Consider the following 46,409-nt stretch of genomic DNA (forward strand, 5'->3'; position numbering starts at 1 on the left):
AGACGTCGCTCTCGTCGGCGATATTCGACCTCGATGGCGAGGATCCCGAAGCCAGCGAGATTTACATCGCACTCGGCAAGCCGTGTCACGCCTGGCGCACGGAGGAGGGTGACGGCTGGTTGACCATCACCGCCGACGCCACCGAAGCCGACGTTCCCGACCGCTTCCTCACCGGCGAAGCGTGGCTCGAACACTACACAGAAGATGCCTACGAGGGCGAGCGCGAACCTGTCCCACTCAAGTAGGGTCTCCAAACATCCGGTTCCCGCCAACACCACGGGAGCCACCGACTACCCCCTGATTCACTCTTTTGCGTGCCGATCGACGAAGTGCAGTCCGCTCGACGTGAAGCGGTAGCGTCGACATCCGCTGCTCTCAGAACGCACTACTAGACTGGTAGCCCAGCGAACGAGTCGGTGGCGGGTGTCGATCAGTCGAGGTTTGCTCGAACGTCTTCGAGAAGTGCGAGCGTTTCGTCGGCCGAATCGTCGGAGACGGTGCTCACCACGAGTTCGTCGACGCCGAGTGTGTCGTACGAGGCGATCCGCTCGGCCACCGTTTCCGGATCGCCGTGCAGAATCCGTCCGCCGAGGTCGTCCCAGCCGCGATAGCCGTCCTGAACGAGTGCCTCGACCGCGTCCGCCGCATCGTCGGCGTCCTCGCGGAGTAACGCGCCGCGACGGAGGATCACGTCACCGCCTCCGGCCTCGGCGTACCACTCGAGTTTTCGTTCGAGGTCGTCGTCCCTCTCTCCGGCGGAAACGATCCACGCGTCGCCGCGCCTTGCGGCGCGTTCGACTGCGGGTTTGGCGATCCCGCCGATACAGATACGGGGGTCGGGCCGGGGCTCGATCGCGACGTTCTCGAGGCTGACGGTTTCGCCGTCGAACGAGACCGACTCGCCCGATGCCAGCGCTTCGATGACGGTGAGGCGTTCGTCGAACCGAGTCGCTCGCTCTTCGAGGGGGACGCCGAAGGCGTCGAACGACGGTTCGTGCCCGCCCACGGCACACCAGAGATCGAGCTGGTCGACGAAGCACTCGAGCGTCCCGAGTCGCTCCGCGAGGTAGACCGGATCGTACAGCGGCAGCAGACACATCACGGCGACGTGGTCGAAGATGGCAGAGAGTCGACTCGCGGTCGGTACGTGCTGAAAGAATCGCCGGTCTCCGCTGACGTGGTGGTCGGGACACTGGACGTAGTCGAATCCCGCTTCGTTCGCTGCGCGTGCACCCTCGACGACGGCATTCCCCGCAGCCCTCGTGCTCCCCTCGCGCGGCTGGAAAGCATCGATGGCGTATCCGAGTTTCATCGCCTACGAGTTCTTCGCTGCAATAATAAATCTACGCCAGTTCCAGTGTGCGGATTCTCGGTCGGACGACGCGCAGCGTTCCGATCGATGATCGCTGTGTCCGGTAGCGACATTCGATCCGAATCGAACGGCAGTGTTTATGGGTTTGTGGACCAATCCATTGCTACGAATGTCCTTCGACAGCGTCGACGTCGTTCCGGCGTCGGAAGCCCGCGCATACCGCGTCGCCGCGAACCAGCGGTTTCGAATCGTCGCCCACGAGGGACCGCAAGTCTGTGACGCCGTGTTCGTCGGAGCCGAGGATCACTCGAAGACGTACAGTTCGGACCTTTCCGTCCTCTTCAACCAGCTCAAGGGGACGGGTTCGATGAAGCGGATCAAAACACTGTATTCACGGCCACCGGACACGACAGCGATGCTCACGGTGACGGCAGATACCATCGGCCACCACTTCCCGTGGGCCGGTGGAATGTGCTGTTCGCACCTCTATGAGGTACGCGACGACGATCCGGAGCACGCAAACTGCGCAGACAACCTGCTGGAGGCGCTGAATGACTGTGGGCTGGACCTGGAGGTGGTTCCGGAGGTGTTCAATATCGGGATGCACGTCACCGTCGAGGACGATCGAATTCGATACCTGCCGCCGGAGTTCGGGCGCGGCGATTACATCGAGTTCGAGCCCCAAATGGACCTGATCGTCGGTATTTCTTCGTGTCCGAACGACACGACTGTAATGAACGAATCCGAGCCAAAATCGCTCGAGGTTCGGTTTCAGGAGCCGCCGGAATAGGCGTGGTTGAACCGGTACTCGACCGTCGCCAATGCCGTTAAATATCTTCCATCGCGGCGATAACGGGTCGCTCGCTCGAGAGCAGAATAGATTGCGTGACGCTTCCAAAGAGGACTTTCCCGATGGGTGATTGATTTCGTCCCGCGGCCACGATGTAGCCGGCATCGACTTCGTCCGCGTACGTGACGACCTGCCCGCTCGGATTGCCGACCAGGCCGACGTGTTCACAGGCGTCCGTTATCGGTGCCGCCACCTCTGCTGCGATCTCCGCTGCCACCGATTCGATCTCCTCGTCGGTCGGTTCTGAGCCAGCCTTGCTCGAGTCGGTTCGGTCGAGTTCGTCGAACGCCGATCGCGTGAGGACGTGCACGACGTGCAGTTCACGGTCGAGGGCTGTTGCGACCGTCTGCGCTTCGTCGACGACTCGGGTGCCTCGCTCTGAGCGATCGACCGCGGCGACGATCGGCTTCGACGCGTCCGCCGCGTACGTCCACCCGTTCGGGACGCTAACGACCGGTGCCGACGACTCGAGCAGTACTGATTGGGTCGTACTGCCGAAGACGGCTTTGCCGACCGCCGTTCGTTTCCGACCGCCGATGACGAGATAGCGTGCGTCTTGTCGATCGGCTTCAGCAATAATTTCCTCGCTCGGATTGCCGATGCGGCCTCGAACGGTGACGGGTACATCCGCGTCGCTGGTCCGATCGACCGCAGATTGTGCGATGGTTTCGGCGTCTGCCGCCGCGTCGTCGAGGTAGTATTCTGGCCGTTCGTCGACCCGTCGGTCCGCCTCTTTGCGCGTCAAGACGTGCAATACGACCAGATCGTCGTCGAAGTTTCGGGCGAGCTCTCGTCCGACAGAGACTGTCTGTTTCGAGCCAGATTCGTCGTCTACCGCGACTACGATAGTCATGGTTCTCGTTCGATTCCTCGGAAGATAAGTATACGGATCGCTGTGCAATCGTGGCTGGATCCGGACCCGAAATCGCGGCTGGATCCGGACCCATAGTGTGTTCCGTGTGTGTGCTCGCTGGTGCGTGTGCTCGCTGTCTATACGTTTCGCAATTCCGTCCAGTAGAGTCCGCGGTGCGTTCGAAGGTCAGTCGATGACCATCGACTGCTCGAACCCGCGCTGGGCTTCCGCCTTGAGCGCCTCCCAGAGTTCGTCCGTAATTTCGTTGAACTCGTCGGTCGTGACGATCGATTCGTCCCGCGGTCGCTCGATGTTCACCTCGACCATCTTCTTGATCTCTCCGGGACGGGCGCTCATCACGAGGACGCGGTCCGAGAGGAACGTCGCTTCCGTGAGCGAGTGCGTGATGAACATTGTCGTCTGGTTCGTCTCCTGGCAGATCCGGAGAAGTTCCTCACCGAGGATGAACCGCGTCTGTTCGTCCAGCGCGCCGAAGGGTTCGTCCATCAACATGAGGTCCGGGTTCAGCGCGAGGGTACGAGCGATCGCGACCCGCTGGCGCATTCCGCCGGACAGTTCTGATGGGTAGGTTTCCTCGAACCCAGAGAGACCCACCAGATTCAAGATCTCTCGCGCTCGCTCTCTCCGATCGGCTTTGTTCATTCCTCGCATCTCGAGACCGAACTCGACGTTCTCGATAGTCGATCGCCACGGGAAGGTCGAGTCCTCCTGAAACACGACGCCGATATCCTCGCGGGGTTCGGTGATCGGCTCGCCGTCGATGCGAATTTCTCCTTCGGAGGGTGAAATCAACCCTGCGACCATCTCCATGAGGGTGCTCTTTCCGCAGCCGGTCGGGCCGATGACCGAGAAGAACTCGCCCTCTTCGAGTTCGCAACTCACGTCGCGAACGGCTTCGACACTGTCTGGTCTGTTCTCGTTGTACGTTTTCGAGACGTTTTCGATCGTTAGTTTTGTCATTGTTATATCCCCATCTCTTCGTCGGTGGTCATGTTCCAGCGCTCCTCGAGCGCCTGCTGTGCGCCATAGAAGATAATATTGATACCGAATGCGATGATGGTTAACACGGTGACGACGAGTAGAATCTGCTCGCTGTTAAACGTCCCCATGGCGTGTTGAAGAATAAGTCCGAGTCCGGAACGCGACGCGAACAGCTCGACGAGGATCACCGCGAGGAACGCGCTGTTGAACGTCAGTCGGAGCGCGACGACCAGCTGTACGAGGATATACGGGATAACGATGTGGCGGAATAGCTGGTATCGCGACAGACGAAGCGACTTCGAGACGTCGAGGTAGACGCCCTCGATCGATCGAACGGCGCCCATCGTGATGATGAGCATCGGGAAGAACGCGGAGAACGTCGCGAAGCCGACTTTCGTGTTCAACCCGACGCCGAAGATGAACAGAAAGACCGGATACATCGTAATCTTCGGGACGGAGTAAAACGACAGGAAGAACGGCTCGACGATGTCGAATGCCGGCTTGTTGAATCCGAGGGCGAGACCCAGTCCGCCGCCGATACCCGTCGCGATGACGAACGAGATGACCACCGCCTGCATAGTTGCGTTCGTGTTCGGAACGACCCATCCGGATTCGATCCCCGTTATCAACGCGCTGAACGTGTGGACGGGGCCTGGCAGAATGCGCGGTCCGACCCAGGCGCTCAGCAGCGCCCAGATGGCGACAACCGCGACCGGAACCAACAGGCGATAGAAGGTGAGCGACGAGAGCGTCCGGTCGAGCAACGCCTGTCCCTGGCTCGTTTCGGTTGCCATCGATCAGGCCCTCCGGTGAAGTCGGTTTTCCATTTGAATCAGTGTTAGATTGACGACCACTGCAAGGGTGATCACGACCAGCAACACCGCATACATGTTTGCGGTCTGGAAATTCTGGTAGTACCACGAAATCTGATAGCCGAGTCCGGCGTTTGAGAGGATGAACTCGCTCGCGATGACGCCGATGAACGCGTAGACAAAGCCCAATTTCAGGCCCGTGAAGATGTAGGGAACGGCCGCGGGGAAAATAACGTGGCGAAACTGCTCTCGGCCCGACAATCCCATCGATCGACCGACATCAACCAGTACGTCCGGTACTTTCGCCAGTCCGTTGGCGGTGCTGATGACGATGATCGTCACGCTCATCGCGAACGCGATCAGAACGATCGGGAAGATGTTGAGACCGAATACGACGATGAATATCGGGTAAAACACGAATATCGGCATCGCGTAGAGGACGACGAGGTACGGATCGAGTACCTGCTTTACTTTGTCGTGGCGCCACAGGAACCAGCCGAGAACCATCGCGACGGCAGCGGCCATCAGAAACGAAACGAGAACCAGACCGATCGTGTTGAGTATGTCGTCCGTTAGTTGCCCGGTCGAGAGCAGTTCGTACGCCCGTTCCACCATCGTCGATAGTGGAACGTACGTCAGCTGATCGAACCACTCGGCTCGACCGAGCAACTCGAGTACTGCGAGTATCGTAAAGAGCAATGCGACTCGTCCGATGCGTATTTTTTGTTGATATCGGAGCGGTGGAAGTACGTTCAAATTCATTTTCTATAGTTTTGATATCTCACAAGGGACGTCGTCTGGTGACGGCGGACGAGTTCGTTACAGCCAGTCGCTCTGGTACTCTTCCGGCAAGTATTCGTCCCGGATCAGTTCCTCTCGGTCGAGTTGTTCACCTTCTTCGAGCGTTCCGTCGAACTGGAGCACCCGTTCGAGGTCCTCGACGAACTCCTCGCTAATTCCGATCTGGAAGAAGTCTTCGGGCTGGGTGTCTTCCAGTCCGGCGATGGCGAGTTCCTCGTTGAAATCGGCGGCTTCCGCCCACATACGGCCCGCTTCCTCGACGTTGTCGTGAATCCACTCGGACGCCTCGATCCACCCGCTGAGGAAGCCCCGTGCCATTTCCGGCCGTTGATCGAGCACGACGTTCCCCATCGAGAGGATGTCCTCGGTGTAGTGTGGCGCGTATTCGCGGCTGTGCCAGACGCGTCGCGTGTCTCCGTTTCTGAGCAACTCGGTTGAGGTTGGATTCGTGTTCAGTCCGACGTCAGCGATCCCTTCCATCACCGCAGAAATCACTTCACCCAGCCCACCGGTGTAAATAAACTCGACATCGTCCAGCGAGATTCCGTCGGCGGCTTCGACCGAGAGAACGGCGTTCGCCTCGCCCGACGAGGCCGGATCCGTGACTGCGATCGTTTCGACATCCTGTATCTCTTCGATGTCGGAGTCGGCTCGTGTCTGGTAGTCGATGTCCGGAACGGCTGTCGCCATCCCAACGATATACAGTGGTGCCCCTTCGTAGAACGCTTTTGCCGTTGCGTTTGGCGGTGACATTCCCACTTCGATATCACCCGTCGTGATCGTGCGGACGCCGCCGCCACCCCCGGCGGTCGAGACGATGTCGTTTACGTTCACGCCGTGGTCGTTGAAGATGCCGTTTTCCATCCCGACTGTCAGCGGCAGCCCGTGTGGAATAACCGGGTAGTGGGAGAACCCAACAGAGAGATTCTCGGTCCCGTTTCCGCCGCCGTTTCCGCCGTTTCCGCCATTTCCATCGGCATCGGGTGTCGGCGTATCCTCTTCCCCCAGACAACCGGCCAGCCCGGTTGTCAGCGCGACACCTGTTCCTCCCGATAATTTGATAAACGCCCGTCTATTGGTGTGATCAGAACCCATGCTATTATCTTACACTCTGTATGTGCAACTCTACAATTTCAGTCTGGTCTATTAAGTTACCATGAACCGGTGTTATTTGACACCTCCTCTCTATCAGTCATATAATCAGTAACTCAGTGACCTCGGAATCGTATTGGTGCCAGGCGTGTTGATGGCAAGCTATATGTGTTCTACGACCGATTTTCGACCGTGTACATACCGGAGTCAATACCGCAAGCGGATCGAGAGGTGATGCTCGAGAAGGCGGGCTACGCTGGCACAGTCGGCGTTGGCGACACTATCGCCGTCCTCGTCGTCGACATGACGAAGGCGTTCGTCGAGGACGAGTATCCGAACGGATACGCGGAGACGGGGAAACCCGCGGTCGAAGCGATTTCTCGACTGATGGATCATGCCCGCGAAATGGGAATCAGAGGATACTACGCTCGCGCGAGAACCGAGGGAGCACCGGTCGAACTCGGTCGATGGACGGATTCGACCGGGTTAGGCGACGACGAAGACTCGACCGACGACCTGCCGCCGGGCGACCCCGACGCACTGGCGGACGGAATAACGCCCGGACCGGACGACGTCGTCATCGACAGCAAGTACAAGCCGAGTATGTTCTTCGGCACGCAACTCGAGAGCATGCTGACCTACGATGGCGTCGACACGCTCGTGATCACGGGCATGACGACATCCGGCTGCGTCAGAGCGACGGTCGTCGACGCGTTCTCCTACAACTACCGCATCGTCGTCCCCGAAGAGTGCGTCGCCGATCGGTCACAGATCTCCCACGAAATCACGTTGTTCGACATCGACATGAAATACGGTGACGTACTGCCCCTCGAGGACGTTCTGGAGCTGTTGTAGCCGCAGGTTTTCGTACGGACGCTGCCAGTTCCGCCTGTACGCCGTCGGTTCCATGTCTCGTCCCGTCTTCCTGTCTGCCGTCGGTTTCGTGTCTCGTCCCGTCTTCCTGTCTGCCGTCGGTTTCGTGTTCCGACTGCCCTCTGATTGGCAGACTGGGCCTGCCACTGCCTGCCGACCGTGCCTTTCTCGAACGCGTTTGTCCTCGTCCGCCAGCTATCGTGGGATCGAATTGCCAGCAAGTTTCGCCTTTGCTTCGACAGTTATTGGTACCGACCCGCATACCGTCGGTATGGAACGCAGCGACTTTCTCCGCGGTGCCAGAGAGATCACCCCGGCCGTCCCACCGAACGTCCCGTTCGGGATGTTGTTCGGTGCGACGGCCGTCGAAGTCGGGTTCGAACCGATCGAAGCGACGGCGATGTCGCTTTTCATGTTCGCCGGGGCAGGCCAGTTAGCGGCCGTCGATCTCTTGCGAACGGAAACCGCATTGCCGATCGTGTTCGTCACCGTACTCGTCGTCAACCTCCGGTACGCGGTCTACAGCGCGTCGATAGTCCCGCTCGTTCGCGACCTTCCGACTCGTTGGCGAGCCGTTATGGGATATGCGCTGTTCGACATCAACTTCGCGTTCCTCACGAACAAGTTCGGACTGGCGGACGACAGCGGTGGTACCGACGAAGCGACCGACCAGATCCATCGGGGCTGGTACTATCTCGGTATCACGCTCCCCCTCGTCGCCACGTTCGTCATCACCACCTACGTCGGCGCGATCGTCGGAACCGCTTTTGCCGGCGGACTGAGTCTCGAGTTTGCGATTCCGTTGATTTTCATCGCGCTTCTCGCGCCGTCCGTCGACGGACCTGCACTTGTGGCAACTGGCGTTGTCGCGACGGTCGTTACCATCGCCGCGTCGGGACTCCCGTTCAATATCGGTCTTCTCATCGCCATCGCCGTTGGCGTCGGCGTCGGTGCCGCCGTGGATAACCGCAACCGTCTCGTGGCTCGGGTTGATGTTCGATGACAGAACTCGATTCGCAACTCGTCTGGGCAGCGATCGTGCTGTTGGGCATCGGGACCTATCTGCTGCGAGCGTCTTTCGTTCTCGGAATCGAGTGGATTGGCGAACTGCCGTCGGCCGTCGAAGAGGTGTTACCGTTCGTTCCCGTGGCCGTGTTGGCGGCCCTCGCCGCGCCATATCTCGTCGTCCCCGACGGCTCGATCGCGATCGGATTGCACAACGAACACCTGATCGCCGGGCTCGTCGCGTTCGTCGTCGCCCGTAAAACCGGGAGCCTTACGCTGACCGTCGTCGGTGGCATGGGTCTGCTCTGGGGTCTCCAGTGGCTGTGAGGGAACCTAGAACCGCCCGAACCGTCAGACAGTCCGACGAATGGCGCGTGAATTGCCGGCCAATGCCCGTTTATTCGGCGCGTAACCTCGCCTTCGAAACCCCGTTTTTACACCCTCGAGTGCCGTGGACCTCGCCACCGCATCGAGTGTTGACTCCGACCGTCCCATCGAAGTGTTGGCTCCGACCGTCCCATCGACAACTCTGACGTCGAAAGCGACCGCCCCGACACTGCTTCAGTACGGGCCAGACACCTATTTTGTCACACGAATCCGAGTACAAAATCACCTTTCCTACGCGTTTCACGCCTCGAAACGACAGAATTAAAACTGGTGCCTCAACGCCGTTCTGTGAAATCAAAGACGACAGATTTCACCCCCATCTAAAATAACAGCCTTAGTGTATTATTATTGTGGGTGTGTACCCGATATGAAACAGCTAGTATTTGATAGGCATTGTCATGATAGGATGTGGCATGATCTGGTACCGCACTGCATCGATCGGCCCGGATCGGCACGACCGGAAACGACGGTGGACACTCGTGTGCCGACGAGACGGGTACTGTCGTAGGATACCGTTCGCGGTCACCGCTGTGGGAGACGGTTTCGCTACAGCGGCGCGAATCGGCGTTCTCGGGTGAAAAGGGACCCGGGGTTCGCGGATCGTCACGGCGTAGAACACAGTACAATCGGGCCGTCACGTTCGGTCTACTGAACGGTTGCCGTACGATCGGTGGGGTCGGTCCGGTCGCCCGCTCTCGTCAGGTGCGCCGGTTATGCCCTGTTCGATTACTCCTCGGCGCGACACCATTCGAGGCTGACGCTCGCGTACAGCTTCGCGGCCGCGACGAGATCCTCGAGTCGCATGCATGGATGGGGCGCTCCGTCGACGTCACGCGTCGTTCGCGGCGGGCCGCAGGTGACGGCGGGGATTCCGACTTCGTTGAAGACGTTGATATCGCGCCACATACTCGTGATCGTGGGGTTCGGCCGCGGCGGTGCCGTCCCGAAAAGCGCCTCGTGTGAGGATTCGAGGGCGTCGACGAGCGGCGCTACGTCCGTCTCGTCGGCGACGTAGCCGCGCCGGAACAGATACGGCTCGACGGTCGCATCGATCTCCGCTGCCTCGAGGACGGATTCGATCTCGTCACGGACGAACTCCGGGCGTTCGCCCGGCGGCAGGCGAACGTCGAGGTAGAGGGAAGCGGTTCCCGGTGCGACGATCGGCGCTTGCGGGTTCCCCGATCGGATCGCACCGACGCCGGCCGACGGTCGCATCGTCCCGTGGTCGAACGTTTTCGTCTGCGCCTGCGCGTAGTCGCTACCCCAGGATTCGAGGACTTCTACCGCGCGGGCCGCACCGGCGAGCGCCCCCGGGTGGTCGGTCAACGGGTCCTCCGGATCGAGAGTCTCGAGGCGGGGCTGGTAGGTCGGCGTTCCAGTGACGGTAATCTCGAACCAGGCGACCCCACACTCCATTCGGGCGATCGCGAAATCCGTCGTCTCCGCGACGATCGCGCAGTCGGCGGTGATTCCGCCGTCGACCAGGCGGCGCGTACCGAGTCCGCTCCCGAGGTATCGGTGGTCCTGAAATTCGCCGACGGTCGTACCGCCGATCTCACCGACGGTAGCGGTGAGAACAAGATCCCCGTCGAGTTCGACGCCGGTTTCGGCCAGTGCACGAGCAGCCCAGAGAAACGCGGTCATCGGTCCCTTGTCGTTGATGACGCCAACGCCGAAGAGATGGTCGTCCTCGCGCCACGCCTCGGTGTGGCTCCGTCGGCGTTCGGGAAGGATCAGGTCGTCTTCCGGTGTGTTCCCGTATGCGGTGTCGATGTGGGCATTGAAGAGGAGCCGCCGAGCCACCTCGTTCGCGTCGCCGGGTAACTGTCCGATCACGTTCGATCGGTCTCCGACGACGGATTGTGTGCGAGAGTCGATGCCGTTCTCGTTCAACCAGTCGTGCAGGTACTCGCTCGCTTCTCGCTCGTAGCCCCGCGGGCTCGGAACGTTCGCGAACTCGACGAGGAAGTCGGCCATCGCCTCGCTGCGGTCGTCGATCCATTCGAACACCTGTTCCGTGGGATCCATCACGGACACCAAGACGGTGGGTCGACTTATCTCTATGTACCTGATACGGATTCGTGTCCGTCGGTACCGCCGATCGGCCAAGACGGTTCGCCGTTCGGCAGTAATTGATGACACTAATCCGTATGACAGGGGCGATACGTGCTGGACAGGCAGCGTCACGCTGGCCCACTCGTCGGTCCGTCCGGGCTGACCAGCGAACCAACGTTTAATATTGCCGGGTCGGATGTACCTCCTATGAAACGTGAGTTAGTGGGTCGTGAGCGCCCCGACTCGGACCGGGTCGTCGGCTCAGCTATCACGCGGGTTGATATCGAGCCGAAAGTCCGCGGTACTGCGGTGTACGGCTCCGACCTCGATCGGCCAGGATTGCTCCATGCGGCGGTGTTGCGATCGCCGGTTCCCCACGCTCGTCTCCGTCGAGTCGACACGTCGGCCGCCTCGGCCGTCGACGGCGTGGTGGCGACACGCACTCGAGCCGAACTACTCGGTCACTTCGACGACAGGTTGCGCCACGTTGGCGATGTCATCGCCGCAGTCGCCGCGACCGATTGCGAGACCGCGACCGCAGCACTCGAGGCGATCGAGTACGAAATCGAGGAACGTGAGCCGGTTCTCGATCCGCACGTGGCGGTCGAAGCAGGCGGGCCGATCGTCCACGAGAATACGCCGGATCTCGATCAACACCGACAGCACCCGATCGACGTGCAAACTGATGGGTACGTCCAGAACATCGACGATTATCACGCCTACTCCCACGGGGATACGGAGCAGGCGCTAGCCGATGCCGACCACGTGATCGAACGGACGTACACGACGCCGCGACTCGCCCATTGCAACCTGGACACGCACTGCTGTATCGCCTCGTGGACTGACGGCACCCTTCACGTCGAGACGACCATCGGGAACGTCACGCAGGCGGCTGAGGAACTCGGGAACTTCCTCGGTATCGGCCGCGACCGGGTCGAGCTAACCGTCCCGCCGACGCCGAGTTCGAGCTTCGGCGGCCGATCGCTCCCGAAGTTCACTTTCGAACCGGTCGCTGCGTCGCTCGCCCGTGAGGCGAATCGTCCAGTTCGCCTGGCCTTTCCTCGGGACGTAGAGTTTCTGGCGGGCGAAACGCGCCACCGGACAGCGTGGACGCTGACGATGGGCGTCTCCGACGACGGTGAGATCACGGCCTTGCGAACGAGCGTCGTCGCCGACACCGGCGCGTATCCCAACGGCGTCGGGCACATCGTCCTCTCGAACGGACGGGACCGCCCGCTCGACCTTTACCGGATCCCGAACTACGAGTATGAGGGCGTTTCGGTGTTCACCAACAACGTTCCGGCCGGCGAGTACCGCGGAATCGGCGTCACGCAAGCGACGTTCGCACTCGAGTCCCACGTCGACGACGCGGCCCGACGCGTGGGGCTCGATCCACTCGAGTTCAGACGGCGGAATTTCCTGAAAGAAGGACAACGGCGGTCGAACGACCGTCCCCCGATCGACAGTTTTGGCGCGTTCGAGTGTCTAGAACGCGGACAGGAGACGTTCGCAAAACTGATCGATGGCCGCGACGGCGGGAGCGAAGCCGCCGAGGAGGCCCGACTCGTTGGTCGCGGCGTCGCCGCGGGCACCCACACGACTGGCTCCGGTGCCGGCGACGGACAGGACGTCTCAGAAGCGCGGCTCACGCTCCGACCGGACGGCACGGTTCTCGCGAGCGTGGCCGGCGTCGAACTCGGACAAGGCTCTGATACGGTTCTGACACAGATCGTCGCCCAGGAGACCGGAGTCACCCCCGACGCGGTCGCGGTCGAACGGTACCCCGCCTCGGACTCGCTCGAGGACTCGCTCGGGACGGTCGCCTCCAGGACGACGTACATCGTCGGCGCTGCGGTCAAGGACGCCGGCGAACGACTCGTCGCTCGTCTCGCCGAACGCGCGGCCGACCGACTCGGCTGTGTGCCCGCTGAGGCCCGAATCGACGACGGCGTCGTCACCGACGGTCGCGACACGATCCCGATCGAGGTGCTCCTCGACGGGGACCTCTCGGCGGTCGGGCGAGCGACCGCGGACGATGCGCCCGCCGCCTACGGCGTCCACTTTGCCGAAGTGGCGATCGATCCGGGCACGGGTCACGTCGATATTCGGGCGTTCGTCGCCGCCCAGGACGTGGGCTTTGCGATCAATCCCGCGATGGTCGAGGGACAACTCGAGGGGGCGGTGCTCCACGGCGTGGAATTCGCGTGCTGTTCGGCGCTGCGCGACGACGGCGGCGTACCGACGAACGCCACGCTGGCGGACTACTCCGTGGCGTCGCCGGCCGAGATGCCGGACGAACTCGAGTGTGTGATCGTCGAATCGAACGAGGCGAGCGGTCCGTACGGAGTAAAGGGCCTCGGAACGCCATCGCTGCCGCCCGTCGCTCCGGCGATTGCGAACGCGATTCGTGACGCGATCGATCGACGGATCGCAGACGCCCCGGCGACGGCCGAACGAGTGTATCGGGTGCTCCACGACGATGCCGCCGGTAAACGGGGTACGAGCGATGAGTGACGCGACGTACGTCCGTCCGACGTCGCTCGAGGAGGCAAAGCGCGTCCTCTCTCGCCGGGGTGAGACGGCGACGGTCGTCGGTGGCGGACAGACGTTGCAGCCGCTCGTGACCGAGGGCGTCGTCTCGATCGACGTCGCCGTCGACGTGTCGGCCCTCCCGGAACTGACCCGGATCGAGCGAACCGCGGACGCGACCGTGATCGGCGGTGCCGTGACCTACCGCGACCTCCTCGAGAGCGAGGCCGGACGCCGCCATCGAATGCTGGCGGAAGCCGCGGCCGAGATCGCCGATCGCCAGGTCCGTGCCCTCGGGACCGTCGGCGGGGCGCTGGCGTCGGGCCAGTCTGCGCTCGATCTGGTCCCGGTCTGTTACTGTCTCGGGGCGACCGTCGTGATCGGCTCCGCCAGCGGTCGGCGGCGCGTTTCCGTCCGAGAGCTATACCCGAACGCGACGCGAGATGCGGAGCGCAGGGGGGATCGATCGGACTTCCTCGGCCTGGCACCGGTCGAACTCGAGGCCGACGAACTGATCGAAGCGATCGAGATCCCCGTTCGATCCGGCGATGACCGGCGAGGCGGCGACTATCGGAAGCTGACGAACGTTGCGGGCGGCTGGACGACCGTCGGAGTCGGGACGCGCGTCGAACTCGACGCGGACCGCGAGACGATCGATCGGGCACGACTCGGCCTGGCGGCGGTCGGTCGAACCGGTGCAGTCGCACCGACCGTCGAGGCGGCACTCGAGGGTGTGCCCGCTACCGTAGCCGCGGTCGACGATGCCGTCGGCCGACTCGGTGAGGACGTCTCGCCCGTTTCACCGTTTTCGTCCGAGACGTACGCGCTCGCGGTCGCGAAGACGCTGCTGTCTCGGAGCCTGTCTACCGCGATCGAGCGTGCCGGAGGTGACCTAGCGTGACGGTCCCGATCACGTTCGAACTGAACGGGGAAGAGGTGACCGCTCGGACCACGCCCGAGCAAACGCTGCGAGAACTCCTCCGTGACACTCTCGGCAACCGCGAGGTAAAACGGGGCTGTCGGACCGGCCGCTGTGGCGTCTGTACGGTGTTGCTCGATGGAGTCGCGGTGAAATCCTGTCTGGTGATGGCACCGAAAGCAGACGGGCGACGCATCCGAACGGTGGCCGGGATCGGTACCGACGACGAACTTCACCCGGTACAGGCGGCGTTCGTCGAGGAGTTCGCCGCCCAGTGTGGCTACTGTACGCCGGGGTTCGTCCTGACGGCTGTCGAGTACGTAGACGGCCTCGACGATCCCGACGAGTTCGATCGCGCGGACGCAAAACAGGCGATCAAAGGGAACGTGTGCCGGTGTACTGGCTACGAGAAGATCCTCGACGCGATCGAGACGAGCGTGCGCCGGGACTGAGTCGGGTTGCCCGATAGAACGCGCTCGCTTCACTCGTTCCGCGTACCCTAATCAGTCGATTTCGTTCCCGAGGCTGTCGATTTCGTTCCCGGGACAGTCGACTCCGTGCTCGGTCAGTCGATTCCGTACCTGATCAGTCGGTCCCCTGGGGGCGAAGCGGGACGCTCTACCGTTGCCGAACGAACGGGGCGGGACGATGAGAAAATCACCGTCGTTCGAATTGTGAGACTCGGCCATCCGTTTCCGCCGTCACAAGCTATATCTGATCGCGCTTCGAGGAATCTGTTGATGGCCACGAACCCGTCGTTTGGCATTCTCTTGCCACACTTTGGACCGGATTGTAGCCCCGAATTCATCGCCGATACGGCGAAGCGAGCCGAAGAACTCGGCTTCGACTCGCTGTGGGCTCGCGACCACCTGTACGTGCCGCCCGAACACCAAGAACACGGCGGCATCGTCGAACAGCGGTTCGTCGAATCGCTCCAGACGCTCACCTACGTCGCCGCGGTGACTGACGAGATGACCCTCGGGACCGGGAGCCTGAACCCCCACCGTCACCCGCTAAAATTGAGCCAGTGTCTCGGCACCCTCGAGTACCTCTCGACGAGCGACGTCATCTGTGCGATCGGTGCCGGAACGTTCAAAGGCGAGTTCGACGCCGTCGACCTCCCGTTCGACGAGCGCGGACGTCTGGTCGAGGAAAACCTCGAGATTCTGCGCCAGACATTCCGCGAGGAGCAGGTCGATTACGACGGCGAGTACTTCTCTTTCGAAAACGTGACGCTCGATCCCAGAGCCGGCGATTCGGTCCCGCTCTGGTACGGCGGCCTCTCCCCGTTCGCGGTTCGCCGTGCGGTCGAGTACGCCGACGGCTGGTTCCCCGGCCGAATGACCCTGGGTAAACTCGACCAGCGACTCGAGCAACTGCGCGACCTCGAAACCGAGCACGACAGATCGCTCGACCTCGGCTATCTCACCATCTTCAGCGTCGCTGACGACACTGAAGCCGCGCTGTCGCACCTGAACGCGAACGAACTGGTCGACGACGTGAACACGATTCTGCGAACCGATCACGACACACTTGAAGATATCCAGGGAAGCTACGTCGCTGGCGACCCCGACACGTGCGTCGAACAGCTCCGTGCGCTGACCGATCGCGGCTTCGAACATATCGTTCTCGACATGCGCAACTCGTTCGACCAGCTAGAGGAGATGCTGGAACTCACCGCCGAGGAAGTGCTGCCAGCGTTCCGGTAATCCTCACTCACGCCTCACCTAGCGACGGCCCCAAGTGCCTCCTCGAGCGACCCTGTCGCCGGGAGCCGCGAGAGCGACTCGAAGGCCCGTCGAACCGACTCGTCGTCGAGGACGCCCTCGGCGCACTCGGCGAATTTCTCGTACCGACGCTCCTCGGAGAGCGGTGCTGACGGGCTTCCGGGAATGCGCCGTCGCTCGAGTTCGAACCGCTCGCCGTCGATCGTGGTCACAACTAGCCTGGCTCCGTAGTTGCCAAACCCGTCGCCAAAGAGGTTCGGTTCGAAGTCGCGTTCGACCAGTTCCATTGCCGCTCGCGTTCGCTCGTCGGTGACGTACTCGGTGGTAAACTCAGCGACGCCGGCGGTTCCCTCTCGGAGCACCGCTGCGATGCCGAACTCGAGCGATGCGAGGGCCTCGAACTCGTTTGTCGGACGCTCGTACGTCATCACGTCGCTCGCCGCGTCGTCGAGCGAGACGACGATCGAGTCGACGTCGTCGACGGACAGCGATTCCGTTCTCGCTAACTCCTGCATCGAGTCCATGGCCGCGTGCAGAATCCGGCCGCAAGGATAGGGCTTGATTCCGAGATCCGTCACCGCCCACTCCTCGCCAAGGCCGTCTCCAATTCGATCGGGCTTATAGTCGTCGTCGGGCGTCATCGCCGCGCCGTAGCCCCGTTCGCCGGAAAATATTGACTCGTCGGCGGTCATTCCCTCGCGGGCGAGTAGCGCGGCCTCCAGTCCGCAACGCGCTGCGTGGGCCGCATGCAGGGCCTTGGTCATCGTCCCCGCGTTTCGAAGCAGGGCGGACGATCCGGAGGCGGCGATTCCGAACGCGTGTCGGCACTCGAGTTCGTCGAGTCCCAGTATCGACGCCGCCGCTGCGGTTGCACCGAACGTGCCGATCGTGCCGGTGCTGTGCCAGCCGTTGGTGTAGTGGCTTGGGTAGGTAGCGTGTCCGATACGGAAGATGGTCTCGACGCCAGCGACGTAGCCGGTCAGAAAGGTGTCTTCACTTTCGTCTGCGACCGCCGTCGCGGCGAGCGCTGCGGGAACGGCCGTCGTGCTCGGATGGATGATAATCGACTCGAACGTATCGTCGTAGTCGTTCGCGTGAGCGAACGCGCCGTTTGCGAACGCGGCACCCGTCGGACTCGCCGTTCCGCCGCCGACGATAAGCGCGTCGTCGCCGGGCATTGACGTCTCGACGTACCGCCGAATTCGATCGCCGTAGGGCTGTCCAGCGGTGGCGAGCGCGACGCCGATCGTATCGGTTATCTGGACCGCTGATCGATCGATGACGGCGTCGGGGATCGAGTCGAGCTCGATACCCGCCACGAATGTGGCGAGTTTCGCAGTTTCCTCCATGCGGACGAGTACGTCACTCGAGATAGATATACTCTCGCAGTCGTGGCGGTGGTCGCGGATGCTGGTTCCTCCACGTCGAATCTCGACGAGCGTCGCTCCGTTGGGGCGGACGATCGCCACGTGGTTGCCCCCCGTTCGCAACACTCATTAGCCCGTTCGATCATCTAGCTATACGCTACTGTAGCGGGCGGCGACTGAACGCTAAAGACGAGATTCATCATGGTAGAACCGACCCACGTACTTGCCGTTGCGTTAGCGCTCGTCGCGTCGATTTCGAACGCCTGCCAGAACGTCTTCATTCGGAAAGGAACGAACTCGGGGAAGGCTCTCGACGCGGTGATCGTCGTGATGATCGTCAATTTCGTGGTCCTCTTTCCGTCGGTTCTCGTTATCTACTACCCGGACTACGGTCTCACGCGGGCCTCGTGGCTGTCGTTTATCGGGGCGGGTCTCCTTGGCACGCTTCTCGGTCGCGTCCTCACGTTTACGAGCATCGACAAAATCGGTGCCAGCCGAACGATTCCGATCGTCGCGTCCCAGGCACTGTTCGCGACAGTGTTCGGCGTAATTCTGCTCGGAGAGACGATGACGACTATTCACGGGGTCGGAATTATCTTCGTGGTCAGCGGCGTCTCACTGATCGCCTGGGAAACGAGCAACTCGAATCTCGATAACGTGTCCCGGAAACGGCTTCTCCTCGGCCTGTTGCTTCCGTTCGGCGCGGCGGTCGCCTACAGCGGCGAGCCGATTTTCGCGTCGTATGGCTTCGAAGCCGGAACTCCGGCCCCGGTCGGACTCGTCATCAAAACCACGGCGGCGACGCTCGGATTCGTCCTCTATTTGCGATTCAGTGGTACGCTCCCGAGCGCTACGGTGTTGCGATCGAAAAACACGCGGTGGTTTTTCGTCGCAGGAGTCGCGAATACGCTCTTTCTCGTTGGCTACTACGTCGCACTGGAGATGGCCCCAGTGAACGTGGTCGTTCCGGTACTGATCACGAGCACGCTGTTCACTGTCGTTCTCTCGGCGCTGTTTTTGCCGACGCAACTGGAACGCGTGACCTGGAAGATCGCTGCGGCGGCGACGGTTGTCGTGACCGGTGTCCTGACGATCACAGTGTACGGCTAACCCCTCCGACTCCCCGTCGAAAACCGGCGTCTCCTCCGCCGACCAGCGGCTCCCGCCTTGGCGATCGGCGGCTCACAATAAAACGGCTCGCTCGAAATGCTGGTAGCCACCCCAGTGACGCGAAACGGGATCGCTTGCAGGAGTGCCAACGGCTATTACGTCCCCGTTCGATACTCCGTTCGAACCAATGAGTGACATTCACTCGGTAGCAGTGATCGGTATCGGAACGATGGGATCGGCGATGGTCCGTCACCTCGATGACGGCGGGTACGACGTCTACGCGTACGATATCGACGTGGAGAAGGCGGAATCGGCGGTCGGCACGATGGCCACGGTAACGGACTCGATTGCGGAGGCGTCGAGCCGATCGGAGCTAACGATCGTCGCCGTCGGAACGTACGACCAGGTCGAGGAGGCGATCTGTGCCGACGACGGGATTATCGCCGGTGCGGATTCCGACCATCTCGTCGCGATTAGTAGCACGCTCTCCCCAGAACAGTGCATCGCGCTCGGAACCCTCCTCGAGGAAGAGGGACTTCGGGCGCTCGGTGCGCCGACGTGTCGAGGGGAAAAGGCGGCCGAACGCGGCGACCTGCTCGTCTTTACCGGTGGCGAGTCCACGGTATTCGAGCGGGCCCGGCCGGTGCTAGAGCGGTTCGGCGCGCCAGAGAACGTCGTTCACCTTGGCCCGATCGGTGCCGGTCAGGCCGCCAAGGCGGCGAACAACTCCCTGCTCTGGAGTTCGGTCGTTGTCAATCAGGAGGTGTTCCTTCTGGCGGACGCGTACGACATCGACCTCGACCACCTCAGAGACCTCCTCGGCAAGTCCACGGGCGGCAACTGGGCGCTCTCCGCGTGGGACTGGATGCACACGAAGTGGGCGCACAAGGATATGCACATCGTCACCGAGATGGCCCGAGAGCAGGACGTTACCGTTCCCTACCTGGCGTTGACGGGCCAGCTCGTGCTCGAACTGGACCAGGACGAACTCGATCGAACGCGGTGATCGTTTCGGGGCCGCGGGAGCTGTGATTCGGAACTGGCTGGACCGACGTGGCGACGGAGCGGTTGCGACGTGGCGGCGCTACATAGACGGTTACTCGTAGTCGGCAATCGCGTAGACGGTTACTCGTAGTCGGCGATTCGTTCGATCGTGTCGTCGAGGACCTCGACGTCGCCGAATTTCATGTCGATGTCGAACAGCGCCATTTCGTGGGAGAGTTCCGCTCGATCCGCGACGCACTCGGCCGGGATGATCGGCCGGATGTTGTGGCTGTTCGCTTCGACGACCGTCGATCGAACGCCGCCGCTCGTGCTGAGTCCGGCGACGAGCAGCGTGTCGATCCCCTCGAGTCGAAGGACGTTCGCGAGGTGCGTATCGAAGAATGCGCTGAGTTTCGGCTTTTCGATGACGACGTCCTCCGGCTCTGGGGCGATCGCCTCATTGATCGTACTCGCCGCTTCGAGGTCGACGTTCGAGAATTCGCCTTCCTTCTTTTCGTCGACGATCCCGCGGTGGGCCTTCAGCGTCGTCTCGTCCCCGGACAGTTTCGTGTAGTACACCGGGAGCCCCGCCTCCCGCGCCGCTTCGAGGAGCCGTTTGGTCGCCGTTACGGCGTCGGTCGACGAATCCGATCGACCGAGGTGGTTGCTGCTCGCAAATATTTCGAGCATGTCGACGACGAGTACGGCCGGCGTGTCGCCCCATCCCATCCTCGCACCGTAGCCACCGCGGTCGATGACTTCGAGGTCCGATTCCGGAACGATATCTGGGACGTACGCCTCTTCGAATCTGCGTGATACCATGGGTAGCTATCACGTGATTCCCCTATAACGGTGCTGGTTTGGTTGCCACGAAACGGCGTCCAAGCCTGCGAATCGCTTCAAGATATCCGCCGGGTGCCCCGTCCACGGTCCGCGTCGGTCATAGAAACGTTATATCGCTCCGGTCGAATGTGAGCCTATGTACGACGTCGCGGTCATCGGTGCCGGGGTAGTCGGATGTGCCACTGCCAGGGCGGTACTCGAGCGCAACCCCGACCTTTCGGTGGCGATCCTCGAAAAGGAGTACCACCTCGGAACGCACCAATCAGGGCGAAATTCCGGCGTACTACAACCAGGGTACGCGCTCGGTCAGGAACCTCGCGAATCCCGGTTCAGGACCGACGGTGCCGAAATGGCACGAAACTTCTGCCGACGGAACGACGTACCAATCAGGGAGACGGGCGCGACGATGGTCGCGACGACCGATCGAGAGGCGGCGATTCTGGACGACCTGGCCGAGAACGCATCGGACGCCGGCGTAGCGGTCGAAAAACTCGACGCATCCGAACTCCGCGATCGGGAGCCGAACGCGGTCGGAATTGGGGGAGTGTACGTTCCGGACGAGTCCGTCGTCGACAGCCACCACTACCTCGACGAACTCGCCAGGCAGTGTGCCGCGGCCGGGGCGACGGTTCACCTGGGCCACGAAGTCGAGCAGATCGACGCCGGGAGCGACTCGATTCGCCTTCGAACCTCGAACGGACGTCTCGCGGCCCGAACGCTCGTCAACGCCGCTGGTCTCCACGCGGCTAGTCTCGCCGGCCAACTCGGGTTGGCGCGAGACGTTACCGTCGTTCCGTTCCGGTGTACGTACTACGAACTCGTCCCCTCGCGTCGAGATCTCTGTCGGTCGTTACTGTATCCCACACCGGATCCGTCGTCGCCATCTCCCGGCGTCAAGTTCGTTCGTCGTCCGGACGACAAGGTTCTCCTCGGACCCACGGTCAGCCCCGCGCTTGGCTACGAATCCTACGACTCCGCGCTCGAAGCGCCCCGCCTCCGATCGTTCGCAACCGACTCTCGGTTTTGGCGGTTTCTCGCGAACCGGAACACGCTGCGGATGGCGAGTACGGAACTCGCGAAAACCTACCGTACCGGGGCATTCCTCTCCGACGCGCGGCGACTGGTGCCAGAACTAGAGAACGACGACGTGACGAGATCGTTCTCCGGCGTCGCGCTCCGACTGGTAACCGATGAGGGTGACCTGGCACCCCCCGTGCTCGACGTGAGAACGACCTCGCGAACCGTCCACGTGCTCAACCCGATGTCGGCCGGCATCACCGTCTCGCTTCCGCTCGGTGAACACCTCGCCGCGATGGCTCTCGAGCGACTGTAAGCGACACACTCGCTGTAACCAACTGTCTCAAATAAAACAGGGGACGTACTGTGCCAATGCAGTCTGTTCGGACGGTGTGATTCCTCTTCGAGTTCAGTCCACGGCCTCCCGCATGACCTCTTCGTATTCGAGCCAGCCGTCGTAGTATTCCGGAACGAACTCCTGGAACTCTTCGCCGTGTATCGGATCGATCGGGAGATCGGAACTGCCCGCCTCTTCGATGAGGTCCTCGTCTTGCAACGCGTCGTACAGCCCGTCTCTGAGCGTGGACGTGACGTCGTCCGGGGTGTCCGGCGGCGCGTATAGTCCGTACGGGGTCGTAAACTGATCTGCGAGCGTTGCCGCGGCGTCCGCAGGCATGCCGAACTCTTCGGCGGAGCCCCACTCGCCGTCCTCGTCTTCTCCCATGAGGAAGTAGAATCCGAGTCCGTCCTCGTCTCTGACCAGCGATGCGCTCGTCGCGTGCGTCGCTGCACCGACGTGCTGGTCGCCGCGAATGAGTGGCGGTGTCATTTCACCGGTTCCGCTGTAGTGGACGAAGTCGATATCGTCGCTGCTGTAATCGCCGGTGAGTTCCCCTGCCACGATCCCGATGATGTGGCCGGTCGCACCTGCACCTTGTGTCGCGAACAGGAGTTCGCCGTTCGTCATGCCATCAACGAGGGCATCCCAGGAGTCGTACTCATTTGTCGCATCTGCGTTGCCGAACCACGACCGGGGCGTTGCACCGATCCGCCCGAGGTGTGTGAACTCGCGAACGTCGTACACCGGGTCATAGAGGATCTGTCCTGTCGTGTGCGCCTCGAGGTGGCCCAGACAGAGCGTATAGCCGTCCGGTTCGGACTGGTAGACCTCGTCCGCACCGATCCGGGCAGCCGCTCCTGCGACGTTCGACACCGTTACGTCGACATCGTTTGGCAGGTGGTTGCCGAGATGGTTCGAGATGATCCGTGCGTACAGATCGATCGATCCACCAGGGTCGGCCGGGGCTACGATTTCGACGTTCCGATCGGGGAACGATGCGCCACCGCCGCCACCGTTGCCGTTTCCATTGCCATTTCCGTTTCCGTTATCATCGTCTCCACCGAGGCAGCCTGCAAGACCTGCAAGGCCTGCGCCACCGAGGTATCGAAGGACACGCCGACGGTCCGACGATGGTCTATTGGTAACCATTGTCGTGTTTGTAGTCGAATCGCGAGAATTTATAACTATGCATTTTCAACGTTTCAGCCAGTGGTAACATCTAGTACTACAGCACGGATTAGAAATCGAGCAACCGCGAACTGGGCCGCAACTGTGCAGTATCGCTGGGAAAACGGGTGAGTTTCGACAGTAAACGGTCAGGTTCTACAGTAGCGTTGATGATCGATGTACCGTTGATGACCGATACACACCTGACCGCACGACGGCGTTGCGATCAGTGGACAGATCGTCTCGGTTGGTTCTGATGTCGGTCGGTACTGCTGTAAACGCGAGTAAAACTGGAGTCGTCAACTCGCCGCGGATCGATTGGTTACCGCGGTGTACACGATCGGCATGACGACGAACGCGACCGTGATGATGATGAGTCCGAGTGAAATCGGCCGTTCGATGAAGATCATGTGAGTTCCCCGCGAGGTCATCAGCGACTGGTGGTACGCATTTTCCGCGATAGGACCGAGGATCATCGCGATGATGAACGCGATCCGGGAGATGTTCGCGCGCATGAATATGTACCCGATGACACCGAACAGCAACGCGACGAGCATGTCCGTCGGGTTGTTGTTAATCGCGTACGCTCCCGGTATCGAAAGACACATGACGCCGATGGCGATCGTTCCGGTGTCGAGTTGGGTCAGCCGGGTCAGTGGCTTCAACAACGCCAATCCGACGATACTGGCGAAGATATTCGCGATTATCAGGGCGAAGAAGATTGCGTACGCGACGTCTAAGTGATCGATGAGGAATCGGGGACCGGGCTGCAGTCCGTGAAGGATGAACGCCCCGAGCAGGATCGCAGCGCTCGCGCTGCCAGGAATCCCGAGTGCGAGGGTCGGAACCAGATCGCCGGCATCTTTCGCGTCGTTCGAGGCTTCGGTCGCGATGACGCCTTCGATCCACCCGGTTCCGAACTTCTCCGGGTGTTTACTGATGTTTTTCGCCTGAACGTACGAGATGAACCCGGCGATCACGCCACCCACGGCGGGTATCGCCCCGACGATGAGGCCGATTGCCGCACTCTGTATGAACAGGACTTTGTGCTTCAGGACGGCGAGTCCACCCGCGAGCCGTCCACCGCTTAGTTCGACGTCCGGATCCTCCGTTGCGATCTGATCCTGTCCCATCAGCTTGATCGCCTCTGCGATCGCAAAGAGACCGATGATGACGGGGATAATACTGACTCCATCGTAGAGATACTGGATGTCGAACGTGTACCGTGCGGAGCCGGTAACCGGATTGAACCCGTGAAACGAGACGAGCAGGCCAAAGCACGCGCCAATAAGTCCCGAGAGGATCGCGCCCTTCACCGCGACGGAGATCGCGATCAGCCCGACGATCGTCAGGATAAAAAACTCGGGTGGACCGAACATGATCATAAACGGCCGGATATACGGCAGAAAGATGACGAGGAACAAGACGCCGACGACGGCACCGAGCGCGCTCGCCACCGCGCTTGCACCGATCGCGATGTTGCCCTCTCCGTTTTGGGCCATTGGATGACCGTCCAGCAACGTCGCGGTGTTGACGGGCGAACCCGGGATGTTCAGCAGAATCGCCGTAATCGATCCCGAGAACGTCACTCCCCCTTTCGCCGCCGCGAGAAATGCCAACGCAACCACCGGATCCATCCCGTAGGTCAGCGGAATCAACAGCGTCAATGCGACGACGCCGCCGAGTCCGGGTATCACCCCAATTATCATCCCGATCAGTGCACCCAGAATGATGAACAGCATGACTATCGGATCCAGCAGCAACTCCAGGCCGGCGACGAAGAAATCTAATGCCATTCGTTATCGCTCCTCGTTCATGATATCGTCATGATTTCGCGAGCATTTTGTCCTTTCGGTACTCATATTTGTGCAATGTCTGAAGTATCTGGCCACGCGGTCGGATCGACGATCACGTCGAGTACTCCTGGTCCGTCGTGATCGAGCAACTTCCGGACGGCCGGCCGCAGCGCCGACGGATCGTCGACGCGATCGCCGTACATCCCGAACTGCTCGGCGATCTCGTCGAACGGCGGGTTGCCGATGTCGGTTCCGAGATATCGTTCGTCGAACAATCTGGCCTGCCGGAGCTTCTGGGTGCCGTGTGAGAAGTTGTTGTAGACGATCGTTTTCACGTCGATGTCGTATCGCACCGCCGTTTCGAGGTCTTGCATCACCATGGCGAACCCGCCGTCACCTTCGACGCAGATGACCTGCCGGTCGGGCGCACCGAGTTTCGCCCCGAGGGCGAGGGGAAAGCCGTAGCCCATACCGCCGAAACTGATCGCGTGGAGGTGCGAGTACGGATCGACTGCCGGCTGTCTCGCGTTGAAACTCGCGTGGGCCCCGCCGCCCTGGGTTAGAATGGCGTCGCCGTCTTTCTCTTCGCGCAGAATCGAAAACAGCGTGCCCGGATCGATCGCGTCCGCATCAGCGTCGATCGCGAAGAAGGCTTCGCGTTCGGCGGCGACGTGCTCTCGGAGGTCCGAGAGCGATTCTCCCGACCAAGAGCAGTTCAGGCCGTCCGTGACGTCGTCGAGGTCTTCGATGAACGCCCGCGCGTCGGCAGCGATCGCACAGTCGACCGGATACTGACTCGCTAACTCCTCAGGCGTGAGATCCACCTGTACGAGGGTCGTCCCCTCGTCGGGGACGGTCCAGTTGGACGTCGTCAGTGCGGAGAACCGGGCACCGATGCCGAGAACGGCGTCGGCTCGCTCGAGTGCGCGGTTCGCTCCCTGTGTTCCCCGTCGGCCGACCACGCCCAGGGACGCCGAACGCGTTTCGTCGAGAACGCCACGACCGGAGTTCGACGTCACGACCGGAATGCCGGTTCGATCGACGAACGCCTCGAGTGCGTCTGCTGCCCCGCTGCGGACGCAGCCACCGCCCGCGAGAACGATCGGGCGCGTTGCGTCCGCGACGATCTCCGCCGCTCGCTCGACATCGTCGGGAGCCGGTCGTGGTCGCGAGAACGGAACTGCGAGGTCGTTGTGGTCGTAGAAGCCTCGTTGTGCGTCCGTGTATGCGGCGTCTTCGCGCGAGACTTCCTTTGGAAGGTCGATGAAAACGGGACCGGGGGTTCCGGAGACGGCTCTGACGAGCGCCGTTCGGATCGTCCTGGCCGCATCGTCGCCGCGCTGGAGCTGCGTCGTCCACTTCGTGATCGGATCGAAGACGCGCTCGACGTCCCACTCGTGCCAGATGTCGCGACCGAGTCGTTCCATGTCCTCGTTGCCCGCGATGGCGACGATCGGCGCAGCGTCCCGGTAGGCGGCACCCACGCCGACAACCTGATTCGCCGCCCCGGGACCGACGTGGACGAGCGTCACCCCTGGGCGATTCGTTACTCTGGCGTACCCGTCGGCCATCGACGTCGCCACCTGCTCGTGTCGCGTCGAGACGAACTCGATCTCCGTGTCGTGGAACTTGTCGATCACGTTCATGATGACCGATCCGGGGAGTCCGAACACGTACTCCACGCCGGCGTCTTCGAGTGACTCGACGATAGCCCTGGCAGCGTCCATAGGGGCTGTCGTTATCGAACGCTCATAACTGTTACTGGCTGTACAACGGGTCCAGCGAGGGTCGACCGAGTTCGACCCGGTTTCGGCCACCATCCTCGCTCGGTAATCGCGGCCGCCAGTCGTGCGTCTAGACGATCGTCGCGGGCGTCTCGCTACTTCGTCCGTCACGGTGGCGGGGAAGCCGACCGGCCAGTAGGGGATGACACGCATACCTTTTTACTCTCGTATGCGAATCGAGGAAACGACGAATGACCACGACTGTACTTAGCGAGGAGGAGGTACGAGAGCTGCTATCCGCGGCGGACGCCGTCGAACGCATCGAAGCGGCCTTCCGGGAGTACGCGGCCGGCGATCTCGTCTCGCAGCCGCGTTCGAGTTTCGACACCGATCACGGCTCGCTCGTTTTCACTCCCGGAGCGGTCGGCGACGACGAGATCCTCGGCACGCGACTGTCCGGCAAGTTCACTGTCGGGGGTTCCGGATCGGTTGATCACTCGGTCGCGACCCCGGTCAAGAGCGATCTGATCGTAGTTTTCGATACGTCGACGGGGACCCTGAAGGGAGCTGTCGCTGGCAACCGCACGCCGGATCTTAGAACGGGTGCGCTCGGTGGCGTCGCCATCAAACACCTCGCTCGACCGGACGCCGAGACGCTCGGTATCATCGGCACCGGCCGGCAGGCCCGAACGCAACTCGAGGCCGCCGTCGCGGTGACGGAGTTCGAAACGATCCGGGTGTTCAGTCGAACCCGAGAAAACCGCGAGGCGTTTGTCGACGAGATGGGCGAGGAGACGGGCGTCGAGATCGACGCCGTCGAGAACGCCGCGGACGCCGTCGTCGATGCCGACGTGCTCGTCTGTGCGACGACCAGTCCGAACCCGGTGTTCGACCCCGACCTGCTCGAAGCCGGGACGCACGTTCACACGATCGGTCCCGCCTGGAACGACGCGCACGAACTCCCGATGGCGGTCGTCGAGGCGGCCGACGTCATCGCGACAGACTCGCTCGAGCAGATCCGGGAGTACGCTGACAGGTACTTCCTCGCCGGAACCGAACACGAATCGCGGATGGTGGAACTCTCCGACGTGATCCTCGACGACCACCCGGGCCGAACGTCGACCGAGGAGATCACGCTCTTTTCACCGATGGGGCTTGCGGGAACCGAGGTCGTGCTCGCGAACGAAGCGCTCCGCCGAGCGGATCGATAGCTCGTCGAGTAGACCAGCAGCTCCTCGAACAGAACGGGAGGCTTTCGAGCGGGATCGCACCCAGACGAGCGATGCCGGAGGACGGATCGACTCGGAGGCGAGACTGCGAGCGCGTGTCGACTCGACCACAACGATTATTATCGAGATACGACAACACGTGTCTATGAACCTCTCGACGGCGGAGTTGCGATTCAAAATCCCAGTATTCGCGGTGCTGCTCTGCTATTTCCTGGTTATCCTGTCGCTCTCGCTGGACCTGCCGCGAGATCCGCGACTCGTTCCGATGCTCATCGTCGTCCCGGCGATCGTGCTGACAGTTATTCGAATCGTCACGTTTCTGTTCCCAGATCTGTCCACTGGGTACGGCGATGTGTTCGACATCTCGAAGTTCGCCGGCGATGTCGACACCGGGCTGAAAGAGCGCTACGGATCACCGAAGGATACGGTACTCGTCATCGGCTGGTTCGCCCTCTATCTGGCGTTGGTCCACCTCTTTGGGTTCGTCATTAGCACGGTCGCGTTCACGGCTGCGTTTCTCTTCGTTCAGGCGGACCAGTCGCCCGTTCGCAGCGTCGTCTCGGCCGTGAGCATTGGTAGCGTCATCTACTTCGTGTTTATCGTGTTGATCAACGTCCGTCCGCTCAACCCCGTCTTTCCGATTCTCCCCTAACCTCGTCGAAACCTCTGGACGGATCGTTCGGACCCTCGTCGCTACTGGTCGTAACCTATAGGTTGGTTCCAACGCAGGTACACGCATGCCAACGCCAGCAGAGTACGCACCGGAATTTGTCACCGAGAGCGAACTCGAGCGGTACGAAGCGGGCAGCTACGGCGAGCGGATCGGGTGGGGTGATACGCCGGCGCTCATCGTCGTCGACATCACGAACCAGTTCGTCCAGGACGAGTACGCTCTCGGCAGTTCGGCTGCCGCACCGTCGCTCATCGAAACGAACGAACGGCTGTTGGTGGCAGCCCGCGACCAAGAGATCCCGATTTACTTCACCCGCGGACCTGCCGACGAGACGACGGCGTCCGTCGCGATGGAACTTCGGAAAGGAGGGAGTGCCTACCGGGTCGGCGAGGCGAACGAGATTCACCGCGACCTCGACCCACGGGACGGCGAGGTCGTCATCGAGAAGCCCAAAGCGAGCGCGTTCTTCGACACGCACCTCGCGTCGATGCTCGCTCGAGACGGCGTCGATACGGCGCTCGTCACCGGCGTCAGCACGAGCGGCTGCGTGAGAGCGACCGTCGTCGACGCAGCGTCACACAACTTTCGTGCGATCGTTCCGGCCGAGTGCGTCGCCGATCGGGCACCCACGTCACACGAGATGGCACTGTTCGAGATGGACATGAAGTACGCCGACGTCGCCCCCGTCGACGACGTTCTGGATTCACTCCGTGAGGTTGCCTAACACGGGCCGCTATCTGTCAGTTCCGACACGGCCACGAACCGTCTGCAATCGTACCGGTACCCAGATACAGCAGGCCGAATAACACGAGGTAGTCTTCGCCTGCACCCTTTCGACCGTCACTCATCCGCAGGTTTCATCAGCGTCAACACCGGCGTCGATGTCTCGAGGAGGACGGATTGTGTCGTACTCCCGAACACGGCTTTCCCGACCGGCGTTCGACGCCGACCGCCGATGACGATGTAGTCCGCGTCGTTGTCCGCCGCGTAGCGGGTGATCTCAGCGGAGACATCGCCGAACTTGCCGACAGCGACGAACTCGTCGGCGACGTCGGCTGCGGCTTCGGACGCGATTTCAGCCGCAACCTTTTCGACTCGATCGATACTCACGGCATCGCCGGTTTCTTCGACGCTCGTCCGTTCGAGTCCAACGAACTCGCTCCGAGAGAGGACGTGGAGCACGTGGAGTCCGGCGCCGGTCGATTCGGCGAGTGTATTCGCTTGCGCAACGACGTCCGATGCCTGTTCCGATCGATCGACCGCAGCGATTACGACCATATACGCGATTTGGGCTCCATCGTAATACCGTTATCTGTAAGAACGGACAATCGCTGCGTCGAGACGTGACCGGCGTTCGAGTCACGAAGTACCGCTGGTCTCACCTCGCGTCGACACCTGCTCTCGGGCCATCGATGTGGCTGGGCGGGGCGCGGTCGATTGCGTCGATCGAGCGACGCCGTACTCGAGACGGGCACTACCCCCCTATGAGAAGCTATATGGTACTCGGAACGAAGGTGCTGGTATGGCTTGGAAAAGCTTGCGAGACTGGGGTGAAGACCTTGAGCGACGAGGCGACCTTGTGGTCATCGATGATACCGTCTCTCCCGAGTACGAGATTGCGGCGTACGTGAAAAAATCGTGTGAACAAGAGGGGCCGGCGTTTCGGTTCACGAACGTCGAGGGCCACGACATGGACGTTCACGCCGGCTTTTTCGCCGCGAAGCGTCGCATCCTCGAGGCTCTCGGTGGGGAGACGAAAGCCGAGGCCGAGTCGAACGTCGTCGATGCGACGACCAACCGCATCGAACCGGAACTGGTCGACGACGGCCCGGTCCGCGAAGTGATCGACACGGATCCATCCCTCGCGGATATCCCGATCGTCACGCACAACGAGAAGGACGTCGGCCCGTACATCACGTCCGGCGTTCAGGTCGCGAACCTCCCGCACACCGGCGTTCGCGGCCAGGGGATCTACCGCCAGCTCGTCACCGGCGAACAGGAACTGTCGCTGTGGTCTCCCGAGGAACGACGCGTCGGCTACGCCTACCGCGTCAACGCCGAGGAAGGGAAACCCACCGAGATGGCGATCGTCATCGGCTCGTCGCCGTCGGTCATCTTCGGCAGCATTGCAAACGTCGGCCACGACGTTGACAAGTACGCGGTCGCCGGCGGCCTGTTGGGCGACCCCGTCGAGTTGGTCCCCGGCGAAACCATCGACGTCGACGTTCCGGCCCACGCCGAAATGGTCATTGAGACGCTCATCCACGGCGACGAGAAGAACCCGGAAGCCCCGTTCGGCGAGTATCCGGGCATCTACTCGAGCCAGAACGAGAACACCCCGCGCGTCGAGGTAACGGGAATCATGCGCCGCGAGGACGCGATTTACGACACCGTGCTCACCGGCCTTCCACCGAACGAAGACGGCATGATGAACTGGATCCCGCGCTGTGCGTCGGTGCGTGCCTCGGCCCAGCAGGCGGTCCCCAACGTCAACCAGGTCGACGTCAAAATCGGCCCCGCGGGCGGCAACGGCGTCTTTCAGGCACGAGTGTCCATCGACAAACGCCTCGAGGGCGACCCGTGGAACGTCATCACGAGCGTTCTCGGCGGCCGGAGTCAGGCGAAGTACTGCACGGTCGTCGACGACGACATCGATCTCGACGAGGAAGCGCAAGTCGACTGGGCGTGGGAGACGCGCGTCCAACCCCAACGCGACGTCTATACGTTCCCGACGATGGTCGGTGCGCCGCTCGACCCGTCGGGACCAAAACGCCAGTCGCAGAAGATGGGGATCGACGCCACGATCCCCCTCGACGACGATGCAGAACGGTACGAACCGACGCAGGTGCCCGGCAAAGACGACGTCGAGTGGTGACCGTTCTCACGCCCGGCGATTCGTCCATCCCTCGCGCTCGCTGAGGGAAATACCACCATTCTGGAACGATCGGACTCTCTCTTCTCACTGATCGCTACTCTCGTCTCACCTTCCTTCGCTCGAGCGTTATTCGTTGCATTCAGACGGCGTAGCCACGGTCACTCGATCGGTCTCGATATCTCGAGGACGTAGCCGTCCGGATCCTCGACGAGCAGGAGTTCTCGTCCCCAACTCACCTCCCGCGGAGGGGCCAGGACGTTCGCCTCGGCGGCCTGAAGCGACTCGTAGGTCGCCTCGATATCTGCCACCTCGAGTACGATAATCACGCCGTCGCCTCGATTCTCGCCGACCGGATCGAGACCAAATTCCGCGAGTACGGCCGGTTCGAACTCCTCCTCGAGAACGAGCGTACAGGCACCCGTTTCGAGTTTCGCACGGTCTGGCGCGCGATCTGCGAGGGCCAGTCCCAGCGCGTCCCGATAGAATTCGATCGATTCCTCGATGTCGGCCACCATCACGTACACTTGTTCGAGGGTCGTCATCGCCGGTACGTTTCTACCCGAGAGACAAATACGTCACCCTCGTCTCGCCGTGTAACCGAAATTTCCGTCTCGCCGTGTAATCGAGATTCGATCGATCGTCGTGATCCCCGGCGTTCCTGACGCCGATGGCCGGCGCGAACGTACTCTCGCCCTTCCGAATGTTTATGATCGCGTGCTCCAATCTCAACGTATGTCTGATCGCGTTGTCGTCGCACTCACCGGTGCGACCGGCCAGGTTTTCGGAATCAGGGCCCTCGAGCTGTTGCGGGAGGCCGATATCGAGTCTCATCTCGTTCTCTCCCGAGCCGCGAAGATGAACATCAATCAGGAATCGAAGGCGACGGTCGAGGAGGTCGAAGCGCTGGCCGATACCGTCTACAACGTGAGAAACGTTGGAGCCGCCCCCGCGAGCGGCTCGTTTCGGACCCGGGGGATGATCGTTTCGCCGTGTTCGATGAAGACGCTCTCGAACATCGCCCACGGGAACTCCGGCAACCTGATCACTCGATCGGCGGACGTCACCCTGAAAGAACGCCGCCCGCTCGTCGTGATGCCCCGCGAGAAACCGTTCAATCGGATCCACCTCAAGAACATGCTCGAGGTGACCGACGCTGGGGCGATCGTAATGCCGCCGTTCCCCTCGTTCTATCAGCAACCCGATAGCATCGACGAAATCATTACGCGAACGATGGTTCGGACCCTCTCGCTGCTCGACATCGATCCGGGTCTCGACTTCGAGGAGTGGACCGGGATGAGCTTCGACGCGTAAGGACCACCAGCGGCCGTCGAACCGGCACAAAGACTCGCTACCTTCGAAGCTCGATCGCGCACGAAAACGAAATCCGCTCGTGGGCGGTACCGTACTGTTTCAGCCGTCTACCTAACGCACCTGAAAGCGCCTATCGAACGGATTCGAGGGCGTCGCGGGTCAACTCTCCCACGAGGTGGGTTTTGTACTCGGCACTTGCGACCTCGTCGTCGTACGTCTCGACTTCCTCGCGAGCCGCCGCGACGCTCTCCTCGATGACGTCGTCGGAGATCGACGCCCCCTCGAGGCGCGTTTCGACGGTCTCGAGTGGGGTGGGTCCGGGCGTCGCCGCGCCGACGACGAGGCGCGCGTCTGCCACCGTGCCGTCGTCCGCAACCGTGGCAGAGAGGGAGACCGCGGCGATCGCGTAGTCGCCCATGCGCTGGGTGAACGACTGGTAGGTCGATACCTGCTCTTTGCGGATCGGTACTTCGATAGCCGTGATCAGCTCCGTTTCGGCCAGGTCGGTCTCGAACAGGCCGCCGTAGAACTCCGAGGCGGGGACGGTTCGCGTTCCATCGACGTCGGCGACGTGGAGCGTCGCGTCGAGGGCCGTGGCCACCGTCGGCGGATCGCCCTGCGGGTCAGCGTGGGCGCACCCGCCGACGAACGTGCCGCGACAGCGAATCTGGTGGTCGCCGATCGTCTCGATAGCCTCGGCGAGGCCTGGGAGCCGGTCCCCGACGACGGGATGCTCGAGCACTTCGACGTACGGAACCGCGGCCCCGATGTGCAACGAACCGTCCGTTCGATCGATCTCACCGAGTTCGTCGATCGACGTGATGTCGACGGCGTGATTCGCACCGGCGAGCCGTCGTTTCATGATCTGCAGGAGGCTCTGGCCACCGGCGAGGACGACCGCGTCGTGGCCGTGCTGGTCGAGCAGTTCACACGCTTGCGCTACGGTGTCGGGTCGGTGGTACGTGATCGGTTGCATCAGGCATCACCAGCGGTATCCGCTTCCGTGTCGCCCGCTGGCTCTGCCTCCGATCGACAGAGACTGAAGACCGTCTCGGGGTCGAGGGGGAGTTCCGTAACCGTCGACGAGACGTACTCGCCGTAGAGCGCGTCGTTTACGGCGTTCAGAATCACCACCGGGGCGAGGATCGAGCCGCTCTCTCCGACGCCCTTCGTTCCGAGGGGGGCCCGTTCGGAGGTCGTATCCGCCTCGCGGATCTTCGTGATCATCGGCATCTCGTTGATCAGCGGGAGCTGGTAGTCTTCGAGCATTCCGTTGATAGGCTGGCCGCTCGAATCGTACTCGAGATCCTCTCCGAGGGCCATTCCAAGCCCCTGGACGATCCCGCCCTGGATCTGGCCTTCGACGATCATCGGGTTGATCACTTCGCCAATGTCGTCTGCGGCCGCGTAATCGAGGATGTCGATCTTGCCCGTTCGCGTATCGATCTCGACGATCGCCCCGTGGACGTTGCTCGGATAGTTGACCGCGATGTCCGCCCGTCCGTCCTCATCGAGGATGCCCGGTGCCGGACTGTCGAACGACTCCGTAACGACGAGTGCACCTGCCGTGACGTCGTCGGGGAGCTTCTGCCCGTTGTAGTGGGCGTCGTAGGCGATCTGTGCGATCGATCGCGAGCGCGAGGGATCGTCGACGACGACGATCTGACCGTCCTCGAACGCGAGTGCCGACGGGTCGGTATCGAGCTGATGGGCCGCGATGTGGAACAGGCGCTCGCGGAGCGATCGACCGGCCTCGTAGGCGGCGCTTCCGGCGACGGTGATCGCTCGGCTGCCCCACGATCCGAGTCCGAACGGTGACGTTTCCGTGTCGGCGAAGTCGAAACTGATCGCGGCTGGAGCGACACCCACTTCGTCGGCGACGATCTGGGCGAAACTCGTCTCGACGCCGGTCCCCATCGGACACTGGTCGCTGGTCACCGTTACCGATCCGTCCTCGTCCATTCTGATCGTCACCGAACTGTTGTCCGAGGTGTACGCCGGGCGCTGGGCGCTGCTAACGTGCATCGCTGACGCGACGCCGAGCCCGCGGACGACGTCACCGCTCGGCGTTTCCGACAGCAACGAGAGGTCGATGTCCTCCTCGACGAGTTCGAGACACTCCGTCGTGCCACAGGAGTCGAGGTAGAACCCCATCGGGTGGGTCGTCGGACACTCGTCGTCGCCGATCAGGTTCCGGCGACGGATCTCCCACGGGGTCAGGTCGAGTTCCTTCGCGACCTTCTCGACGAGGGATTCGCGAGCGGTTGCGGCCTGGGTCATGCCGAAGCCCCGATAGGCCCCCGACGGGACGGTGTTCGTAAAGACGCAGCGTCCGTTCACCTGGATGTTCTCGATACGGTAGGGCGTTGCGAGCAGGTTACACGACACCCACATCCCGGGTTTCGTAAGCGCGGCGTAGGCGCCGGCGACGGCCGTAATGTCGTCGCGGACCCCCCGGAACGTCCCGTCGTCGTCGACGGCGAGTTCGAGTTCGTGACGCTGGGGCTGTCTCGCCCTGGTCGCCTGAAACTCCTCGAGACGATCGAAGATTACCTTGACCGGTCGTCCCGTTCGGATCGAGAGCAACGCGGCGACGATCTCGTTTTCGTGTAACTCGAGTTTGTGTCCGAAGCCGCCGCCCATGTTCTCCGGTTGGACGACGCGAACGGAGTTGACCGGTCGATCGAGGGTATCAGCCAGATCGCGTCGGACCTGGTGGGCTTCCTGGGTCGAAGTGTAGAGCGTGAGTTCGTCGTCGCCGGGGTCGTAGTCGGCAACCGCGCCGTGTGTCTCGAGGGGAACCGCCGTCGGTCGACTCGTCTCGATGGTGTGGGTGATCACGTTGTCGGCCGCCTCGAAGGCGCGATCTACGTCCCCGATGTCGATCCCGTAGTTGCCCCAGACGTTCCCCGACACGTCGTCTTCGACGGCGTCAAGTTCCGGGTGGACGAGTTCGTCTTCGGTGTCAGCTTCGAGGGCCGCGTCCAGATCGATGATCGTAGGGAGGGAATCGTAGCTGACCCGAACCGTCTCGGCCGCGTCGTGAGCCTGATAGTGAGTCTCGGCGGCGACGGCGACGATCCCTTCGCCGGCAAATCGCACCTTCTCGTCGGCCAGCGGCGGATGATCGGAGGTCATTCCGGAGCGCCGCCGCCCGTACTTGGTCGCCATCTTCGCGGCGTCCGCTCCCGTCATGATGTCGACGACGCCTTCCATCTCGGCCGCTTTGCTCACGTCGATATCCGTAATGCGGGCGTGAGCGTGCATGCTCCGGACGATCTTGGCGTGGAGCATTCCCGGGAGATCGATGTCGTCGACGTACCGGCTGTGGCCCGACAGGATGCGCTCGTCTTCGAGTCGCTGGATCGAGCGCCCCTTGTACTGTTCGGTCGTCTTCGTGTCAGTCTCGATTCGCTCGGTCGTTTGTCCATCCATCGGTATCACTCGCCGTCGTACCGAACCGCGGCGTCTTCGACGGCTTCGATGATCCGCGTGTAGCCGGTACACCGACAGACGTTCCCCTGCAACCGCGCCCGAATCTCCTCCCGCGAGGGATCCGGCTCGTCCTCGAGGAGCGCCTTCGTCGACAGCAGGAAGCCGGAGGTACAAAAGCCACACTGCAGCCCGTGGTTGCGCGAGTAGGCCTCCTTGATGATCTCCCCGAGCTCATCGTCGAGGCCGTCGATCGTTTCGATCGACGCGCCGTTCGCCTGGGCGGCGAGGACGCTACAGGACTTGACCGGTCGCCCGTCGAGCAACACCGTACACGCACCGCACTTGCCCGTTTCGCAACCTCGCTTGACGCTCGTAACGTCGAGTTCGCGACGGAGGAGGTCCGACAACAAGTACCGCGACGGGATCTCAGTCTCGGTTTCTGCGCCGTTGAGAGTAACAGAAACAGTACTCTCCGTGGTAGGTCGACTCATTCGTCCGTAACAGGGGTGGGAGACGCAAAATAAGTTTTGGAGAGGCCGTCTCGATTCAGTGCGATCGGTTCTTCTGTCGAGTACGCTCTCGTTGGCTGAGAGGGGCTACTGTAACTGTTTTACCGGCGATCGGCGCTCCGACAGGGCGATCACCGGTACGAGACTCCGCTACTCCCTATGAACCGTCACCGCCCCGGTAGCTCCCTCGCCCGCTCTCGGCTCGAAACCGCTTTCGACCTCCAAGCGTTTTTCGCCGCTGCATCGCTGCTGTACTTGACTCGTCGCCGGACGTCGACTCGTTACTCGCCGCGGAGTTCAGCCGCGAGGTCGCGCCACTCGCGGCCGGATTCGCGGGCCATCTCGACGAGTTCCGCCGGCGCGACGTGATACGGCGGTCGCGCCGGTCCCGGGTCGATGTATCCCGCACCTTCGATGCGCCCCTTCTGGAGTGCGATCGTGTAGAGCCCGTAGAGGTCGTCGTGTCTGACGTTCATCGTCTGCGGGTAGACCGCTTCGGGTCCGACCTGCGGGTAGAACTTTCGGTTCGTCAGGTTGATACGGTAGTTCAGGTCGCGAGCCGTCTCGTCGTCACCCTCGTCGATCGCGTCTCGGAGTCGAAGCGACGGCAGCGGATCGCAGGAGGCGCTACCCGACCAGGCCGCGTTCGCGTACTCCGGCGCAAGCTTATCAGCGAGGTACCACTTGCGCTCGATCGGCATCAGCTGTACCTTGTCACCGACGGCGTCGACGGCGTCGCGCCACCCGACGTCTACCGCACCGTACTTTGCGCCGACGACCTGTGGAATCTCGGCCAGTTCCTCCCACAGTGACGGCGTGAGACGGTTCTTGAACGCCGGCGGGTTGTGGTAGATCACGATTCCGAGTTCCGGCACCGCCTCCGCGACGTCGCGGTAGAATTCGACGGTCGCTTCCGGCGAGAGTTCGAGCCACATCGGTCGCCCCAGCAGGACGCCGTCCGCGCCGACGTCGCGGGCAAACTTCATTCGCCTGATCGTCGAGCGCGTGTCGAGGGTCGTCGGTCCGGCGACGACCGGAACGTCGCCGTCTACGGCGTCGACGACGATCCGGGTGAAGTTCTGCCACTCCTCTTCGGTAAGCGTCGCCGCCTCGCCGAAGGTCCCGTTGATCATGATCGCGTCCACGCCGTCGTCGGCGAGCTGTCGTGCGCCGCGTTCGGATTCCTCCTCGTCGAGCGTGTACTCCACTGCGGGATCGCTCGCGTCGTCGGTGGCCGGCGTCGGCATGATCGAAAAGATCCCTTCTACGTCGTCGTACACTAGTCGCTGGTCTCCCATGCTCTTGTATTGCGCAAACTGAGACTATAATGATTTGGATGTGTCGATCGACGGATCTGCAGCTATCGTCTGGTCATCAGATCGGGTCTCCGCGTGTGACTCCCCAGGTTGCCGGGTCGACGATCACCTGCCGAGGTAGTAGAGATCGCCGTGAATAATCTCTCTCGCCGTCCGATCGACGGATACGGACTCGACATCGGCCCCGTCGTTCTCGACGCCGACCCACATCGTCCCCTTGGGGTGGGCGATCGTGACGTCGCCGTCTGCGTCCTCACAGAACTCGTTGGGGATCGTTCCGGGAATCGACGCGGCCGCCGCGGTACACATCGCGCCGGTCACGGCGTAGGCGTGATGGGCTTTTTGCATCGACATGATGCGGGCGAGGAGATCGTACTCCTCGGGGTGGACGGTGTCGCCATCGACCGTCTCGTACGCTCGTGGCTCGCCGACGATCGCCATCTTCGGGATTCCGGGGCTCTCTGCGGTCGCCGCCGCGGCGTCGTCGACGAACCCGAATCGCTCGCAGGCCGCGCTGCGGATGCGTTCGAGGCGCTCGAGGGTTGCGTCGTCGCCGTCGATCTCGGCGGGGCGTTCGGCCGCCGTGAGGGAGACGTCTGCTGCCCGCGCGAAGACGCAGGGGTTCGAGACGTCCACGAACGACAGTTCGATCTCGCCGACGCCGGGAACGTCGAGGACGTCGGTCCGGTTCCCGGTCGGAAAGACGCCGTCGGTGACCGATCCGCCGGGTTCGACGAACCTGGATCTGATCCGGGCACCGGTTCCGGGAACGCCGTTGACGACGAAGTCGCCGCGGTACCGCGGCGAGCCGTCCGCATCGACGGGAATCGACTGCTCGACGATGGTGTCCGTATTCTCGTTCCAGAGAACGAGCGTCGTGCGTCCGTCTACGATCTCGTTCGCGGTTGCGACGGCGCGTTCGAGGGCGAACGCGCCGACCGCGAACGTGAGGTTGCCACAGTTGCCACCCCAGTCGACGACGGGTTTCTCGACGCCGACCTGCGCGAACGTGTACTCGACGTCGATGTCCCCCTCGCCGGGGTGAACGATCATCGTCTTGCTCGACGTCGAGTGGGAACCGCCGATGCCGTCGGTCTGCATCGAGTCCGGGCTTCCGAACGTCTCGAGGAGAAGGTCGTCCCAGCGGTCCCGATCCGCCGGCAAGTCCTTGCGTTGGAAGTAGACGCCCTTGCTCGTCCCACCGCGGAACAGACTGGCCGGTACGTGTTGCTGACTCATTTCGTATACGTCTGGGGTGTCCTCCCACAATAATTCTCCGGAGCGAGTGAGTCGCGATCGATGCGGCTGCGACTGTCTGCGGTGGCACCGTTTCGACGCGGTGAGTCCGGCCAGTGATTCGACGGGTCGCGAAAGGAATAATACCGTTCACCGTGAAAACGGACGTATGACCGACAGTTCGGATCGGAAACGCGAGGCTGCGGCGTCGTTCGACGAGAGCGCGTCCGCGTACCTCGAGAGTGAAGTCCACCGTGCGGGCGACGATCTAAAACGTCTGGCGTCGTGGTGTGACGGGGCGACTCGCGCGCTGGACGTCGCAACGGGGGCCGGCCACACCGCCGGTGCCGTCGCCAATCAGGGGGTCGACGAGGTAATCGCGACCGATGCGGCCCCCGGAATGATCGACACGGCGACGAGCGAGTTTCCCGTCACGGGCGTCGTTGCCGACGCCGAGCGGCTTCCGTTTGCCACGGACGCATTCGACGCCGTGACCTGTCGGATCGCCGCCCATCACTTCCCCGACCCGAAGGCGTTCGTCGACGAAGTCGCTCGCGTGACCGCGGACGGCGGTGTCTTCGCGTTCGAGGACAACATCGCGCCACCGGACGACGACCTCGACGAGTTTCTCAACACCGTCGAACGGCTCCGCGACCCGACCCACGGCCGATCGTACACTGAAGCCGAGTGGGTGTCGTGGCTGACCGACGCCGGATTTGAGATCGAGACGAGACGGCTCATCACGAAAGAAATCGGTTTCCGGAGCTGGGTGCGCCAACTCGACACCCCCGAATCGGCCCGAAAGCAGTTGCGCGAGCTGTTTTCCGACCCGCCAGAGGGTGCGTCAGAACTCTTCGAGATCACCCACGAGGACGGCGATCTCGTCTCTTTTTCCAATCTCAAACTGCTCGTTCAGGCCCGTCGCTGAACGGGCGAGAGATCGCGGGCACCCGATCGAGCGTGTGCGATAGCGTCAGAACGCGGGCTGAGCGTCGGACAAGTGTCCGGTAGCGTCGGAACGCGGGCTGAGCGTCGAAAATCAAAACGGGACAACCGTGTGCGTGCGGAGCTACTCGAGATCCGCACCGATGGCCTCTTCGAGCGAGTCAAAGCCGTCCTCGCGGAGCAGTTCGACGAGCCCTTCGTTGATGTCGCGAGCGAGTGACGGCCCCCGGTAGACGAAGCCCGTGTACACCTGGACGAGGCTCGCCCCGGCACGGATCTTTCGGTAGGCGCTCTCGGCGTCGTGGACGCCGCCGACGCCGACGATGGGCAGATCGGTGAGTTCGGCAAGCGTTCGCACGGTTTCCGTTGCGGCGGCCTCGAGCGGCTTGCCACTGACGCCGCCCCACTCGTCACGGTGGGTGTCGGTCAGTTCGCTGTGGTCGGTCGTCGTGTTCGTCGCAACGATGCCGTCGACGGCGAACTCCTCGACGATCTCGACGAGGTCGGCGAGATCCTCTCGCCGCGAGTCGGGACCGACCTTCACCAGAAGGGGTTTTTCCTCGTCGTTTTCGTCCTCGAGGGTGGTGAAGATCTCACGGAGGTGTTCCGGACTCTGTTCGTCGTACTCCTCGGGCGTGTTCGGACAGGAGACGTTGAGCACGAAATAGTCCGCATGATCGTAGAGGCGATCGAACACACGGCGGTAGTCCTCGATGGCCTCGTGTTCGCCGGAGGTGTTCATTTTCCCCACGTTGACCGCGACGGGGACCGACGGCGTTCCGTGGGTCGCCAGTCGCTTTCGAACGCGATCGGCTCCCTGGCTGTTGAACGCCAGTCGGTTGATCATCGACTCGTCGTCGGGGAGTCGAAAGAGACGGGGGCGCTCGTTGCCGGGTTGGGGGTACGGTGTAACGGTTCCTACCTCTGCGAACCCGAAGCCGAGATCCGAGAGGAAGTGCATCACGTCGCCGTTCTTGTCGAAGCCGGCAGCCACGCCGACGGGGGCCGGAAACGAAAGTCCGAAGCGCTCGATTTCGAGCATGGGGTTGCGGTACTGGTACTGGTGGCGAATCACTCGTCTCAGCGCCGAGGACGACTGCGCGGCGGCCATCGTCCGCTTGCCGAGATTGTGGGCTGTCTCGGCCGGAAGGGCGAACAGGGCCGGTCGAACTGTTTCGTATATCGTCATTATGATTCGGCTGGCGGTCTGCAACCTAAACCCTTCGGACTTTCGCCGGAACCGCGCTGAAACAGACGTGGCTACGCAACGATCTTCGATCGCGGCTCGATCTCGGCCCGGGGGCGCGCTTTCGGGTGACGGCGTTCGGGGCTTGTCTACGAGAGAGGGGACGAACTGTACGCGGCGGTCCGCGGATCCGGGTTGCAAGCCGATTCCCCGGAGAACTCCCGACGAAGTTCGCGGCTCGGGCCGAGAGTTGTCAACAGAACATGGAAACTATTAATCCGTCCTTATCCGAATCTACGAAGCGACGATGGTAGAGTTTGGTATTAATATCAACAATCGTGAACCGTTGCTAGTCGAGAGTTACACCGTCGAGAAGATGCTCGAACTAGGCGAGTCCGCCGAAGAGTACGGCTTTGACTCCGTCTGGGTCGGTGACAGCTTGCTCGATCGACCGCGACTCGAACCGGTCAGTCTGCTGGGGAACCTCGCTGCGCGCACGGACAACGTAAAGCTCGGCACCGGCTGCATGATCACCCCGCTACGAAACCCGATTCAGTTCTTGCAGGCATGGAACAGCCTCGATATGATCTCCGACGGGCGGATGGAACTCGGCGCCTGTATGGGACCGCCGACCCCTGGCTGCCGGGAACAGTACGAGGTACTGGGTCTCGACTACCGCAAGCGCGCAAAGATGCTCGAGGAACAACTCGAGATCTTCAAACAGTTCTGGCGAGAGGGCGAACTGACCTACAAGGGCGACATCTACCAGTTCGAGGACGTCGACTTCCGCCGCGGTGCCGAGATCCGCGACCTCGAACCGGTCCAGGAAGAGCCGCCGATTCTCGTCGTGAGCAACCCCGCACACCACGACTCCGGGTCCGACGACGTGATCAACCGCGCGGCGTGGCGAATCGTCGAACTCGGCGACGGCTGGATGGCCGCCGGGCTCTCCAATGCGCCCGACGAGTACGAGCGCCAGTGGCAGAGCATCGTCGACTACGCCGAGGAGAACGGTCACGACCCGGACGACGTCCACACGACGTTCCAGGTGACGATGACGATCGACGACGACGCCGACGCGGCGGACGAGAAGATGGACGAGTACATCAGAACCTACTATCCGCAACTCTACAAGGGGAAGGACCCGGCGGAGTGGGGACCAAGCGGTAACGCGGACGATCTCATCCAGTGGATCGAGGAGTTCAACGACTGCGGCTGCGAGGAGTTCATCATCCGATTCGGCGGCGAGGATCAGTTCGAGCAGATGGAGAAGTTCGTCGACGAAGTAATCCCGGCGTTCTGAGGCATCATCGATCGATGACCGACCGAACGACGGTAAGCGACGCGCTAGATGCGGTTTCGGTCGGCCCGTTCCACCGCCGATTGCTGCTCATCATGGGCTGTGCGCTCAGCTTTACGGCCGTGGAAGTGCTCTCGATTTCGTTCGTGTTGCCGGCGCTGATCGAACAGTGGTCGCTGTCGGGAGTTGCTGCGGGCGTCCTCGGCAGCGCCGCGCTCGTCGGTATCATGTTCGGCAGCTGGTTCGGCGGCTGGCACGCCGATCGGACGGGGCGCGTGCGCGGCCTCCAGTGGGCCGTGCTCTGTTATTCGCTGTTTGCCGGGCTTACCGCCCTTTCGGTCGGTCTCTACACGGCCGTCGCGTTCCGGTTTCTGACCGGAATCGGAGTCGGCTGGGCGACCGTGATCACCGTCTCCTATCTGAGTGAACACCTGCCGACGAGCCAGCGCGGCCGGTACACCGTCTACTTCGAGACGTTCTGGCCCGTCGGAACGATCCTCTCCGTACTCTTCGCGTGGCTCTTTCTCGACATTCTCGCGACTGACGGCACGATCCTCGGGTTCGAGGCCTGGCGGTTCGTTTTCCTCGGCGCGGCGGCCCCGGCGTTGCTCGTCCTCGTGCTCCGTCGACTCGAGGAGACTCCGTACTACCTCGCGGCGAACGATCGGCTCGAGGACGCGAACGAGCGCGTTCGCGAGATTGCCGCGGAAAACGGCGGCGAGACGGCGACTATCACGGCGATTCGCGAGGACCGCGGCGAGACGGCCCTCTCTCGCCTGTTCGAACCCGGGTTGCGACGCCGAACGCTACTCGCGAGTCTCTCGTGGTTCGGGATCAACTTCGGCTTCTACGGCATCTTCATCTGGCTTCCCGACACGCTCGAGGCGGCGAACCTCGGCGGCGGACTCTACGGGCAGCTGTTTCTGGTCGCCCTCGCCCAGCTTCCGGGGATCCTCAGCGCGTCGTACCTGATCGATCGGATCGGCCGGAAGTACACGATCGGTAGCTACCTGCTGTTTGCGGGCGTGTTCACGTTCGCGTTCGCCGCCGAACTGGTCGATAGATCGTTTGTCGGTCTCGACGCGATTCACCCGCTGTTGAGCCTCTTTCTGGCGAGTTTCTTTTTGATCGGCGCGTGGGGACCGATGCTGGCGTACACCGCGGAGCTGTTCCCGACGGCGGTCCGTGGCACCGGCTTCGGCTTCGCGACCGGCATCGGCAAGATCGCGTCGATCTCCGGCCCGATCCTTGCAGGTGCGCTCGTCGGTTGGGGGTACTTCGTCGCACTGGCGCCGTTCGCGATCGGCATGATCGCTGGCGGAATCCTCATCCTGACGTTCGGGATTGAAACGATGGGCAAGCAGCTTCGGTGATCGGCGGCGGCCCACGTCCGACCAGCTGTCCGATCCATTCGGCGTGGCTCCTCCTGATCGAGGCTCTGAGGGAGCTGTATCGGATACGGACTCGGCAGCAGTTCCGTCGGATCGAGACCGACGACATACTCAACACCGATACTCCGGGACGAGAACGTGGGACGCTTTTGCCCTTCTCGCGACACGGATGTCGGTACTCCGTACAGCATCTGTGACGCGTGACTGCCGGTATATTTATTCTCTAGCTCGATTAGTTTCTTCACATGGACATCGGTAGGATGCTCAGCGAGTCAGCCGATCGCTTCGGCAACCGACTCGCGATCGCGTGCCGGTCTGCGGATGGGACCCGGACGCGAACGTTTGAAGAACTCGACGATGAAAGCAATCAGATCGCGAACGGTCTGCTCGACAACGGCGTCGGAACCGGCGACGTCGTCGCAATCTACGCGCACAACTCCATCGAATACGTGGCGATGTTCATCGCTACCCAGAAAGTCGGTGCGATCGTCACGCCGATCAACGTCCGGCTAGACGCCGACGACGTAGCGTTCGTTCTCGAGGACGCGGACCCGTCGTGTCTACTCGCCGACGCAGGCCTGCTCGAGGAACAGGGTGCGGTCGAGCGGATACTTGCCGAGCACGACTCGCCGCTATACACGTTTGGCGAGTCGGCGTACCTGTCCCACGAGGTGCTGGTGAACGGATCGACGCAGAACCCGGGACTCCCCGTCGACGGCGAGACGGTCGACGGCTACTTTTATACTTCCGGCAGAGCCGGGACACCGAAGGGCGTAGTTCACACGCACTCGGCTCGGGTACTGGTGAACATGAACGTTATTGCCGAACTCGGCCTGCGTCACTCGGACGTCAACGTGTTGCCGCTCCCGCTGTTTCACAGCGGCCCGCTGTACACCGGGTTCGTTCCGTTCCTTCAGTTTGGCATTCCGACGATTATCTTCGAGCAGTTCGATCCCGACTGGACCCTCGAGGCGATCGAGGAGTGGGACGCAACCGTTCTTGGAGGCGTCCCGGCCCAGTACGATCGCCTGACGAAAGTCGATTCCCTCGAGGAGTACGACCTCGAGTCGCTTCGCTTCTGGTGGTACTCCGGTGCACCGATGACCGCGGATCTACTCGAGCGCTGTCGGTCTCGTCTCTGCGATCGCCACTCAGTCATCTATGGTGCGACCGAGATCGGACCGCCGGCGTCGATTCTGTCCCCGGAACAAAGCGGCGAGCACCCCCACTCCTGCGGGACCGGCCTATCCTTTCAGCGCATCCGGATTGTCGATCCCGACTGCGAGCCGGACCCATCCGCGACCGTACCGACTGGGACGACCGGGGAACTGATCTGCAAGGGCGAATCGGTGATGGATCGATACCTGAAGCGACCCGAGAGCACCGAGCGAGCGTTGGTCGACGGCTGGTACTTCACCGGTGACCTCGCGTACGTAGATGAGGACGGATACATCTACGTCGAAGGTCGAAAGGACGATGTGGTTACTACCGGCGGCGAGAACGTCTACCCGACGGAGATCGAGAACGTCGTCCTGCAACACGAGGCCGTCGACGACGTGGCCGTCGTCGCCGTCGACCACGAGAAGTGGGGCCGGGCGCTGAAGGCGTATGTCGTCCCTGAAGAGAATTCGATCGATCGGGAGACGATCGAGACCCACTGTCGGGAGAGTTCCCTCGCTGACTACAAGCGACCCCGCGAGATCGCGATCGTTCCCGAAATCCCGCGGAATCCGAGCGGCGGGAGCGTCCTCAAAGCGGAATTACAGGAATTCAGGTAACGCGAACGGAGGGCGGTGACGGTCTCGACGGATCGGTAAACGGGGTGTTCAAGACCGTTCGTGCTACTATCGGTCGCTTTTGGTGTGCGTGACGCTGTCACACGGCCCTGAAAGTAAATAACTAAGACCGTTGAATCACATCTGTAAACGTATGGCATTGGAAGAAGACGCCTGTCCACACGATGATGTGGACGCTTCAGCGATAACTACCGGCGACGAGCCGTTATCACCTCGTCTCGAGCGACTACTCGAGGGTCACCGCGAGGCCCTCGAAGAGGGGTTGTTGCCGATGAAAGTGTACAACGACGAGGAGGTGTTCCAGGCCGAACTCCACCGGATTTTCGGCCAGTGCTGGGTGTTCATCGGTCACGACACCGAGATTCCCGAACCCGGCGATTACGCAAAACGCTACATCGGCAAAGACCCGTTCATCTTCGTCCGCAGCGAGGACGGCGAGATCCGCGTCCTGTTCGATTCCTGCCGGCACCACGGCAGCCAGCTTTGCAAGGCCGAGCAAGGCAACAGCTCTCACTTTCGTTGCCCGTATCACGGCTGGACGTTCAAGAACACCGGCGATCTCGCTGGCATCCCGTTGCGCGATCAGGCGTTCGAGGGTCTCGATCCCGCCGAGTGGGGACTCCTCGAAGCCCCCCGCGTCGA

General features: G+C 62.1%; 42 protein-coding genes. 22 read left to right on the forward strand and 20 right to left on the reverse strand.

The genetic code is table 11. The annotated features are described in order from the left end of the window. Nucleotides 1–245, forward strand: a 245-nt coding sequence (locus tag AC6I6L_RS20000; protein WP_497919539.1) for a hypothetical protein, incomplete at its 5' end; no start/stop codon positions are given. A 185-nt stretch (nt 246–430) separates the two neighbouring features. Here AC6I6L_RS20000 and AC6I6L_RS20005 read toward each other — a convergent pair. Continuing rightward, nucleotides 431–1,312, reverse strand: a complete 882-nt coding sequence (locus tag AC6I6L_RS20005; protein ID WP_497919541.1) for an LLM class flavin-dependent oxidoreductase — start codon at nt 1,310–1,312, stop codon at nt 431–433. A 169-nt stretch (nt 1,313–1,481) separates the two neighbouring features. Here AC6I6L_RS20005 and AC6I6L_RS20010 point away from each other — a divergent pair, with 169 nt between their 5' ends. Further along, entirely contained in the window at nt 1,482–2,102 is a 621-nt protein-coding gene (locus AC6I6L_RS20010; RefSeq protein WP_497919542.1) for a DUF1989 domain-containing protein, read from the forward strand. A 37-nt stretch (nt 2,103–2,139) separates the two neighbouring features. Here AC6I6L_RS20010 and AC6I6L_RS20015 read toward each other — a convergent pair whose 3' ends face one another. From AC6I6L_RS20015 to AC6I6L_RS20035, 5 genes are all read right to left on the reverse strand, one after another. Next, on the reverse strand, nt 2,140–3,015 hold the full coding sequence (locus AC6I6L_RS20015) for a universal stress protein (RefSeq protein WP_497919543.1): 876 nt from the start codon (nt 3,013–3,015) through the stop codon (nt 2,140–2,142). A 186-nt stretch (nt 3,016–3,201) separates the two neighbouring features. After that, a complete protein-coding gene (locus tag AC6I6L_RS20020) occupies nt 3,202–3,996 on the reverse strand; it encodes an ABC transporter ATP-binding protein (protein ID WP_497919544.1) in 795 nt (264 codons plus the stop codon). A 2-nt stretch (nt 3,997–3,998) separates the two neighbouring features. Next, on the reverse strand, nt 3,999–4,811 hold the full coding sequence (locus AC6I6L_RS20025; protein ID WP_497919545.1) for an ABC transporter permease: 813 nt from the start codon (nt 4,809–4,811) through the stop codon (nt 3,999–4,001). A 3-nt stretch (nt 4,812–4,814) separates the two neighbouring features. After that, on the reverse strand, nt 4,815–5,528 hold the full coding sequence (locus tag AC6I6L_RS20030; RefSeq protein ID WP_497919546.1) for an ABC transporter permease: 714 nt from the start codon (nt 5,526–5,528) through the stop codon (nt 4,815–4,817). A 120-nt stretch (nt 5,529–5,648) separates the two neighbouring features. Further along, nucleotides 5,649–6,725, reverse strand: a complete 1,077-nt coding sequence (locus tag AC6I6L_RS20035; RefSeq protein ID WP_497919547.1) for an ABC transporter substrate-binding protein — start codon at nt 6,723–6,725, stop codon at nt 5,649–5,651. Between the two features lie 231 nt (nt 6,726–6,956). Between AC6I6L_RS20035 and AC6I6L_RS20040 the strand changes: the two genes are divergently transcribed. The 3 genes from AC6I6L_RS20040 (at nt 6,957) to AC6I6L_RS20050 (ending at nt 8,927) form a co-directional block, all read left to right on the forward strand. Beyond that, nucleotides 6,957–7,577, forward strand: coding sequence for an isochorismatase family protein (locus AC6I6L_RS20040; protein WP_497919548.1), 621 nt, complete (start codon nt 6,957–6,959; stop codon nt 7,575–7,577). 289 nt (nt 7,578–7,866) lie between these two features. Continuing rightward, nucleotides 7,867–8,598: an AzlC family ABC transporter permease gene (locus AC6I6L_RS20045; RefSeq protein WP_497919549.1), complete on the forward strand. Its 732-nt coding sequence runs from the start codon at nt 7,867–7,869 to the stop codon at nt 8,596–8,598. Then, nucleotides 8,595–8,927 (forward strand): AzlD domain-containing protein, encoded by a 333-nt coding sequence (locus tag AC6I6L_RS20050; protein ID WP_497919550.1) that lies wholly within the window; start codon nt 8,595–8,597, stop codon nt 8,925–8,927. Before AC6I6L_RS20045 ends, AC6I6L_RS20050 begins: the two co-directional genes overlap by 4 nt. 786 nt (nt 8,928–9,713) lie before the next feature. Here AC6I6L_RS20050 and AC6I6L_RS20055 read toward each other — a convergent pair. Continuing rightward, a complete protein-coding gene (locus tag AC6I6L_RS20055; protein ID WP_497919551.1) occupies nt 9,714–11,015 on the reverse strand; it encodes a M20 family metallopeptidase in 1,302 nt (433 codons plus the stop codon). Nucleotides 11,016–11,249: 234 nt separating this feature from the next. On the opposite strand from AC6I6L_RS20055, the gene AC6I6L_RS20060 reads away from it, so the two are divergent. From AC6I6L_RS20060 to AC6I6L_RS20075, 4 genes are all read left to right on the forward strand, one after another. Continuing rightward, nucleotides 11,250–13,556 carry a xanthine dehydrogenase family protein molybdopterin-binding subunit gene (locus tag AC6I6L_RS20060; protein ID WP_497919552.1) on the forward strand — a complete coding sequence of 769 codons (2,307 nt, stop codon included), beginning with the start codon at nt 11,250–11,252 and terminating at the stop codon, nt 13,554–13,556. Further along, nucleotides 13,549–14,472, forward strand: coding sequence for an FAD binding domain-containing protein (locus AC6I6L_RS20065; protein ID WP_497919553.1), 924 nt, complete (start codon nt 13,549–13,551; stop codon nt 14,470–14,472). Before AC6I6L_RS20060 ends, AC6I6L_RS20065 begins: the two co-directional genes overlap by 8 nt. After that, a complete protein-coding gene (locus AC6I6L_RS20070) occupies nt 14,469–14,942 on the forward strand; it encodes a (2Fe-2S)-binding protein (RefSeq protein ID WP_497919554.1) in 474 nt (157 codons plus the stop codon). The genes AC6I6L_RS20065 and AC6I6L_RS20070 overlap by 4 nt, the downstream gene beginning before the upstream one ends. A 288-nt stretch (nt 14,943–15,230) precedes the next feature. Then, a complete protein-coding gene (locus AC6I6L_RS20075; protein ID WP_497919555.1) occupies nt 15,231–16,199 on the forward strand; it encodes an LLM class flavin-dependent oxidoreductase in 969 nt (322 codons plus the stop codon). Nucleotides 16,200–16,213: 14 nt separating this feature from the next. Here the strand turns inward: AC6I6L_RS20075 and AC6I6L_RS20080 are convergent, their stop codons facing one another. Continuing rightward, nucleotides 16,214–17,710, reverse strand: coding sequence for an MmgE/PrpD family protein (locus AC6I6L_RS20080; protein WP_497919556.1), 1,497 nt, complete (start codon nt 17,708–17,710; stop codon nt 16,214–16,216). A 75-nt stretch (nt 17,711–17,785) separates the two neighbouring features. Between AC6I6L_RS20080 and AC6I6L_RS20085 the strand changes: the two genes are divergently transcribed. Further along, complete coding sequence (locus AC6I6L_RS20085; RefSeq protein WP_497919557.1) at nt 17,786–18,694, forward strand: DMT family transporter; 909 nt, start codon at nt 17,786–17,788, stop codon at nt 18,692–18,694. 187 nt (nt 18,695–18,881) lie between these two features. Further along, a complete protein-coding gene (locus AC6I6L_RS20090) occupies nt 18,882–19,700 on the forward strand; it encodes an NAD(P)-dependent oxidoreductase (protein WP_497919558.1) in 819 nt (272 codons plus the stop codon). 119 nt (nt 19,701–19,819) lie between these two features. Here AC6I6L_RS20090 and AC6I6L_RS20095 read toward each other — a convergent pair whose 3' ends face one another. Continuing rightward, nucleotides 19,820–20,500, reverse strand: coding sequence for an isochorismatase family protein (locus AC6I6L_RS20095; RefSeq protein WP_497919559.1), 681 nt, complete (start codon nt 20,498–20,500; stop codon nt 19,820–19,822). 157 nt (nt 20,501–20,657) lie between these two features. Here AC6I6L_RS20095 and AC6I6L_RS20100 point away from each other — a divergent pair, with 157 nt between their 5' ends. Then, the gene (locus tag AC6I6L_RS20100; RefSeq protein WP_497919560.1) at nt 20,658–21,854 is read left to right on the forward strand and encodes an FAD-dependent oxidoreductase; all 1,197 of its coding nucleotides are present in this window, start codon (nt 20,658–20,660) and stop codon (nt 21,852–21,854) included. 93 nt (nt 21,855–21,947) lie between these two features. Here the strand turns inward: AC6I6L_RS20100 and AC6I6L_RS20105 are convergent, their stop codons facing one another. From AC6I6L_RS20105 to AC6I6L_RS20115, 3 genes are all read right to left on the reverse strand, one after another. Next, entirely contained in the window at nt 21,948–23,027 is a 1,080-nt protein-coding gene (locus tag AC6I6L_RS20105) for a Bug family tripartite tricarboxylate transporter substrate binding protein (RefSeq protein ID WP_497919561.1), read from the reverse strand. Nucleotides 23,028–23,344: 317 nt separating this feature from the next. Beyond that, nucleotides 23,345–24,841 (reverse strand): tripartite tricarboxylate transporter permease, encoded by a 1,497-nt coding sequence (locus AC6I6L_RS20110; protein WP_497919562.1) that lies wholly within the window; start codon nt 24,839–24,841, stop codon nt 23,345–23,347. A gap of 62 nt (nt 24,842–24,903) precedes the next feature. Next, entirely contained in the window at nt 24,904–26,568 is a 1,665-nt protein-coding gene (locus tag AC6I6L_RS20115) for a thiamine pyrophosphate-binding protein (RefSeq protein WP_497919563.1), read from the reverse strand. Nucleotides 26,569–26,816: 248 nt separating this feature from the next. Here AC6I6L_RS20115 and AC6I6L_RS20120 point away from each other — a divergent pair, with 248 nt between their 5' ends. The 3 genes from AC6I6L_RS20120 (at nt 26,817) to AC6I6L_RS20130 (ending at nt 29,191) form a co-directional block, all read left to right on the forward strand. Continuing rightward, nucleotides 26,817–27,776, forward strand: a complete 960-nt coding sequence (locus tag AC6I6L_RS20120) for an ornithine cyclodeaminase family protein (RefSeq protein ID WP_497919564.1) — start codon at nt 26,817–26,819, stop codon at nt 27,774–27,776. 163 nt (nt 27,777–27,939) lie between these two features. Next, a complete protein-coding gene (locus tag AC6I6L_RS20125; protein WP_497919565.1) occupies nt 27,940–28,446 on the forward strand; it encodes a tripartite tricarboxylate transporter TctB family protein in 507 nt (168 codons plus the stop codon). An 85-nt stretch (nt 28,447–28,531) separates the two neighbouring features. Continuing rightward, entirely contained in the window at nt 28,532–29,191 is a 660-nt protein-coding gene (locus tag AC6I6L_RS20130) for an isochorismatase family protein (RefSeq protein WP_497919566.1), read from the forward strand. 116 nt (nt 29,192–29,307) lie between these two features. Here AC6I6L_RS20130 and AC6I6L_RS20135 read toward each other — a convergent pair whose 3' ends face one another. Further along, nucleotides 29,308–29,745: a universal stress protein gene (locus tag AC6I6L_RS20135; RefSeq protein ID WP_497919567.1), complete on the reverse strand. Its 438-nt coding sequence runs from the start codon at nt 29,743–29,745 to the stop codon at nt 29,308–29,310. Between the two features lie 244 nt (nt 29,746–29,989). Here AC6I6L_RS20135 and AC6I6L_RS20140 point away from each other — a divergent pair, with 244 nt between their 5' ends. After that, complete coding sequence (locus AC6I6L_RS20140) at nt 29,990–31,342, forward strand: UbiD family decarboxylase (RefSeq protein ID WP_497919568.1); 1,353 nt, start codon at nt 29,990–29,992, stop codon at nt 31,340–31,342. Between the two features lie 158 nt (nt 31,343–31,500). On the opposite strand, the gene AC6I6L_RS20145 is transcribed toward AC6I6L_RS20140, so the two are convergent. Next, nucleotides 31,501–31,884 (reverse strand): VOC family protein, encoded by a 384-nt coding sequence (locus AC6I6L_RS20145; protein ID WP_497919569.1) that lies wholly within the window; start codon nt 31,882–31,884, stop codon nt 31,501–31,503. Nucleotides 31,885–32,074: 190 nt separating this feature from the next. Here AC6I6L_RS20145 and AC6I6L_RS20150 point away from each other — a divergent pair, with 190 nt between their 5' ends. Then, nucleotides 32,075–32,653 carry a UbiX family flavin prenyltransferase gene (locus tag AC6I6L_RS20150; RefSeq protein ID WP_497919570.1) on the forward strand — a complete coding sequence of 193 codons (579 nt, stop codon included), beginning with the start codon at nt 32,075–32,077 and terminating at the stop codon, nt 32,651–32,653. A gap of 130 nt (nt 32,654–32,783) precedes the next feature. On the opposite strand, the gene AC6I6L_RS20155 is transcribed toward AC6I6L_RS20150, so the two are convergent. The 5 genes from AC6I6L_RS20155 to AC6I6L_RS20175 all read right to left on the reverse strand — a co-directional run bounded on the left by AC6I6L_RS20155 (nt 32,784) and on the right by AC6I6L_RS20175 (nt 39,152). After that, nucleotides 32,784–33,629, reverse strand: coding sequence for an FAD binding domain-containing protein (locus AC6I6L_RS20155; protein ID WP_497919571.1), 846 nt, complete (start codon nt 33,627–33,629; stop codon nt 32,784–32,786). After that, entirely contained in the window at nt 33,629–36,088 is a 2,460-nt protein-coding gene (locus AC6I6L_RS20160) for a xanthine dehydrogenase family protein molybdopterin-binding subunit (RefSeq protein WP_497919572.1), read from the reverse strand. Before AC6I6L_RS20160 ends, AC6I6L_RS20155 begins: the two co-directional genes overlap by 1 nt. Before the next feature lie 5 nt (nt 36,089–36,093). Further along, nucleotides 36,094–36,579 carry a (2Fe-2S)-binding protein gene (locus tag AC6I6L_RS20165; protein ID WP_497919573.1) on the reverse strand — a complete coding sequence of 162 codons (486 nt, stop codon included), beginning with the start codon at nt 36,577–36,579 and terminating at the stop codon, nt 36,094–36,096. Between the two features lie 299 nt (nt 36,580–36,878). Continuing rightward, on the reverse strand, nt 36,879–37,895 hold the full coding sequence (locus AC6I6L_RS20170; RefSeq protein WP_497919574.1) for a dihydrodipicolinate synthase family protein: 1,017 nt from the start codon (nt 37,893–37,895) through the stop codon (nt 36,879–36,881). Nucleotides 37,896–38,018: 123 nt separating this feature from the next. Then, entirely contained in the window at nt 38,019–39,152 is a 1,134-nt protein-coding gene (locus AC6I6L_RS20175; RefSeq protein ID WP_497919575.1) for a 2-methylaconitate cis-trans isomerase PrpF family protein, read from the reverse strand. Between the two features lie 166 nt (nt 39,153–39,318). Between AC6I6L_RS20175 and AC6I6L_RS20180 the strand changes: the two genes are divergently transcribed. After that, nucleotides 39,319–40,077 carry a class I SAM-dependent methyltransferase gene (locus AC6I6L_RS20180; RefSeq protein ID WP_497919576.1) on the forward strand — a complete coding sequence of 253 codons (759 nt, stop codon included), beginning with the start codon at nt 39,319–39,321 and terminating at the stop codon, nt 40,075–40,077. A 141-nt stretch (nt 40,078–40,218) separates the two neighbouring features. On the opposite strand, the gene AC6I6L_RS20185 is transcribed toward AC6I6L_RS20180, so the two are convergent. Then, nucleotides 40,219–41,283, reverse strand: coding sequence for a quinone-dependent dihydroorotate dehydrogenase (locus AC6I6L_RS20185; protein WP_497919577.1), 1,065 nt, complete (start codon nt 41,281–41,283; stop codon nt 40,219–40,221). 304 nt (nt 41,284–41,587) lie between these two features. On the opposite strand from AC6I6L_RS20185, the gene AC6I6L_RS20190 reads away from it, so the two are divergent. The 4 genes from AC6I6L_RS20190 to AC6I6L_RS20205 all read left to right on the forward strand — a co-directional run. Further along, nucleotides 41,588–42,583 carry an LLM class flavin-dependent oxidoreductase gene (locus AC6I6L_RS20190; RefSeq protein ID WP_497919578.1) on the forward strand — a complete coding sequence of 332 codons (996 nt, stop codon included), beginning with the start codon at nt 41,588–41,590 and terminating at the stop codon, nt 42,581–42,583. Nucleotides 42,584–42,597: 14 nt separating this feature from the next. Beyond that, nucleotides 42,598–43,953 carry an MFS transporter gene (locus tag AC6I6L_RS20195; RefSeq protein WP_497919579.1) on the forward strand — a complete coding sequence of 452 codons (1,356 nt, stop codon included), beginning with the start codon at nt 42,598–42,600 and terminating at the stop codon, nt 43,951–43,953. A gap of 263 nt (nt 43,954–44,216) precedes the next feature. Further along, the gene (locus AC6I6L_RS20200; RefSeq protein ID WP_497919580.1) at nt 44,217–45,749 is read left to right on the forward strand and encodes a class I adenylate-forming enzyme family protein; all 1,533 of its coding nucleotides are present in this window, start codon (nt 44,217–44,219) and stop codon (nt 45,747–45,749) included. 151 nt (nt 45,750–45,900) lie between these two features. Continuing rightward, nucleotides 45,901–46,409, forward strand: a 509-nt coding sequence (locus AC6I6L_RS20205; RefSeq protein WP_497919581.1) for a Rieske 2Fe-2S domain-containing protein, incomplete at its 3' end; no start/stop codon positions are given.

The organism is Halosolutus sp. DAT137 (assembly GCF_059736405.1).

Coding starts and splice junctions, on each gene's coding strand:
- AC6I6L_RS20165 (WP_497919573.1), bottom strand. CDS start 36,579: ATGAGTCGACCTACCACGGAGAGTACTGTTTCTGTTACTCTCAACGGC.
- AC6I6L_RS20050 (WP_497919550.1), top strand. CDS start 8,595: ATGACAGAACTCGATTCGCAACTCGTCTGGGCAGCGATCGTGCTGTTG.
- AC6I6L_RS20035 (WP_497919547.1), bottom strand. CDS start 6,725: ATGGGTTCTGATCACACCAATAGACGGGCGTTTATCAAATTATCGGGA.
- AC6I6L_RS20180 (WP_497919576.1), top strand. CDS start 39,319: ATGACCGACAGTTCGGATCGGAAACGCGAGGCTGCGGCGTCGTTCGAC.
- AC6I6L_RS20085 (WP_497919557.1), top strand. CDS start 17,786: ATGGTAGAACCGACCCACGTACTTGCCGTTGCGTTAGCGCTCGTCGCG.
- AC6I6L_RS20040 (WP_497919548.1), top strand. CDS start 6,957: ATGCTCGAGAAGGCGGGCTACGCTGGCACAGTCGGCGTTGGCGACACT.
- AC6I6L_RS20155 (WP_497919571.1), bottom strand. CDS start 33,629: ATGCAACCGATCACGTACCACCGACCCGACACCGTAGCGCAAGCGTGT.
- AC6I6L_RS20015 (WP_497919543.1), bottom strand. CDS start 3,015: ATGACTATCGTAGTCGCGGTAGACGACGAATCTGGCTCGAAACAGACA.
- AC6I6L_RS20090 (WP_497919558.1), top strand. CDS start 18,882: ATGAGTGACATTCACTCGGTAGCAGTGATCGGTATCGGAACGATGGGA.
- AC6I6L_RS20120 (WP_497919564.1), top strand. CDS start 26,817: ATGACCACGACTGTACTTAGCGAGGAGGAGGTACGAGAGCTGCTATCC.
- AC6I6L_RS20010 (WP_497919542.1), top strand. CDS start 1,482: ATGTCCTTCGACAGCGTCGACGTCGTTCCGGCGTCGGAAGCCCGCGCA.
- AC6I6L_RS20135 (WP_497919567.1), bottom strand. CDS start 29,745: ATGGTCGTAATCGCTGCGGTCGATCGATCGGAACAGGCATCGGACGTC.
- AC6I6L_RS20065 (WP_497919553.1), top strand. CDS start 13,549: ATGAGTGACGCGACGTACGTCCGTCCGACGTCGCTCGAGGAGGCAAAG.
- AC6I6L_RS20125 (WP_497919565.1), top strand. CDS start 27,940: ATGAACCTCTCGACGGCGGAGTTGCGATTCAAAATCCCAGTATTCGCG.
- AC6I6L_RS20025 (WP_497919545.1), bottom strand. CDS start 4,811: ATGGCAACCGAAACGAGCCAGGGACAGGCGTTGCTCGACCGGACGCTC.
- AC6I6L_RS20075 (WP_497919555.1), top strand. CDS start 15,231: ATGGCCACGAACCCGTCGTTTGGCATTCTCTTGCCACACTTTGGACCG.
- AC6I6L_RS20130 (WP_497919566.1), top strand. CDS start 28,532: ATGCCAACGCCAGCAGAGTACGCACCGGAATTTGTCACCGAGAGCGAA.
- AC6I6L_RS20145 (WP_497919569.1), bottom strand. CDS start 31,884: ATGACGACCCTCGAACAAGTGTACGTGATGGTGGCCGACATCGAGGAA.
- AC6I6L_RS20105 (WP_497919561.1), bottom strand. CDS start 23,027: ATGGTTACCAATAGACCATCGTCGGACCGTCGGCGTGTCCTTCGATAC.
- AC6I6L_RS20200 (WP_497919580.1), top strand. CDS start 44,217: ATGGACATCGGTAGGATGCTCAGCGAGTCAGCCGATCGCTTCGGCAAC.
- AC6I6L_RS20095 (WP_497919559.1), bottom strand. CDS start 20,500: ATGGTATCACGCAGATTCGAAGAGGCGTACGTCCCAGATATCGTTCCG.
- AC6I6L_RS20175 (WP_497919575.1), bottom strand. CDS start 39,152: ATGAGTCAGCAACACGTACCGGCCAGTCTGTTCCGCGGTGGGACGAGC.
- AC6I6L_RS20055 (WP_497919551.1), bottom strand. CDS start 11,015: ATGGATCCCACGGAACAGGTGTTCGAATGGATCGACGACCGCAGCGAG.
- AC6I6L_RS20005 (WP_497919541.1), bottom strand. CDS start 1,312: ATGAAACTCGGATACGCCATCGATGCTTTCCAGCCGCGCGAGGGGAGC.
- AC6I6L_RS20110 (WP_497919562.1), bottom strand. CDS start 24,841: ATGGCATTAGATTTCTTCGTCGCCGGCCTGGAGTTGCTGCTGGATCCG.
- AC6I6L_RS20140 (WP_497919568.1), top strand. CDS start 29,990: ATGGCTTGGAAAAGCTTGCGAGACTGGGGTGAAGACCTTGAGCGACGA.
- AC6I6L_RS20100 (WP_497919560.1), top strand. CDS start 20,658: ATGTACGACGTCGCGGTCATCGGTGCCGGGGTAGTCGGATGTGCCACT.
- AC6I6L_RS20190 (WP_497919578.1), top strand. CDS start 41,588: ATGGTAGAGTTTGGTATTAATATCAACAATCGTGAACCGTTGCTAGTC.
- AC6I6L_RS20160 (WP_497919572.1), bottom strand. CDS start 36,088: ATGGATGGACAAACGACCGAGCGAATCGAGACTGACACGAAGACGACC.
- AC6I6L_RS20170 (WP_497919574.1), bottom strand. CDS start 37,895: ATGGGAGACCAGCGACTAGTGTACGACGACGTAGAAGGGATCTTTTCG.
- AC6I6L_RS20195 (WP_497919579.1), top strand. CDS start 42,598: ATGACCGACCGAACGACGGTAAGCGACGCGCTAGATGCGGTTTCGGTC.
- AC6I6L_RS20185 (WP_497919577.1), bottom strand. CDS start 41,283: ATGACGATATACGAAACAGTTCGACCGGCCCTGTTCGCCCTTCCGGCC.
- AC6I6L_RS20020 (WP_497919544.1), bottom strand. CDS start 3,996: ATGACAAAACTAACGATCGAAAACGTCTCGAAAACGTACAACGAGAAC.
- AC6I6L_RS20060 (WP_497919552.1), top strand. CDS start 11,250: ATGAAACGTGAGTTAGTGGGTCGTGAGCGCCCCGACTCGGACCGGGTC.
- AC6I6L_RS20045 (WP_497919549.1), top strand. CDS start 7,867: ATGGAACGCAGCGACTTTCTCCGCGGTGCCAGAGAGATCACCCCGGCC.
- AC6I6L_RS20115 (WP_497919563.1), bottom strand. CDS start 26,568: ATGGACGCTGCCAGGGCTATCGTCGAGTCACTCGAAGACGCCGGCGTG.
- AC6I6L_RS20150 (WP_497919570.1), top strand. CDS start 32,075: ATGTCTGATCGCGTTGTCGTCGCACTCACCGGTGCGACCGGCCAGGTT.